Genomic DNA, 57671 nt, shown 5'->3' with positions numbered 1-57671 from the left:
CAGACCGGTATCAAGGCCATCGACGCCATGATCCCCGTCGGCCGCGGACAGCGCCAGCTGATCATCGGTGACCGCCAGACCGGTAAGACCGCTATCGCGATCGACACCATCATCAACCAGAAGTCCAACTGGGAGTCAGGCGACGTAAACAAGCAGGTTCGCTGCATCTACGTAGCAATCGGCCAGAAGGGTTCAACCATCGCTTCGGTGAAGGGTGCACTCGAGGACGCCGGCGCGATGGAGTACACCACCATCGTGGCTGCTCCGGCATCTGACCCCGCCGGCTTCAAGTACCTCGCTCCGTACACCGGTTCGGCCATCGGCCAGCACTGGATGTACGGCGGCAAGCACGTCCTCATCGTTTTCGATGACCTGTCGAAGCAGGCAGAGGCCTACCGTGCAGTTTCGCTGCTGCTGCGTCGTCCGCCGGGTCGCGAAGCTTACCCGGGTGACGTCTTCTACCTGCACTCCCGTCTGCTCGAGCGTTGTGCCAAGCTCTCCGACGAGCTGGGTGCTGGCTCTATGACCGGCCTGCCGATCATCGAGACCAAGGCAAACGACGTCTCCGCTTACATCCCGACCAACGTGATCTCGATCACCGACGGCCAGATCTTCCTGCAGTCAGACCTCTTCAACGCCAACCAGCGCCCCGCTGTTGACGTGGGAATCTCGGTCTCGCGTGTTGGTGGAGACGCCCAGGTCAAGTCGATCAAGAAGGTCTCTGGAACGCTCAAGCTTGAGCTGGCCCAGTACCGCTCGCTCGAGGCATTCGCGATGTTCGCATCCGACCTCGACGCGGCCAGCCGCCGTCAGCTCGCTCGTGGCGCACGCCTCACCGAGCTGCTGAAGCAGCCGCAGTACTCGCCGTACCCCGTTGAGGACCAGGTCGTTTCGATCTGGGCCGGAACAAAGGGCAAGCTCGACGAGGTTCCTGTCGAAGACATCCTGCGCTTTGAGCGCGAGCTGCTCGACTACCTCGGCCGCAACACCACCGTGTTGAGCACGCTGCGCGAGACCAATGTTCTCGACGACGCCACTGTGGCGACGCTCGATGCAGAGGTCGACAAGTTCAAGCTCGAGTTCCAGACGGGTGAGGGCAAGCCGCTCGCCTCTGTCGGATCAGAGAAGTTTGAAGCCATCGCCGCAGAAGACGTCAACCAGGAAAAGATTGTGAAGCAGAAGCGCTAGTTCGACTCGTTCGATCACCTTCTACTTCATAAACACCTAACCTCAGAACCACAGGAGACACATGGGAGCGCAACTTCGGGTCTACCGGCAGAAGATTAAATCTGCCCAGACGACCAAGAAGATCACTCGGGCCATGGAGCTGATCTCCGCCTCGCGCATCCAGAAGGCGCAGGCGCGAGTCGCAGCGTCAACCCCGTATTCGCGTGCGATCACACGCGCGGTGTCGGCAGTGGCGACGTACTCGAACGTTGAGCACGTACTCACGACCGAGCCGGAGAAGATTGAACGGGCAGCCGTTGTTATCTTCACGTCGGACCGCGGACTCGCAGGCGCATTCAGCTCTCAGGTGCTCAGGGAAGCCGAAGAACTCAGCACACTGCTGCGCAGCCAGGGCAAGGATGTCGTGTACTTCCTTGTCGGCCGCAAGGCAGTTGCTTACTTCGGATTCCGCCGACGCGCTGCAGAGCGCGTCTGGACCGGTGGCACTGACCAGCCACAGTTCGACACAGCGAAGGAGATCGGCGACGCACTGCTCGAGACCTTCCTGCGCGATCACGAAGACGGTGGCGTCGACGAGATTCACATCGTCTACAACCGCTTTGTCAGCATGGTCAGCCAGGTTCCTGAGGTTGTTCGACTGCTTCCTCTTGAGGTTGTCGAAGGCGTAGAGCAGCCAGGCGACAAAGAGATTCTGCCGCTGTACGAGTTTGAGCCGGATGTCGAGACTGTTCTCGATGGACTGCTTCCGGTTTACATCGAAAGCCGTCTCTTCAATGCCATGCTGCAGTCGGCTGCGTCAGAGCACGCCAGCCGCCAGAAGGCAATGAAGTCCGCAAGCGACAACGCAGACAAGCTGATCACTGACTACACGAGACTGGCCAACAATGCCCGTCAGTCAGAGATCACCCAGCAGATTTCCGAGATCGTGGGTGGAGCCGACGCGCTCTCATCCGCCAAGAACTAAGCAGAGAAGAGAGAGCAATGACTGACACCGCAACCGCGCCAGTCGCGGCCGTGGCGCCGGCTGGTGCCGTGGGCCGTATCGCCCGCGTGACGGGCCCCGTCGTCGACATCGAGTTCCCGCACGACTCGATTCCCGGCATCTACAACGCACTGAAGACGTCCGTCGTCATCGGTGAGACCACGTCGATCATCACGCTCGAGGTTGCACAGCACCTCGGTGATGACCTCGTTCGTGCGATCGCGCTGAACCCGACTGACGGACTTGTCCGTGGCCAGGAAGTCCAGGACACCGGTTCGCCCATCACGGTTCCGGTCGGAAACGTCACCAAGGGCAAGGTCTTCAACGTCATCGGCGAGGTGCTCAACGCCGAGCCCGGCGAGAAGATCGAGATCACCGAGCGCTGGCCCATCCACCGCAAGCCCCCGGCATTCGACCAGCTCGAGTCGAAGACTCAGCTCTTCGAAACCGGTATCAAGTCGATCGACCTTTTGACCCCGTACGTACTGGGTGGAAAGATCGGCCTCTTCGGTGGTGCAGGTGTTGGTAAGACGGTTCTGATCCAGGAAATGATCCAGCGCGTTGCGCAGGACCACGGTGGTGTGTCGGTGTTCGCCGGTGTCGGTGAGCGTACCCGTGAAGGTAACGACCTCATCCACGAAATGGAAGAAGCAGGCGTCTTCGACAAGACTGCGCTTGTATTCGGCCAGATGGACGAGCCGCCGGGAACGCGTCTGCGCGTCGCCCTCTCCGCACTGACCATGGCTGAGTACTTCCGTGACGTGCAGAAGCAGGACGTTCTGCTCTTCATTGACAACATCTTCCGTTTCACCCAGGCCGGTTCTGAGGTGTCGACCCTTCTCGGTCGTATGCCGTCCGCCGTGGGTTACCAGCCGAACCTCGCCGACGAGATGGGTGTGCTCCAGGAGCGCATCACCTCGACCCGTGGCCACTCGATCACGTCTCTTCAGGCCATCTACGTGCCTGCTGACGACTACACCGACCCGGCTCCGGCAACGACGTTCGCCCACCTTGACGCCACGACCGAGCTGTCGCGTGAAATCGCGTCGAAGGGCCTCTACCCGGCCATCGACCCGCTGACCTCGACCAGCCGCATCATGGACCCGCGTTACTTAGGTGCAGACCACTACCGCGTGGCCACCACGGTCAAGGCGATTCTGCAGAAGAACAAGGAACTCCAGGAGATCATCGCGATCCTCGGTGTTGACGAACTCTCTGAAGAAGACAAGGTCACCGTTTCGCGCGCTCGTCGTATCCAGCAGTTCCTGTCGCAGAACACCTACATGGCGAAGAAGTTCACCGGTGTAGAGGGCTCGACGGTTCCGCTCAAGGAGACCATCGAGTCGTTCGACGCCATCGCCAAGGGTGAATTCGACCACGTGGCCGAGCAGGCCTTCTTCAACGTCGGTGGACTCAGCGACGTCGAGGAACTCTGGGCGAAGATCCAGAAAGAGAACGCGTAGCTATGGCTTCGGCGCCCCTTAGCGTCAGTGTCGTCTCGGCGGACCACCAGGTGTGGTCCGGCGAGGCCACCCTGGTCATCGCCAAGACCGTCGAGGGCGAGATCGGTATTCTTGCCGGTCACGAGCCGATGCTCGCGGTTCTCGCCAGCGGTGAAGTTCGTATCACCGTTGCATCCGGAGAGAAGATCGTGGCTCATGCCGCAGATGGTTTCCTCTCGGTAGAGAACAACACGGTCACGATCGTGGCTCGTTCGGCAGAGCTGGTCTAGCTTTCCCTTGCTGGTAGTACTTCCGCCTTCTGAAACGAAGCGCGACGGAGGCGCCGACGAGAAGCTCGATTTCGATACGCTTGCGTATTCGGAGTTGAACTCTCGTCGGCGCCTTCTCGTTCGTGCGTTGCGTTCCCTTGCCCATGATTCTGAAGCCACCATCACTGCGCTGAAGCTGGGGCCGAAGCAGCACTCCGAAATCGGCCGCAATCTGACGGTCACCTCCTCGGCGACAATGCCTGTGCTCGATCGCTACACCGGTGTGCTCTATGACGCACTCGATGCGGTGACCCTGACGCCGAACCAGCGTGATTTCGCAGCCTCCCACGTTGCTGTGCACTCTGCGCTGTTCGGACTGGTGAAGGCGCTCGACCCGATCCCGGCCTATCGGCTGTCACACGACTCCCGCATTCCTGACATGCCGCTGAAGAAGCACTGGGGCACGGCGAACGCAGAGGCGCTGGCGTCTGAAACAGGCCTGATTCTCGACTTCCGATCTGAGGCATACGTCGCGCTCGGACCTGCTCCGAAACGTGATGGCTCGTACTTCCTCAGGGTGGTCACCGATTCTGGCGGTCGTCGCCGGGCGCTCAACCACTTCAACAAGAAGTCAAAGGGTGAGTTCGCACGTGCGATCATCGAGAACTCGCGGGACTTCCGCACGGCCTCTGAGCTGATCTCGTGGGCTACCGCTGCCGGCTATCGGCTCGATCATGGTGCCGCAGGCGAACTTGAGCTCGTTGTTGACGAGGTTGTTGCCAGCAAGCGCGGCTGATACTGCGAATCCGACACAGGGCGATGCGCGGTGCCTTCGTGGTTCAACAACCACTGTTTGGTCACCGTGCCCTGTCCCTGGCTATAACCGGTGATGTGTCCTGAGACGCCGAGCACGCGGTGGCAGCCAATAAGCAGCGGCTGGGTGTTGGCGGCAACTGCAGCGCCCACCGCTCGTCCGGCCCCTGGTTTGCCGACATCCAGCGCGATCTGCCCATATGTCGCATGTTCACCGAACGGGATGTCGGCGATCCGTTGCCAGACCCGACGTTGGAATTCGGTTCCGTCAGGGGTGGCCAGCCTGACGGTGAACAGGGTGCGTGTGCCGGCGAAATACTCCTGGAGCTGCCGTGCTGCTGCGCGGAGCGAGGTCGTTGCCCGCTCAGGCTGGCCATCGTGGGGAAGCCTTCCGTCGCTCTCGAGCGTCACCGCCACGATCTCGCCTCCGGCGTTCGCCGTAAGTTCAAGCCGCCCGACCGGACTCTCGAAGCGGACGAAGGCGAACTCGGCCTCAGCCGCAGGTGCCGCGGCGCTGTCGATTGTGCTGTCGTTTATTGGTTTCATGGCGCGAGGCTAGCGAGCGGCCGTCCACAGAGCTGCGGTCAACAACCACGTGGTGCACGCCGAGACGATACGTGCTTCTGTGGAGGAACCCCGCACCAAGTTAGGGTGGGCAGATGACGTGGATCGAAGTTGCAGACGGCGTGTATCAACAGCGGTATGAGCCACTTGACGTCTCGGTGTGCCTGATCCGCGGCGACGGCGGGCTCCTGCTGGTGGACACCAGGAGTAACGCCAGGGAGGCCGCTGAGATCGCCGATGACGCCCGAGTTCTGGGCGCGGGTGAGATCCGCTGGGTCGTCAACACCCATGCGCACTACGACCACACGTTCGGCAACCAATACTTCGCGCCGACAGCGCCGATCTATGGTCACCACCTGATTCCGAGCCACTTTGAGCAATACGAGGCACCGAGACTCGCCGCCTGGCAGCAGGATCCGTCTGCTGCGCCGCAATATGACTGGAAGGGGGTCGTGATCACGCCACCGAGTCACCTCGTGCACGACCGACAGTCGCTCGATATCGGTGGCCGGATTGTCGAACTCATTCCGTTGCCGCAGGGCCACACAAACACAGACCTCGTCGTGCATGTGCCAGACGCCAACGCCTGGCTGGTGGGGGACGTCATCGAGCAGTCGGGACCCCCGATGTTTGGCTCAGGGAGTTTTCCCCTTGACTGGCCTGCTTCCCTCGACCTCCTCGGCGGCCTGATCGGAGAGACGGATGCCGTTGTTCCCGGCCACGGAAGCGTCGTCGACAGGTCGTTCGTTCGCGCTCAAGCCGGGGTGCTCCACGTCATCGCTGACGGCATCCGTTCTGCTCATGCGGTCGTCGAGCCCATCGAATCGGTAGGTGAACGTCTGGCATCGATCACGTCGATGCCCCTCGAGTTCATCGAGATCGCCGTATTGCGCGGCTATAGCCAGCTCGCAGCTGAACGCGCCTGAAGAACTTGCACTCTGCCACGGGTGCGAGTGGCCTGCCATGGACCTAGGCTGTGAGGATGGCAGAGATTCACTACCGAGCACTGGGCGATTCTGGCCTGATCGTTTCGACCATCGGACTTGGCTGCAATAACTTTGGGCGTACCGGAACCGCCACGCAAACCCAGGCCGGCACGAACGCCGTGATCGATGCTGCGATCGATAGCGGTGTGACTTTCTTCGACACCGCCGACATCTACGGTGCAGAGCGCGGCCTCAGCGAGACGCTCATGGGCAGGGCGCTGAAGGGCAAGCGCGATCAGATCGTTCTTGCCTCGAAGTTCGGTATGGACATGGGTGGTCTGAACGGCCCCGACTGGGGTGCTCGGGGATCGCGCCGATACATCCGATTAGCCGTTGAGGCATCGCTTCGCCGGTTGCAGACCGACTGGATCGATCTGTATCAGCTGCATCAGCCAGACCCCCTTACTCCGATCGAAGAGACGCTCGCAACCCTCGACGACCTGATCACCGAGGGCAAGATCCGCTACATCGGGCACTCCAACCTCAGCGGATGGCAGATCGCCGAGGCCGAGTTCACCGCGCGAATCGGTGGTCACCCGCGATTCATCTCGTCGCAGAACGAATACAGTCTGCTGGTGCGCGATGCCGAAGATGAGGTGCTGCCCGCGGTCAACCAGTACGGCTTGGGATTCCTGCCGTTTTTCCCGCTGTACAACGGCCTGTTCACCGGAAAATTCACTCGTGATGGCGGCCCTGCCGACAGCCGGATCATGATGATCCGCAAGCATCTGCTCGACAACGCGCCATGGGAACTCATCGAGGAATACCAAAAGTTCTGCGATGAGCGAGAAATCACCATGCTCGCTGCGACGTTCGCTTGGCTGCTGGCCCAACCCGGCCTGACCAGTGTGATCGCCGGTGCGACCAAGCCGCAACAGATCATCCAGAATGTCGAAGCGGCGACGGCATGGCAGCCGTCGGCCGACGACATCGCCTGGATCTCGCAATTGTTCGAATAACGAGGACTGACTGACGCATCCGCTGCAGTCGAAGGGGAGTTGCCGTGCTGTGGAAATTGCTGGTGCACTATCTCAAGCCGTATACGCGGCTGCTTGTCGGCGTCGTGATTTTTCAGCTCCTGCAGTCAATCGCCTCTCTATACCTGCCAACTCTGAACGCCGACATCATCGACAACGGTGTGGCGACGGGGGATACCGGATACATCCTGCGCACTGGTGGGTTGATGCTGCTCATCACGTTCGCGCAGATCGTCTGCGCCATCATCGCCGTGTATTTCGGCGCGAAGGCAGCGATGGGACTGGGCCGCGATCTACGCGCTTCCGTCTTCACCCGGGTCGGTGAGTTCTCCGAACAGGAGGTGACCAAGTTCGGGGCGCCCTCGCTGATCACACGATCGACCAACGATGTGCAGCAGGTGCAGATCATGGTGCTGACCTCCGCGACACTGATGGTGGCCGCGCCAATCCTCTGCGTCGGCGGCATCATCATGGCGATGAGGCAAGACCTTCAGCTGTCCTGGCTCATTGCCGTCGCTGTTCCGGTGCTGCTCATTGCCGTGTTGCTGATCGTCACGCGCATGGTTCCGCAGTTCCGAAAGATGCAGAAGCGCATCGACACCGTGAACCGCGTGCTCAGGGAACAGCTGACCGGTATCCGCGTCATCCGCGCGTTCGTTCGTGAAGACGTCGAGACCAAGCGCTTCGGCACGGCCAACGCCGAGGTGACAGACACTGCGCTGCGTGCCGGACGCCTGATTGCACTGATGTTCCCCGTCGTCATGCTGGTGCTGAACGTCTCAAGCGTCGCGGTGATTTGGTTCGGTTCGTTCCGTATCGAGGATGGCTCGATGCAGGTCGGTACGCTGATCGCGTTCCTCAGCTACCTGATGCAGATTCTGATGTCGGTGATGATGGCCACGTTCATGGTCATCATGATTCCGCGCGCGGCAGTCTGCGCCGATCGAATCAGTGAGGTACTCGACACCGAATCAAGCGTGCGTCCGCCGGTAGACCCGGTGAACGAGACGACCGGCAACGGCCAGGTGGAGCTGATCGACGTCGCATTCGCCTATCCGGGTGCCGAACAACCGGTGCTCAGCAATGTGACATTCTTTGCCAAGCCCGGTGAGACGACCGCCATCATCGGCAGTACCGGATCGGGTAAGACCACCCTGATCAACCTCATCCCGCGGCTCTTCGATGCAACGAGCGGGGCGGTGCTCTTCGACGGAGTCGATGTCACGGAGCTAAACCCCGACCTGCTCTGGGGCCATATCGGGCTGGTGCCGCAAAAGCCCTACCTCTTCTCAGGCACCGTGAGAACCAACCTGCAGTACGGCAAACCGGATGCCACCGACGACGAGATCTGGCAGGCTCTGACGACTGCTCAAGCCAAGGACTTCGTTGAAGACATGGAGGGCGGTCTTGATGCGCCGATCTCCCAGGGCGGTACCAGTGTTTCGGGTGGTCAGCGCCAGCGGCTGGCGATCGCCAGGGCTCTGGTGAAGCGGCCGAAGCTCTATATCTTTGATGATTCGTTCTCGGCCCTCGATCTGGCGACCGATGCCAGGCTCAGGCAGGCGCTCAAACGGAACACTGATGGGGCAACGTTGATCATTGTCGCGCAGCGAGTTTCAACCATCATCGATGCCGACCAAATCCTGGTACTTGATGACGGGCAGATCGTGGGGCGTGGCACCCACGACGAACTTCTGGAGTCGTCTGAGACGTACAGAGAAATCGTCTTGTCACAGCTGGCAGCGGAGGAGGCAGCATGAGCGACGACAGCGACACGACCGACGACAACACAACGACCCGTCGACCTGCGCCACCAGCTGGTCCGAGAGGTCCAGGCGGCCCGATGGGCGGAATGGGAATGCCCGCCGAGAAGTCGATGAACTTCGGCCCGTCGGCCAGACGACTGCTCGGCACTCTGCGCCCTGAGCGGATGCTGCTGTCCCTGGTCATCGTGCTGGCCGTGGTCAGCGTGACGTTCTCAGTGCTCGGCCCCCGCCTCTTGGGAGAGGGTACCAACCTGATCTTCGCCGGCGTTATTTCCAAGCAGCTGCCAGCTGGGGCGTCTCAGGCTGAGGTGATCGCCGGACTCCGTGCGCAGGGCGATAATCAACAGGCCGACATGCTCAGCGGTATGACCCTGATACCGGGTACCGGTATTAACTTTGCTGCGCTCACCAACGTGTTGATGTGGGCGCTGATCCTCTACATCCTCGCCTCGGTCTTCAGTTATCTGCAGGCGTACGTGCTCAACGGCATCGTGCAGCGCACCGTCTACCGCCTGCGCGAAGATGTCGAGGCCAAGATCAACGATCTGCCACTCCGATACTTCGACACCATGCAGCGCGGAGAACTGCTCAGCCGCGTCACCAACGATGTCGACAACGTCTCGCAGAGTCTGCAACAGACGCTGAGCCAGGTCGTCACCTCGCTCTTGACCGTCATCGGTGTGCTGCTGATGATGTTCCTGCTGTCGCCTCTGCTCGCCCTGATCGCACTCGTCACTGTGCCGCTCACCCTGATCATCACGATGCTGATCGCCAAGCGGTCGCAGAAATTGTTCGTTGCCCAGTGGACCAATACCGGTGAGCTGAACGCTCAGATCGAGGAGACTTACACCGGTCACGCACTCGTGAAGGTGTTCGGTCGTCAGCACGAGGTAGAAGAACGATTCGCCGCCAAGAACGAAGAGCTGTTCAAAGCGAGCTTCGGTGCCCAATTCATCAGCGGCTTGATCCAGCCGGCCCTGACATTCATCGGTAACCTCGTGTACGTTGCGATTGCCGTCGTCGGTGGTCTGCAGGTGGCATCCGGTGCAATGCAACTCGGAGACGTGCAGGCGTTCATCCAATACTCCCGGCAGTTCACCCAGCCGCTCGCCCAACTTGGCTCGATGGCGAATCTGCTGCAATCCGGTGTCGCGTCGGCCGAGCGGGTGTTCGAGCTGCTTGACGCCAAGGAGCAGAGCCCAGACCCTGACCCGGCAGAGAGTCCCGTCGAGAACAGGGGGCGGCTGGTCTTCGAGGACGTGTCGTTCAGCTACTCACCTGACAAGGCGCTGATCGAAGACCTCAACCTGCATGTTGAGCCGGGCCAAACCATCGCTATCGTCGGCCCGACCGGCGCAGGTAAGACCACACTGGTAAACCTGATCATGCGCTTCTACGAGCTGGATGGCGGCACCATCACGCTCGATGGTGTCAACATTGCCGCCATGACCAGGAACGATCTACGGTCACGCATGGGTATGGTCCTACAGGAAACGTGGCTCTTTGGCGGCACAATCAGGGACAACATCGCATACGGACGACCGGATGCCACGACAGAGGACGTACTCGAGGCGGCCAGGGCCACCTACGTCGACAGGTTCGTGCACTCGCTGCCAGACGGGTACGACACAGTCCTCGACGACGAGGCGAGCAACGTGAGCGCGGGGGAGAAGCAGCTGCTCACCATTGCCAGGGCGTTCCTCGCGAAGCCCAGCGTGCTGATCCTCGATGAAGCGACCAGCTCAGTCGATACGCGCACCGAGGTGCTGGTGCAGAAGGCGATGAGCGCCCTGCGCGCCGACCGGACGAGTTTCGTGATTGCCCATCGCCTGTCGACGATCAGGGATGCCGACCTGATTCTGGTCATGGAGGCTGGGCACATCGTCGAGCAGGGCACGCATGCCCAGCTGCTCGCTGCCGAAGGTGCCTACTACAACCTGTACAACGCCCAGTTCGCCGCCGCGATCACTGACGAGGTGTAACAGGAGTACTGACAAGGTGTGACGGGAGTCATCCACAGGCTCTCGGTCGTGAGAGTTCTACACAGGTTGCGGCATTGCGGCGCCGGGCGACCTGCTGTGGCGCAGGGTTGCCCCATGCAACCGACCATTGTGAAAGCGAAGGGACCACAGGACCTCCTGGCCCTGGTTCCCCAATTGAGCGGCTTCGTGCCGGAGAACAGCGTAATACTCGTCGCCTTCAGGGGATCCCGAACCTGTGGCGCATTGCGCTTCAACCTTCCAGACCCCGACCTGTCAGAGGCGGTGTACAAACGCATCGCGACCACAATCGTCGGCACACTCTGCAGACTGCCAGGTGTCGACGCGGTTGTGCCCGTGCTCTACACGGATGATCGATTCGACGAGTCAGTTGGGCTGCCGCACCAGCGGTTCGCGACGACTCTGCTCTCCCGCATCGAAAGCTCGGGATTCGTGATCACTGATGCGCTGTGCGTTGGCAGCGATGGCTGGGGTTCCTTCCTCGACCCCGAGTGCCCAGGCTCTGGTCGCCCCTTGAGCGCGATCGCGCAGTCGCCGCTGAATGATGTGCTTCCCGAGGAGCGAGCGCAGCTCGGCCGGCTGCTCAGCCGCGCCGATCTTCCTGAGGTCGACCGGGCATCGAAGGAGCGGTTCGGCAGGACGTATCGGCGATACCTTGCCGCGGTGCATGCGCCCGATGCTGCCATGGCGCTCATCGACACGCTGACCGACCTGCTCGACCCTGTCGAATTGGCTGAGCTCGCCCTTGAATGGGACCCTGACGATCTCGCCGTTGACGAGGCCGTCGCCCTGCTGCTTCTCGTGCAGAGCCCGGCCAACCGTGACCAAATGATGTTGCAGTTCGCCTTCGGCAAGGAGCAGGGTATCGAGTCGTACATCCTCAACCAGCACTACGCCGCAATTCAGCGGTCTACCGGCCAGAGCATGGACGACATCGTACGAGACGAGCTCGAGCAGCATGCCGCAGACAGGGCAGCGGACCTGACCGATAGAGAGAGCCGATCGATTCCCGACCTCGGATCCGATCTCATCCTGGGCATGACTGACGAGCGACCAGACCCGGAGAGGATCGAGCGTGCACTCGCGCTTCTGAAGCGGGTGGTTGCACTCGCCCCGAAAGCGGCAAGACCTGCACCCCTGTGCATTCTGGCCTGGCTCTCGTGGGCACTTGGCCGCGGATCTGTCGCGGGAATCTTCCTCGACCGGGCTCTCGCCATCGATCCGAGCTATGGGATGGCGTTGTTGCTGAACACCGTGATGTCATCGGGTCATCTGCCTGAGTGGGCATTCGCCGAACAGGAAGGAGACGAAGAGTAGTTGTGGTTCTGGCGCGTCAGGGAGCGGCTCGGGCTACCGCTCCCTGACGCGGTCTGGTGGTTTAGAGGTGGTTCGTGGCCTCTGACAACACCCCGCGGAGGATGCTTCCGATTTCGCGAATCTCCGATGGGCCGATGGTGAGCGGGGGAGCGAGCTGCACGACGGGGTCGCCGCGGTCATCCGCACGGCAGTAGAGGCCCGCGTCGAACAGGGCACCAGAGAGGAAGCCGCGCAGCAGACGCTCGGACTCCTCGTCGTTGAAGGTCTCCTTGGTCTTCTTGTCCTTCACCAGCTCGATGCCGAAGAAGTAGCCGTCTCCGCGAACATCGCCGACGATCGGCAGGTCGAGGAGTGTTTCGAGTTCTGCCCGGAACAGCGGCGAATTCTCTCGCACGTTTTCCAGCAGCTTCTCTTCTTCGAAGATGTCTAGGTTGGCCAGGGCAACAGCGGACGACACCGGGTGGCCGGCAAATGTGTAGCCGTGGTAGAACGCAGTGTCGCCGTGCTTGAAGGGCTCGTAGATACGGTCGCTGATGATCGTGGCGCCGATCGGCGAGTATCCACTCGTCATGCCCTTGGCGCAGGTGATCATGTCGGGCTGGAAGCCGTACGCGGTGGAGGCGAACATCTCGCCGATGCGACCGAAGCCGGTGATGACTTCATCGGCAACGAGAAGGACGTCGTACTTGTCGCAGATCTCGCGCACACGCTGGAAGTATCCGGGGGGAGGCGGGAAGCAACCACCCGAGTTCTGAACCGGCTCAAGGAACACGGCTGCAACAGTTTCAGGACCTTCGAACTGGATCATCTCTTCGATCCGATTCGCTGCCCAGACACCGAACTTCTCGAGGTCTTCGCCGAGACCGAGTCCTGGGCTCATTTCTTCGGCGCGGTAGAAGTTCGTGTTTGGAACGCGGAACCCACCCGGGGTCACCGGCTCGAACATTTCTTTCATCGCGGGGATGCCGGTGATCGCCAGCGCGCCCTGCGGGGTGCCGTGGTAGGCAACGGCCCGCGAGATGACCTTGTGCTTGGTGGGTCGTCCCTGCAGCTTCCAGTAATACTTCGCAAGCTTGAATGCTGTCTCAACGGCTTCGCCGCCGCCGGTGGAGAAGAACACGCGGTTGAGGTCACCAGGGGCGTACGACGCGAGGCGGTCAGCCAGCTCGATGGCGTTCGGGTGGGCGTACGACCAGATCGGGAAGAACGCGAGCTCTTCAGCCTGCTTGGCGGCAACCTCGGCGAGGCGCTTGCGACCGTGGCCGGCGTTGACAACGAACAGCCCGCTCAAGCCATCGATGTACTTCTTGCCGTTGGAGTCCCAGATATGGTGACCGCTGCCCTTGGTGATGATCGGCACGCCCTGGCCTGACTCAAGTACTGACTGGCGGGCGAAATGCATCCAGAGGTGATCCTTGGCCTTCTGCTGCATTGCAGCGTTCTCGGCGTCGCTGTACACGGTGGGTGCTGATTGGTTGAATGACATCTTTATCGTGTTCCCCAGTTATAGAACTGCTTATGCAGCTTGAGATAGACAAATGTCTCGGTGGAGAGGACCCCATCAAGATTGCGGATCTGCGAATTGAGTAGGGCTATCAGCTCCTCATCGTCTTCACAGACGACTTCGGCCAAGAGGTCGAAGCTGCCTGCCGTCAGGACGACATAGTCGATTGCGGGGATCTCTGACAATTTTTCGGCCAGGACTCGGGTGTCCCCTGATGCACGGATGCCGATCATGGCCTGGCGGGTGAATCCGAGCTGCATCGGGTCGGTGACGGCGACGACCTGCATGACGCCGGCATCCGTCAACTTCTGCACACGTTGTCGGACTGCCGCCTCGCTCAAGCCGACAGCTTTGCCGATCTCTGCATAGGAGCGTCGCCCGTCCACTTGCAGCTGCTCAATGATCTTCTTGGAGACAGCGTCAAGTTGCATCGGCTTGGCCGTGCTGCGCCCAGGTGCACTCATGCAACGATTGTGGCATTGAATGAGTACCTCAACAAGCGAATCCGTGGCGAAACGCCTCAAAAACTGCGGATTCCTAACACTTTGCGCTCTGATGCAACAGGGTGAACGCATTAGAATCGCCCCCATGAGCGATCGAGAACTACGTAATTTTGTCAACGGCGACTTCGTTGAATCGACGTCAGATGCACGCCTGAATCTTGTCGATCCAGCGACCGAGGCCGTCTACGGCACCAGCCCGATTTCAAGCGCGGACGACGTGAACGGTGCATACAAAGCCGCAGCTGCCGCCTTCGAGACGTGGGGCGAAACCACGCCGTCAGAGCGCCAGCTTGCACTCTTCCGGATTGCGGATGCTGTCGAAGCCCGCGTCGAGGAATTCGCCGACGCTGAGTCACGCGACACCGGAAAGCCGCGTGCCACCCTCGTCGAAGACGAGATCATGCTCTCGGTCGACCAGATCCGCTTCTTCGCCGGAGCCGCACGCAACCTCGAGGGCAAGTCAGCCGGCGAGTACATGGCCAATCACACGTCATTTGTTCGTCGCGAGCCCATCGGCGTCGTCGGACAGGTCACACCGTGGAACTACCCACTGAACATGGCGGTCTGGAAGTTCGCCCCTGCGCTGGCTGCGGGAAACACCACAGTGCTGAAGCCTTCTGACACCACGCCGAGCGCCACGCTGTTGCTGGCCGAGGTTGCCTCTGAATTCCTGCCTGCCGGCGTGCTCAACGTCGTAATGGGTGACCGCACCACCGGTGCAGCAATGATCGACCACCGGATTCCGCAGCTCGTCTCGATCACCGGATCTGTCAGAGCGGGCATGGAGGTCGCCAAGGCAGCATCCGTCGATCTCAAGCGCGTGCACCTGGAGCTGGGCGGCAAGGCGCCCGTCATCGTCTTCGATGACGCCAACATCGAGTCGGCCGTCGCCGGCATCGCCGCAGCCGGATACTTCAACGCCGGCCAGGACTGCACAGCGGCAACGCGAGTGCTCGTGCAGGCCGGCATCCACGATGAGTTTGTTGCCGCGCTCGCCGCGTACGCCAGGGACAACGCGAAGACCGGTGCACCGGATGAAGCAGGCATCCTGTTCGGCCCGGTCAACAACGCGAACCAGCTTGCTCAGGTGAGTGGATTCATAAACCGTCTGCCCGACCACGCGGTGATCGAGCTCGGCGGGCATCGCCAGGGCGACATCGGCTACTTCCACGAAGCCACGATCGTCAGTGGGCTTCAGCAGAACGACGAGGCAGTGCAGAACGAGATCTTCGGCCCCGTCATCACGGTCCAACGTTTCAGCGATGAGGCCGAGGCGCTGCGCTTCGCCAACGACTCGCTTTATGGGCTTGCATCGTCAGTATGGACAAGCAACCACGGCAGGGCGATGCGCCTGGCCAAGGGACTTGACTTCGGCTGCGTCTGGATCAACACGCACATTCCGATCGTCGCTGAGATGCCGCACGGTGGTTTCAAGCATTCCGGTTACGGTAAAGACCTGTCGATGTACGGGTTCGAGGACTACACGCGGATTAAGCACGTGATGTCATACATCGGAGAATAGAGTCAAGCGAAGTGTGACGGGAGGCAGGGACGCATGATCACTGGTCGTGTGGGCTGTTCCCTGGCGTCCGGCCACGAAGCCAGCTGGCTCTTCGTCGTCGGACGCGCCTTCCTCGCTGCCGTTCCTGCCGCGACATCGCAGGCCATCGTCGATCGCCTCAGCGCGATCGTCGCTCAGGATGCGATCGACGTGGAGACCGTCGTTGCACTGCTCCCGCTGTCTGGGGCAGATGCGATCCCGAGTTTTGTCGTGATCGTGCCGGAATCCTCCGGGCCTGAGCCGGCAGACGACTCAGACGGCGTCGGAGTCTCTGCGGTTATCCGGGGCGAAATCGTCGCCGACATGTACTCGGTCGGTGGCTCGCGCAGGTTCAGCGACCGCGACATCCGACCGTGGCTGTTGGCCGATTTTCAATCGGTGATCGGAATCGCCATCGGTGATCCAGCAGGACCGGTGCTTCCCGAAGATCGCCTGCGCGGCGGATCGCCTCTGGACGCCGGGATAATTGCCGGTCAGGCCCTGCACTGGTCGCGAAATGTGGGGGCTGACGCAGCGATCGATCCGGATGCGACTCTCAGTAAAGCTGCTGCGTACGCATCGAGCACAGAGGCAGCGCTGAGGCACCAGATCCAGGCGGTCCACACGGTGACGGGCATCCCGTTGGCTGACACCGTGCTCAGGTCAAACGTTCGGATGCCGGCCAGCGATGCTGACACTGTCATCACAACTCCCCGCCTTACGCCGCTACTCGTTCACGGCACCGCTGTCGCTGAGGAGGATAGCGAACCCACCCCCGCCACCGGTTTTTTCAGGTTCACCCTGCACAGCAAGCGCTCGGGTCATGACAAACACTTTTTGCTGGCGGCACCCTGCGTCCTGGGACGCCACCCTCGTTCACCTCGCGTGTCTCACGGCGTAATTCCTCGGCTGATTACCGTGGACTCACCCACCTCGGCGGTCTCGGGAACACATCTGGAAATCCGCCAGCTGGGCGACGCTGTTGTCGTAACAGACCTCGGTTCGACCAACGGTACCCGCGTCACCGCGAGCCCTGGGAACACCCAAAGATTATCGCCCGGGTCTTCGCTTGTGGTGTTGCCTGGCGCGCGGGTAGACATCGGTGACGGTAATATCATCGAGATCCTCCCGGTTGGCATATGAGCATCACGCCCGCCGGCACATCCGCATTCGGAAGGCGCCACCTGTGACCCAGATCGGTCAAGGCTCGAACAACTTCACTGTGACATTGCCGTCTGGTGAAAACACCCTTACTCTCTCGTGGGCGTCGTTGACAGACACCGGTCATCGCCGTGAAGTCAACGAAGACTCAGTGGTGAGTGTTCCGCCGATCTTTGCGGTGGCAGACGGCATGGGCGGCCATTCCGCCGGCGACGTCGCCAGTTCGGCGGTCGTGACCAGGCTGGCTGAGTTTGCGCATCGCTCGGAGACTGATGCCTCGTCGATCACACGAGCGCTGTCGCTCGCGGTAGAAGACATGGCCAAGGGCGAAGGCGTCACGGACCTCGGCACCGGGACCACAGTGACGGGCGTCGCGCTCGCGCTTGAATCGGGCGCTCCGCAATGGATCGTGTTCAATATCGGTGATTCACGGGTGTACCAGCTGGTCTCAGGGGTGCTCGAGCAGATTACCGTCGACCATTCAGTGGTCCAGGAGCTCGTTGATGCCGGCCGGATCACCCGCGAGGAAGCCGATGTGCACCCGCACGGCAACGTCATCACCAGGGCCGTCGGATTCCACGAACCACCGGTGCCTGACTTCCGGATCTTGCCGGTGATCCCTGGTATGCGAATCCTGGTTTGTTCGGACGGCCTCACCAAGGAACTGACGCCATACGGCATCCGTCATTTCATGTTGTCAAACCCGAACCCAGCCGATGCCGCTGCAGCGCTGGTCACTGCGGCCCTCGAAAACGGTGGCAGAGACAACGTCACGGTCATCGTGCTCGACGTTCTCGCCCCTTCACGTGCGGACGACGAGGCCCTCGGGTTGAGTGCAGGAATTAACGGCTGACCGGGTCGCCGTCCTGTTCACGAGCCATTCCTTCCCTAGAATTGGGTAACGCTCGTTGGTGCATCATTTGCGGCGCACTCTGAATGCCGAGACACCCAGTTGCCGTAAGAAAGCGGGAGGCGATGACTACACGACGCTTGCCGTCTGCGCCTCCGAACCTGTCTGGATTCTCCTACGTCAGGGCACTCGGTTCCGGTGGTTTCGCCGACGTATTCCTCTTCGAACAGAGCATGCCGCGCCGTCAGGTTGCCGTGAAAGTGCTTCTCACCGAAGTCGTCAACGATCGGGTACGCCAGCTTTTCCAGGCCGAGGCGAATCTCATGGCCCAGCTCAGCTCGCATCCTGCGATCCTGACCGTCTATCAGGCAGGCGTCTCATCAGACGGCCGTCCATATCTGGTGATGGAGTATTGCTCTGCAACCCTCAGCCAGCGGTATCGCTCAGAGGCGCTGCCGGTGCCGGAAGTGCTGCGAATCGGCGTCAAGATAGCCAGCGCTGTTGAGACAGCCCATCGCGCCGGAGTGCTGCACCGCGACATCAAGCCGTCAAATATTCTTATCACCGCATATGGGCATCCCGTGCTCTCCGACTTCGGTATCGCTGCAACTCTTGGCGATGCCGAAGAAACCGAAGCCATGGGACTGTCGATTCCGTGGTCAGCGCCGGAAGTTCTCTTCGACGAGGTTTCTGGATCGGTCGCGGCCGAGGTGTGGTCTCTCGGCGCAACGCTGTACTCGCTGCTTGCAGGTCGTTCGCCATTTGAGCAGCTGGGTACAGATAACACTCCCGCCGAGCTGATGGCGCGGATCGCGAAGGCGAAAGTGCCGCCGCTAGACCGTCCGGATGTGCCGGGTCGACTCGAAGCTGCGCTGCGGAAAGCCATGTCCAAGCGCCCAGAGCAGCGCCAGCAGAGCGTTTTGGAACTCATCAGAGAGCTGCAGAGCGCGGAAGCCGAGCTTGGACTCGTGCAAACTCCGCTCGAGGTATCGATGGACGACTGGGCCCAGGTTTCGCTTGCAGACCCGGACGACAAGACCAGAATCAGCGCCGTGCGCACTGTTGAAGCCGCGTCCACACGGCGACGCCGGAAGCCGAGCGGAGCACTGACTAAGCCGCGCTCAGGCACTCTGCCGTCCCACAGCCTGAGCAACCAGAGCGGATCAGGAGATCGGTCAGCAACCCGCGGATCACGGGCAGGACTGGTGTGGGGGATGGTCGCCCTTGCCGCAGTGATGGTTTCGCTGGCGGCCGTCGGCGTGACAATGCTCACGCGAACCGCGGCCGCTGACATCCCCACGGTGAACAACATCGACGGAACAGTTTCATCCGGGGTCGTAGTCTTCAGCTGGGACGACCCGGGGATCCGCGCGGGTGATTCCTATGTGGTGACCCTGGGATCCGGCGAGAGCAGCATGCAACGCAGCACTGAATTCAGCATCGACCCGCGTGGAGACGATCGGGTCTGTGTCACCGTCGCTGTGAACCGTGAGGGCAGGACAGGCGCGGCAAGCGGGCAGAAGTGCGTTGACGTGGCGAGCGAAAGCACTCCATGATCTTCCGCTGGATCCGGATTCATCTCGCCCAGACCATCACATGGGCGAGTGGGGGAATCGTCGTCGCGTTGATCGCCACACTTGCCGTCGTCTCCGGGGGATACACGGCACAGCGGATGGACCTCGGCGACGCTGCAGTGTGGGTGGCAAATGAATCACGGCAGATCGTGGGTCGTGCCAACACGGCACTTCGCCAGTTGAATACCGTGGTGACCTCCGGCGGCACGAGTCTTGACGTCGTGCAGAGCGGATCGAACGTGCTGGTCATCGATCGCACGAGCGGCTCGCTTGACATCATTGACCCGGCGACCGCCGCTGTCACGTCATCGGTGCCGCTTCCTCCGGTTGCGCCGGCCGTGCACCTGACGGCCTCGAACGCAGTGATCACCTCGGACGGTGATGTGTGGAGCGTGCCGGTGGAGGCACTTGACGGATTCAACAGCGCGGCGCCCCCGATGCTGTCCCTCGGCACAGGCGCAGTCACCAGCGTCGATGCATCCGGTGTCCTGTTTTCGTTCACGCCGTCGACGGGCAATCTGTCACGAGCAGACACCGCGCACGCTGACACGGTGAGCGCCATGGAGACCATCGACGCGGGCGCATCGAACGACACGTATGAACTCACCAGCGTTGCCGGCAACTGGGCGCTGCTGAATACGTCGACGCAGCAGCTGTTCATGAGTGGCATCCAGGTAGACCTCGCCAAGCTGCTGGCCGATGGGACGTCAGCACGACTGCAGTCACCCAGCGTGTCTGGCGACCGGGTACTGATCGCGCATCGCGGCGGACTCATCGCTATCGGACTCGACGGCGGGGATCCCCGCTCGATCGTCACCGCTCGAGACGCTCTGCCGGCCGCACCCGTCGTGACGGCCGACTGTGCCTTTGCGGCCTGGACAGACGGTGCCATCTGGCGTTCCTGCGAGAACAGCAGAGAGACCGGTGGCGCGCTCGACGAGAACGACGCCGAGCACACGGAGGGCACTCTCTCCGCGCTTGATTCGCTTGGCGGTGATGCCAGACTCGAGTTTCAACAGAACGGAAGCGGACTGTTGCTCAACGATGCCCGCGGTGGCGCCGCCTGGGCAGTCCAGGCAGACAACCAGCTCATCGACAACTGGGCCGAGCTGATCGACAACGTCACCGATCAGGAGGAGCTGGAGACCAACAGGGACGACACGCCTCCTGAGCTTGAAAAAGTGCAGGTTCCTCCCGTCGCCGTCGATGATGCATTCGGTGCTCGTCCGGGGCGAGCGAGCGTGCTGCCTGTCCTGCAGAACGACTACGACGCAAATGGCGACGCCCTGGTTGTCAGCGCAGTCACCGGTTTTCCCGAAGATGCCGGGCGGCTCGATCTCATTTCAAACGGTCAGCAGGTGCAGGTGACCCTCGCCGCAGAGGCATCGGGCGTGCTGACTTTCAGCTATGAGATCAATGACGGCAGGGACGGGGTTGCCCGCGCAAATGTGACGATCACCGTGCGTGGTCCGGAAGAGAATTCTCCGCCGGTACAGACCAGGGCAACAAGTGCGGCCGTCGAGGCCGGTGGACGAGTGACGACACGTACGCTCGGTGACTGGGTCGACCCAGACGGCGATTCGTTCTATCTCTCAGAGGCGAGCGTCAGCGACCCCGATGGCATTAGCTTCACCCCAGAGGGTAATGTGACGTTCACTGACGCCGGTACTGGCCCTGAAGCGAAATCCATCGGGTTGTCGGTGTCCGATGGGCGAGCAACGGGAACCGGCAGCATCGCTGTCACGGTGAAGCCCGATGGAATAGTGCCCATCGTCACAGACACCTTCGTCGTACTGGCCTCTGTCGGAACCGAGGTGTCGATCTCACCGCTCGAGCACGCCCGTGGCGGTTCCGCCCCGTTGCGCCTTGGCAGTGTGCCGTCGAAGCCGAATGCCACGCTCACCGCTGACTTCGATGGTGGAACTTTCAGATTCGTGAGCGCCCAACCTGGTACCCATTACGTTGACTACGCGGTGACCGACGGAACGACGACCGCCAACGGTCAGGTGCGTATCGACGTCAGCCCAACCGACGACTCAAATGTGAAGCCGGTGACGGTGCCACACACCGCATTCGCTCGCACCCAGCGCTCCACGCTTGTCAACGTGCTTGCGGGCGATTTTGATCCTGCCGGGGGAGTGCTGCTCGTCACCGGCACATCGAACGTGCCGGCAGACAGTGGAATCCGCGTTGAGATTCTGGAACAGCGCACGCTCAGGGTGACGCTGACCAAGCCAGTGGACGGCGGATCTGCCGTCTTCAACTACACCGTCAGCAATGGTCTCAGCGAGGCGACGGGCTCCGTCACCGTGATGCAGATCCCTGAGCCGCTGCACGCGCAGGCTCCCATCGCGAAGCCAGACACCATCTCCGTCAGGGTCGGGCAGGTTATCGATATCCCGGTGCTCGACAACGACGAACACCCTGATGGCGATCTGCTGACCCTGAACAGCACGTTGACCACGCAACTCCCGGCGGAGTCTGGGCTGCTGTTCACCTCAGGAAATGTGCTGCGTTACCTCGCGCCCAACAAGCCGGGCAACTTTACGGCGGTTTACCAAGTCGACGCGCCCGATGGGCAGTTCGCAACGGGCGAAGTCACCATCTCGGTGCGAGAATCCGATCCGGCATCCAATCACGCCCCCGTGCCGAAGACAGTCACTGCCAGGGTGCTCGCCGGTGAACGTGTCATTATCCCCATCCCATTGACAGGGATCGACGCCGATGGCGACTCCGTGCAATTGCTCGGGCAGGAGACCAACCCGCAGAAGGGTGCGGTGACGAATGTCGGTACATCGTCGATCGAGTACCTTTCCGGGGATTATTCGGCCGGAACAGACACGTTCACATACACAGTGATCGACTCGCTCGGAGCTCGAGCGACAGGGACCATCAGAATCGGCATCGGCCAGCGGCTCGACGGCGCCCGCAACCCGATCGCCGTTGAAGACGAGGTCACCGCACGGCCAGGCAGCACCGTCTCAGTCCGAGTGCTCGACAACGACTCAGACCCCGACGGTGGCACTGTGGCGATCACCAGTGTGATCGCTACGGGGAATGCCGCGACGGCGAAGGTGAAGAACGATTTCGTCGTGGTCGCGGTTCCGGAAAGCGAGGGTCGATTCGGTTTCATTTACGAGATTCAGAATGAGCGTGGCGGGACCAGCTCCAACTTCCTGACGGTCGTCGTGACAGCTGATGCTCCGCTGTCGCGTCCGGATGCCAAGGACACTGTATTGGCGCTGTCCGACATCCTCGACCGCACGACGATCGACGTCGACGTGCTGGCCAACGTGTTCTTCGCTGATGGCTCAGAGCGTGACCTGGGGCTGTCGCTGTTGCCGGGCTTCGCCGATTCTGCTCGCGTGACCAACGGCAAAAAGATCGAAGTGACGATCGCCGACAATGCACAGATCATCCCGTTCACTGTCACTCATCCTGAGGATCCCTCGATCGTGGCCAACGCATTCATTTGGGTGCCCGGGTTCAACGATGCTTTGCCGCAGCTGCGAAAGGGAGCCCCCAAGCTCAGTGTGCAAAGTGAGTCGGCACTCGCGATCGACATCAACGACTTCGTTGTTGCCGCGGGAGGAAAAACCGTCACCCTGGCAGACAAAACAACTGTGCAGGCGACCCACTCGAACGGTGCAAATCTCGTGGTGAGCGATGGCAAACTCTCATTCACCAGTGAAGACAGGTTCTTCGGACCAGCATCAATTTCGTTCGAGGTGACAGACGGCGATACCGCAGCGGTGGGAGGCCCCCGCACCGCCACGATCGTCTTGCCGATCACCGTGACGCCCAGAACGAACCAGCCACCGACATTCACCGGTGCCGTCATCGACTTCGAACCAGGTCAGTCCAAGGTGATCGACCTCGTCAAGCTCACGACATACCGGTACCCGGATGATTTGGGTCAGCTCAAGTACACCGTGCTGGATCCCAAACCCACAGGATTCAGCTGGACGCTCGACGGTCAGAAGCTCACCGTCCGAGCTAGTCCCGGTACTCAGAAGGGAGCAGCTGCGACGCTCTCGATCGGGGTCACCGATGCGCTGAACGACGGCAGCTCAGGCAAGATCGATATGCGAGTTGTTGCCTCGACGAGGCCCATCGCCGTGCCTGCATCTGATTCCGCCGTCGTCAAGCGTGGCCAGACGACCTCGATCGATGTGCTCGCCAACGACAACGCAACAAACCCTTTCCCCGACGTTCCGCTGCGCGTGGTGTCTGTGCAGGGTCTGGACAGCTCGGCGTTGCCTGAGGGAATCTCGGTCAGCCCGAGTGCCGACAACAGCACACTCACTGTTCGGGTGGCGGCAGACGCCGCCGCCGTCGACGCGACGCTGCAGTACCAGGTTGCCGATGCCACAAGCGATCCGAGCAGGTTCGCCTGGGGGACAGTGCAGATTTCGGTGCAGGACAAAGCGGATCCGGTCACCGGTCTCGCCGTCACGGGCTTCGCCGATGGCACTTTGACAGTTTCGTTCAATCCGGGGGCGTTCAATAACTCACCCATCACCGCCTATGAGGTAACGCAGATCGATGCCGGATCAGGGGCGTCAATCAGCATGTCGGAGTGCACAGCTACCACCTGCACAGTGCAGACCAGGGGTAACGGTCAGGCGAACGGCGTACGTATCTCCGTCGCGGCCAGAAATGGCGTCGGCCTCTCTGACCCGACGACGTCACGTGCAACTGTCTGGTCGGATGTCATCCCCGCAGCACCCACAGGGCTCGCGTCTGCGCCGCTCGACAAGGGACTGAGGCTCAGCTGGGCGACTGTTCCGGTTGGCGGCGGCGGAACCGAGGTATCAAGCTACGTCGTTACGGTCAACGGAGTGCAACAGTCAGAGGTGAGCGCCGCTGGGGCGGCGTGTACCGCGGATCGCTGTTCGGTCGAGGTCGGATCACTGACCAATGGCGCAGCGGCGACCTTCTCGATCAGCGCTCGAAACGGCGCGTATCCCGCCCTGACAACGTGGAACAGCTCTAGTGGGTCTGGAACCCCGTTCGGCGCACCCATCGCCGGCAGCGTGTCGGCAAGTGGATCTGTCACCGACGCCTCGGTGACAGTGGTGTGGAGCCCGTTCGACGGCAACGGCGACGCGATCACTGGCTATGTCGTGCAGCGGGTCAACTCCGGAGCGATTCCGGGTGGCGCGCAGGCGTGCACGGTATCAAGTCCTGCACCCGGCGCTGTCTCAATCCCGGCGGTCGGTGGACCTGTTCTCGGACAGCGAGTCGTCGGGTCAAACGTGACGTCAGCAGTGTTCACCGGCCTGACCGAGTCGGGCGCCGAGTACAACTTCGTCGTGTGGGGCTACAACAGGGCAGGATGCGTCGCGAAGGCTTCCGGTGCTGTGACTGTGCGTCCAGCGGTCGGCACAGTCACGGCACAGACCGGAGCGATGGAGGTCAGGGGCGACACGATCGACTACCACGTGACCGGAATTTCCTCGAACGGGGCCGCCGAATTCGTGCGCTACGAAATTCGCGCGGGGGAGGGCAGCAGCGTGGTTCCGTTCGCCGGAACCGGCTGGCCGCGAGAGCTCCTCACGCAGCCGTGGGGCGCCGCGGTGCAGTTCCAACTACGTGGATGCACGGTGTGGGGAGAATGCGGTGCGTGGTCGAGCACCTTTACGGCACCGCAGCCATCGCTCTCGATCTCATTCACGATGAGCGGCCTGGTCTATGACGAGACGACAGGCGTATTCAGCTGGACGGGCGGTCCGGAGAACGGGAACAACCCGGCAACATACACCTGCGCTGTGCGCGACGACCCGGCATCCGTCGTCGTTGCGGATCCCGCGACGAACACGTGCACGCTGCTCGCGCCGGCCCCGGCTGGAACAGTGCGCCTGAACATAACCGTTACGGTGGGCGCCAATACCTTCATCCACAGTGACGACCTGTAATCATTGACACGTGACCAGCACCGATTTCCCGTCGACAGTGAATGACCCAGCCAGAATCGAGAGAGACATACCGATGACGATGACCCCGGAGCAGGCCAGGCGCTTTGCCGATGTCTTCGAGCACTTGGTGCGCGGCGTCGAAGAGGTGCTGCTGGGGAAGGAACACGTCATCCGGCTGGCGTTCACCGCGCTGCTGAGCGAAGGACACCTGCTGCTTGAAGATGTTCCAGGCACAGGCAAGACCTCCTTGGCCAGAGCGATGGCGCAGAGCGTGCACGGGAGCAATAGCCGTGTGCAGTTCACCCCTGACCTGCTGCCTGGCGACATCACCGGCGTCAGCATCTACGACCAGCGCAGTGGTGCATTCGAATATCACCGTGGACCGATCTTCGCGAACATCGTGCTGGCGGATGAGATCAACCGGGCAAGTCCGAAGACCCAGGCCGCCCTGCTCGAGGTCATGGAAGAAGGTCAGGTCACCGCCGATGGGGTGACCCATCAGGTGTCACTGCCGTTCATGGTGATCGCGACGCAGAACCCGATCGAGCAGGCGGGAACGTATCGGCTCCCTGAAGCACAGCTCGACCGTTTCATCATGAAGGCGTCGATCGGTTACCCCGACCACGCGTCGACGATCCGCATCCTCGAGGGCGCAGGACACCGTGCCCACGACAACGTCGTGCAGGCCGTCATTTCCGCCGAATCGATCGTTGAGCTGGCTGCACTGGCGCGCAGCGTTTTCGTAGATTCGAGCATCAACGACTACGTCGCCCGATTGGTCGAAGCAACCCGTACCGCGCCTGAGGTGAGGCTTGGCGCCAGTGTGCGCGGCGCTCTTGCTCTCATCCGTGCGTCCAAGACCCTTGCGGCCTCCCATGGCCGACACTATGTGATCCCGGATGACGTCAAAGCGCTCGCTCTCTCCGTGCTCGCACACCGGTTGATGCTCGATCCCGAAGCCGAGTTCGATGGGGTCACGACGTCAAGCGTCATCGCGCAGATCTTGATCGAGACACCTCCGCCCGGAGACAGGCAGCCCGTGTGAGTGTAACTAACGCAACGCGATCAGACGGGGCGCTCGCAGATGCCATCGTCTGGAGCGTTCAAGCGTGGCGAGCCGTCGTCAGGGTTGTGCGAACAGTCGCATCCGCCGTCGGGTCAGTCGTCACGCCGCTGGGCTGGGGCATGGTCTGCACTGTCGTCGTCAGTTTCATCGTCGGATACTCGCTGGGTTGGGCCGAGCTCATCACCATCGCCTGGGCCGGCCTCGTCGTCGTGGGAGCGACACTGTTGTACCTGATCGGTCGGAATGCCTACGAGATCCATTTGCTGATGCCGACAACCAGAGTCGTCGTCGGCGAGCGGGTACCTGGTCAGGTTGTGGTGGGAAATCCGAGCAAGCGTCGCCTGCCCGGAATCAGCGTCGAGGTGCAGATCGGCGAAGGGATGGCAGTGTTCCCGCTGCCCGCGCTCAGGCGAGGCAGCGAGCACGACGACGTCTTCGTGGTGCCGACCAAGCGACGTGGAGTCATCCCGATCGGTCCAGTGCGCACTGTACGAGGCGACCCGATCGGCCTCTTTCGCGCCGAGCACGTCTGGGAAGAGAAGGTCGAGTTGTACGTGCACCCCACGACGATCTCGATCCCGAGCCTGAGTACCGGTTTCGTGCGCGACCTCGAGGGTATTCCGACGAAAGACCTGACAAACAGTGACATTTCGTTCCACGCGCTGCGTGAGTACGCGCCGGGTGACGAGCGTCGCAACATCCACTGGAAGAGCTCGGCCAAGACCGGGACCTTCATGGTCCGCCAGTTCGAAGAAACGAGACGTAGCCACTTGATGGTGGTGCTGAGCCTGTCGGAGCGCGACTTCGCAACCGACGATGAATTCGAAATGGCGGTGAGCGTGGCCGGATCGCTCGGCGTACGTGCGATCCATGATGCTAGGACTGTCTCGATGGTCGTCAGCCAGCTCACTCCCGAGTTCGCCAAACGCCGGGTATACGCGATGCGCAGCCTCAGCACGATCTCGCGGGTGCGCCTGCTCGACGAGCTCAGCATTGTGGATCAGACATCCGCTGCCCTTCCGCTGACCGAGCTGGCCAAGGTTGCAGCAGACAGCGTGATTGGTATTTCAGTGGTCTTCCTGGTGTGCGGCTCGACCTGCACGCTCGCCGAACTGCGGGCGGCAGCCACCCGCTATGCTGCCGGCGTAGACGTGATTGCCGTCATCTGTGACCCAGAAGTCGTGCCGAGCATCCGCAGGGTCGGAGACCTCAGCATCCTCACCATCGGCTTCCTGGAAGACCTGCAGAAGATCCTGGCCAGGGCGGCGGCAGCGTGAGCGGGCGTCGGAGCCAGATGAGAGCGTCGTCACGGAGACAACGCAACTGGCGTTTCATCCTCGGTAATACTGTCTCGCTTGCTGTGACGGTGGTCATCGCGTCGACCACCCTGTGGCCGGTGTACCAAAGCTCCGCCTTCGTCGTGATGGTGATAGCCACGATCATTCTCGGTTCGACGATCGCGATCATTGGGGCTATCTTCCGGTGGCCATCGTGGGCGATGATGCTGTCGACAGTCGGAATATTCCTGGTCGCAGGGGTGCCGCTGGCGGTACCTGGCCAGAGCATCACCGGCGTGCTGCCCAGCGCAGCCGGCCTGGGCGAGCTGATGGTCTCAAGCGTGCTCGGCTGGAAACAGCTGGTCACGATCGTGTTGCCTGTCGGTGACTACCAGGCGCTCCTGGTGCCTGCGTTCATCATGGTGCTGCTTGCCACAGTGATCGGGCTGAGCACCGCGCTGCGCGCTCGCACCTCTGAGCTGGCGGTGCTCGCACCGATCGCACTGTTCGTCGGAGGCATCGCACTCGGCCCCGCGGTTCCGTCTGCCCCGATCGAGCTCGGGATCGGGATTTTCGTCAGCGTTCTCTCGTGGCTGTTGTGGCTACGGTGGTACCGCAGGCGTGACAGCATCCGTCTGGTCGGAGCTCAAGCGCCCGTGTCGTCTGAATCGGCTTTCGATCGACGAATGAACGCGATGCGCGGCCTGGCAAGTGCAGCGATCATCGTTGCCATCGCGATCGCCGCGGGTACCGCCGCCGCGATCGCAGCACCGGCATCGGTGCCACGTGATGTGGCCAGGGCCAGGGTGCAACAGCCGTTCGATCCGCGCGACTACACAAGTCCGCTCAGCGAGTTTCGAGGGTACCTGCAGGCGGATGTCAGGGACGCCGAGCTGCTCCGTGTCACCGGGCTCCCCGATTCAGGACGACTCAGGCTTGCTGCGCTGGATACGTATGACGGCATCGTCTTCTCTGTCGGTAACGGAAACCACGACAGTTCGTCGAATTCGTTCACACGTCTCCCGTTCCGGCTCGATCAGAGTGGCGTCGATGGCGAGGGAGTATCGATCAGTGTGCAGGTCGACGGCTATTCGGGGGTCTGGGTACCGGGAACTGGAGCACTCGAACGCATCACGTTCACCGGGGACACATCAACGGCGCGGAACGATGCATTCTTTTACAACGACAACAGCAGCACGGGAGCGGTGCTCGGCGGGCTCCGACAGGGCGATTCGTACACCGCCCAATCTGTCGTTCCCCGCGAGATCGATACGCTCGACTCGCTGCTGCCAGGCAATGCCGTGCTGCCACCGATGGACGTCGTTCCGGATGAACTGACCCAGACTCTGGCGCGCTGGGTGAGCGAGAGCGACCCGGCCGGAGAGCAACTGGCGTCGATGCTTGCGAATCTTCGGTCGGAGGGCTACATCAGCCACGGGATCGATCCGGATGAGCCGACCAGCCGATCGGGTCACGGTGCTGATCGCATCACTCAGCTCCTCACCGATCGACCGATGGTGGGCGACGCCGAGCAATACGCCGTGACTGCGGCCTTGATGGCCAGAACCATCGGCTTTCCGGCGCGCGTCGTGATGGGATTTATTCCGCAGGCGAACTCAACAGCAGTTGGCGGGGCTGCAACAGTGACGGGGTCTGACGTGTCTGCCTGGATCGAGGTGCAGGAGTCGGGCGGGAGCTGGGTAACCGTCGATCCGAACCCCGATGTGCGGGATATTCCTGAGAAGCAACCAGACGCTCCTACCGAGGTTTCTCGACCGCAATCGGTGGTTCCGCCGCCCCTGGAAGAACCGAAATCACCGGAAATCCCGGCGCAACCGGAAAGCAGCGAGCAGGAACCGGCGCCTACTCCCAACCAGTTCTTGGCAATTCTCGGGACGGTGCTGAAGATCGCCGGGTGGAGCGTACTTGCGCTCACACTGCTGCTCTCACCGTTCATCGCCATCATTGTCGGTAAGCTCCGTCGGCGAAAGCTGCGCTCGCACGCGGCTACGCCTGAGGAACGGATCGCGGGCGGTTGGCGGGAATTCGCCGACCGCGTCGTCGATACCGGAGTTGACGTTCCCGTCGCGGCCACCCGTACCGAATTCGCCGAACACGTGGGAGGGATGCGTCCGTTGGTGCTCGCATCGTTCGTGGATCGCGCAGTTTTCGCTCCCGGTGAGCCGTCAGTCGACGACGCCGATCGGGTATGGAAAGCTGTGGGAGAGCTCGATGACGAGATGACTGCCAAGCTCAACAGGAGACAGCGCATCACTGCGCTCGTCTCACTGCGCTCGTTTGGCCGTTACGCTGGTCGTGCGGCACAAGGAGGACAACAGGCGTGAACTGTCAGATTTGCGGAGCCGAACTCCCCGAAGGTGCGATGTTCTGCGGCGAGTGCGGAAGCTCGACGACAGCGACCGCTGCAACACGGAAACGTCAGGATCCTCGCCCGGCAGACACCACGATCATCCACCCGCTTCCACGCACACCGGGGGTGGTTTCAGTTCCCGTCGCCGTGGCCTCTGGCACTGCCAAGGTGCCGGTCGAGACCGCTGAGCAGGTGCAGGATGAGCGCGCCGCCGCCGCCGCGCACTTCGTTCCGGGCGCGGCGAAGGGTGCCGGTGCAACGTCTGACGCATCCGCATCCGTTACCGCATATGCCCCAGGTGCGCCTGCCATGGCCCGGTCCGACTCCGAACCGCAAGCTGAGGCCCCTCGTGCTCCGCAGGCACCTCAGCCAACTGTGCGTTTTGTGCTGCAGTTCAGCACGGGCGAGACAGTCGTCGTGCACGGCACTGGGCTGATCGGTCGCCGCCCTCTGCCTCAGCCTGCAGAGCACTACGACCATTTGATTCAGATCGCAGATGTCGGGATGTCGGTGTCGAAGACACACCTTGAATTCGGCCAGCACGACGGTGAGTTCTGGATCAGTGATCGCTTCTCTGGCAACGGAACGGCGATTCGTCGGCCCGATGAGGCTGCACATCGCTGCGAACCTGGCCGTCGATACCTGGTGCCCCGTGGCTCGCGCGTCGAGATGGCCGACCAGTTCTTCATGGTCATCTGAATCGAGTGTGCGCGGCCTGATGGGTCGAGTCCTTACCAACCGCGACTCTGGCTGGAGGGGCCACTGAAGAGTCGATGAACCACCGAGAGTGACGATCCTCTGCTGATCTGTCTGAGTGATCGAAACAAGCGCTGTCGTGCGCATCCCAGAACGCCCCATACCTCAGCAGCGGGCTGTTTTTCCCGTCATCGCGACCGTGGCTCCCATGCTGCTGTCCGTCGTCATGTGGGTCATCACCGGATCGGCGTACATGTTGCTGTTCGCGGCCCTGGGCCCGGTGATTGCCCTGTCGACGCTGTTCGATTCTCACCGCGGCATCCGCAAGGCTCGAGCGGCTGCTGAGTCCCAGTTCAACGCTGACACTGCTGCAGCACTGGCGAAAATCGCGGTGCTACACGCCGAGCAACGACAGGCCGGCTGGGCGTTAACACCGTCAGTGGCGCTGATCGCCGACGCCGCTATCGAGTCCACAATGGCTGGAGCTGCAGCGGATGCCACGAGGGCTACTGCGCCGTATGCACACGACTGGGCGTCGAGCGCCGTGCCGTCGAGTGCACTGCAGCTGAGTGCAACGCTGTCCCGATGGCAGCGCGAAGCGACACCGGTAGTGGCTTTGGGCATGGGAACTGTGCCAAGCGACGTTCGCATCGAGTCCTCCGGCTTGACGGGCCTGCCCGATTCTCCTGACCAGTGGTCCGGAGAGAATGGGCTGGCGCTTGCGGCACGCGGTTGCCCTGGGGCGCCAGTTGTTGCATCCGCTGCGAGCGGCATCGGACTCGTCGGTCCACTGGCGCTGACCGTGCCGTTCGCGCGCGGATTGGTGTTGCAGCTGGCGCATCGGATGCATCCGACGACGTTGGTCATCGACGGCTGCATGATCGATCAATGGGGGTGGATGCGAGAACTGCCCCATGCCGCCGGGAGAGCATCCCCTGCTGCGGTTTTCGAACTTGTGGTCAGTGAGGAGACCGCGAACGAGGGCCGGGTAGTCGGTCGTGGACACGGCGGGTCCGGCGAGATCCTCATCGCTGTCGCCGAATCGAGCGGCGCGCTTCCTCCGGGCTGCGCGACGATCGTCAGGGTGGAAGCGCCCCAGATCGCACAGGTGCTGCGTTCGCCGGAACAGAGGGCCGGCCTGCACTTTAAGCCTGAACTCGTCTCGCTCAGCCAAGCCCGTCAGATCACGCGCAGGCTGTCGGTCGCGGCTGGCGACCTCGGTCTGACGCGACGGGCCACACAGCTGCCCCACCAGGTGTCGCTTGACGATCTGTGGACCGGTACCCAGGCGACGATAGCGGACCAGCGACTGCAGCCAATGCGGCCGTTATTGTCGCTACGGTGTCCGATCGGCATCGATGCTGACGGGGTGACGTTCGTTGATCTCATTGAGCACGGCCCGCACGCCATTGTGGGCGGCACAACGGGCAGCGGCAAGAGCGAATTGCTGGTGACCTGGGTCGTCGCCATGGCCGCCGAGTTCCCTGCATCCGCTCTCACCTTCCTGCTCGTCGATTTCAAGGGCGGGGCGACGTTCGACGCGCTCAGTCGGCTGCCGCACTGCGTGGGGCTGATCACCGACCTCAATGTCCGCGAGGCGCAGAGGGCGCTCGAGAGCCTGCGGGCCGAGATTCGATACCGAGAAGAGGCGCTCAGATCGCTCGGTGCCAGAGATATCGCCGACCAGACCGGATCGCTACCCAGGCTGGTGATTGTCGTGGATGAGTTTCAGGCCATGCTCGACGCGTTTCCAGCGTTGCATGCAGTTTTTCTTGATGTCGCGGCGCGAGGCCGGTCGCTCGGCATCCACTTGATACTGTGCACGCAGCGACCGGCCGGCGTCGTGCGCGACGCACTGCTGGCGAACTGCAGCCTGAGGCTCTCACTTCGAGTGAATAATCGGGCAGACAGCATCGCGGTGCTGGGCACGGGTGACGCGGCCGACATCGAGGCCGCTCACGCCGGGCGCTGCCTTATCGCCGCCGGCGAGTCAGTGGTGCTGTGTCAGGTTGCGGTGACGGGGCAATCGCGGATAGAGCGGATCGCCGGTTTCGGCGGGGCTGACGACCACGCACCACGGCGACCGTGGCTCGACCCGTTGCCGGACAGGGTCGAACGCGCCGATCTCGATGGCGTCGGGGTTGTGGGAGCCGAAACGAGGGAGACTGAACTGCTGCTTGGTCTCGCTGACGACCCGGGGCATCAGCGTTATAGGGTCGCGATGTATGACCCTGTTGCCGATGGGTCGCTGCTTGTTGTGGGAAAACATCACTCAGGGCGGACAAGCCTGATCGCGTTGCTGGCCAGTCAATCGGGGTCGGCACTTGGCTGCACGGTGATCCCGCCGGACGCTGAAGCCGTCTGGGATGCACTGGCGGCTGCCGTGCTCCGCATCGAGCGCGCGCAGTTCGGTCGACGCAGGCATGGGGCGCCAACCGTGTTGCTGTTCGACGACTTCGACGCCGTCTGCGCTTCCTGGGGAGTCGAACATCAGGAGAGTGCCCTTGAGATGCTGGGGGATGTCCTGCGTCGGGGCCCAGGCGTCGGCCTGTACTGCGTTGTCGCGAGTGCGCAGCTGATGCCGGGACTGCAGCGCATCAGGTCGCTCATTCCGAGCACGCTGCTGCTGGGCATGGGCAGCGCGGCCGAGCATGTGGCATTCGGCGGACCCGGTGCGTTGTACGACGACGATATGCCGCCAGGGGGAGGGTTCTGGCGGGGCCTCCGAACCCAGCTTCTCACTCAGGCGCGTGCAGCGATAACTGCGCTCGCGTCCCGGGCGACCGCAGAAACGGAAACGGATGGCGCGGCGGTGATACCGATTCGGCTGGCCGAGCACCCTACCCTCGTCGTGGTGTCTGGTCGGCCAGGTGCGACCGGCGAATTCCTGCATGCCCACCGTGCGGCTGGCACGACGATCATCGATGTGGGCGCGGCGGAGCACCAGCTGAAACGTCGGCCGGTACGCGAACTCGATCCAGAGGCGCTCGACGTCTCGAGTTCAGCGGTGATGAGCGAAATCCTGGTGGGCGACATGGAGGCGTGGCAAGCGCTGTGGCCGCTGTTCATCTCGCTCAGGCGACACGCTCTTGTCGTGCTTGAACACTGCAGTCTGGCCGACTATCGATTCATCTCCCGCAGCCGAACGCTGCCGCCCTATCTCTCACCCGGACGAGGTCACGTCTGGGTGATTGGCCCTGACGGCGACACACAGCGCGGTGTCTTTGTGTGAGCAAGCGGCGGTGACTCAGTTCAGGTGTCAGGTCAGCACATCCGCAATGGTCCGATGCTCCAGCCCATGAGCCGCAGCGACCGCGAGATTGGTCACGGAGCCGTCGAAGGTATTGAGGCCGAGTGCCAACGCGGCATCGGTCTTGAGTGCGTCTCGCCAGCCTTGATTTGCCAGCGCGCGCACATACGGCAGGGTCGCGTTGGTGAGAGCGTATGTCGACGTGTTGGGCACGGCGCCCGGCATGTTTGCCACGCAGTAGAACAGGGAGTTGTGCACGGTGAATGTCGGGTCGGCGTGCGTTGTCGGATGCGTGTCTTCAAAGCAGCCGCCCTGATCCACAGCTATATCAACGAGCACGCTGCCTGGTTGCATCCGGGAGACCATCTCGTTGGTCACGAGCTTGGGCGCCTTCGCGCCGGGGATCAGTACCGAGCCGATCACCAGATCGGCGTCGACGACTGCTTTATCGATCTCGAAGCTGTTGGATGCGATCGTCTTCACCCGTCCGAAGTACTGCGCATCGAGGTCGCGCAATCTGAACAGGTTGGTGTCGAGCACCGTCACCTCCGCGCCGAGTCCGAGTGACACCTGCATCGCGGCGGTGCCGGCAACACCGCCGCCGAGCACGACGATCTTCGCGGGATGCGTACCGGGCACGCCGGGCACCAGCAGGCCGGGGCCACCGTTCGGCTTCAGCATGGCGTTCGCGCCGACGATGGGGGCGAGCCGCCCAGCTACTTCGCTCATCGGCGCGAGCAGCGGTAGAGCACGAGTGGGCAACTGCACAGTCTCGTACGCGATGGATGTCATGTGGCTCGCCAGCAGGGCTTGGGTCAACGCGGCTTCGGCGGCAAGGTGCAGATAGGTGAAGATCACCAGGTCGGACCGGAAATAGCCGTATTCGCTACTGATCGGCTCCTTGACCTTGAGCAGGAGTTCAGCGATGGCCCAGACCTCGTCGGCAGTCGGCAGAATTCGAGCACCGGCCGCCGCGTAGCTCGCGTCGGTGATCGACGAGCCGGTACCCGCACCTGACTGGAGGTAGACCTCGTGGCCCTGTGTAACGAGGTCGTGCACTCCGGCCGGGGTGATCGCTACGCGGAACTCGTTGTTCTTGATTTCGGTGGGTACTGCGATCTTCATTTCGCTCCTCACACAGGGGGTGGACCTCGTCGTCCGTGGTGTCAGCCTACCGCCGTAGAACGGCTGTTTTCGAGGGTGAATGTTGCGTACATGTACTGAATTCGTTACAAGTGATGGCCGAAAGTATCGATTTAGCCATTTTTACTGTGGCAGGCCGCTGATTGTGCAAGTATCAATCCACTCGCACTGCCCGAAATGCCGCCGGGACCCTGGCCCGGCCTCGTTCACGCAAGGAGATCCACACGATGTCGCACCGGCCCATGCCCGCAGACCCGATGATCCAGCAGCTGATCCGCCAAGCACAACGTGCACAGATGGGCCGACGTACTTTGCTGGCCGGCGCTGGTGCTGGCGCGGCGGCGCTCGCGCTCGCTGCGTGTTCAACCGGTGGTGCCTCCGCCAAGCCGACCGCAGCGGCAGACAAGTCAGCATCGGACAAGACTCTGAACTGGGACAACTGGGCCCTGTACATCGACATCGACGACGCCGGAAACTACCCGACGCTCGACGCATTCACCGAGCAGACCGGCATCAAAGTCAAGTACACCGAAGCTGTCGACGACAACAACACGTACTACGGCAAGGTCAAGGACCAGCTGGCACTCGGCCAGGACATCGGTGCCGACACCGTCTGCCTCACTGACTGGATGGTGGGCCGTCTCATCCGCTTTGGCTACGTGCAGGAGCTTGACCACGCGAACATCCCGAACCTCGCCAACCTCACTCCCACTCTGGTCGATGTCGACTTCGACCCTGGCCGCACGATGTCGGTGCCGTGGCAGGGCGGGTTCGCCGGCATCTGCTGGAACAAGGAGAAACTACCTGGCGGTCTGGCCTCGGTCGAAGACCTGTGGGATCCATCGTTGAAGGGCCGGGTCGGTGTGCTCTCCGAGATGCGCGACACGATGGGCCTCTTGATGCTCGACGCCGGCGTCGACATCTCGGGGGACTGGACAGACGATGACTACAACGCTGCGATCGACGTGCTGCAGAAGCAGGTCAGCGACGGCCAGATCCGCAACATCAAGGGCAACTCGTACAAAGAAGACCTCGTCAACGAGGACACCCTGGCCGCGATCGTCTGGTCGGGCGACATCACCCAGCTGAACGCAGAGAACGGCGACAAGTGGGAGTTCATCGTGCCGGAAAAGGGCGGAACCCTCTGGAACGACAACTTCGTCGTACCGATCGGTTCACAGCGTAAGGCCAACGCAGAAGCGTTGATCAACTATTACTACGAACCAGAGGTCGCAGCAGAAGTCGCCGCGTACGTGAACTACATCACGCCGGTTGTCGGTGCGAAGGAAGCCGCGATGGCTATCGATCCTGAGCTCGCGAACAACCAGCTCATCTTCCCCGACGACGCAACGCTGGCCAAAGCTCAGGTCTTCCGTTCGTTGACCGGCCCCGAGGAGCAGAAATACGACGCGGCGTTCCAGAGCATCCTGTTGGGGGCCTAGCGATGGCCGGTGGCGTATTCGCCGATCGAGGTGCCGACCTGGAACTCGTCGGCATCCAGAAAAGGTTTCCTGGCTTCACCGCCATCGAACACCTCGACCTGGTGATCCCTGCTGGTTCGTTCTTCGCCCTGCTCGGGCCCTCCGGGTGCGGCAAGACGACCACGCTTCGCCTCGTTGCCGGTCTGGAGGATCCGACCGCCGGCCGCATCCTGATCGGTGGAACGGATGTCACGGAGCAGAAACCGTATCGTCGTCCGGTCAACACGGTGTTCCAGAGCTACGCGCTTTTCCCGCACATGACGGTGCTGGAGAACGTGGCATTCGGCCTGCGTCGCCGCAAGATCGGTGATGCCGTGCAGAAGGCCCACGAAGCCCTGCGTCTGGTCGAACTCGACCATCTCGGCTCTCGGAAGCCGATTCAGCTCTCCGGCGGACAGCAGCAGCGGGTCGCGCTGGCCAGGGCGATCGTCAATCGTCCAGCGCTGCTCCTGCTCGATGAGCCGCTGGGTGCTCTCGACCTGAAGCTCCGCCGCCAGATGCAGCTTGAGTTGAAGACGATCCAGGAAGAAGTCGGCCTGACATTCCTGCACGTGACGCACGACCAGGAAGAAGCTATGACCATGGCTGACACCGTTGCCGTCATGAATAAGGGACGCATCGAGCAGATGGGTGCGCCTGAGCAGCTCTATGAGCTGCCACGCACCGCGTTCGTCGCCAACTTCCTCGGTCAGTCGAACCTCTTCTCTGGCGCCGTCGTCGGACACACGAGCGAGGCGATCTCGGTCGACGTCGCTGGTAACAAGGTCGTCGTCCCAACAGCGAGAGCGCATCGTCACGCCGGTGAGATCACCATCGGGGTCCGACCAGAAAAGCTGACGCTGCACCGGGATGCGCCCGTGGCCGAGACCGGCCGCAACATCCTGGGCCCCGGTTATGTCACCGATGTGTCGTTCAGCGGGGTGAGCACGCAGTATCTGATCAACGTTCCCGGTGTCGGCAGCGTCGTGGTTTTCGCCCAGAATATGGCGTTCGGTCCGGTAGCCCACGACGGCGACCAGGTCTGGGTGTCGTGGAACGTCGAGCACGGTTTCGGGCTCGACGACGATCTGGATGACACCCCCCGGTTCCCGGCAGACACCGATACGAAGAGCATCGCCGCGCAGAAGCGTGACGGCCTCCTCACGGAGCTTGAGGGGGCCTAGGAATGGCCTTCGCGGCATTCGCCACCCCGACAACCGCGGCTGATCCAGCCCCGCGCCGCTCAAGCAAGGTGGCGCTCCTGCTGCTCTTGCCCGGCATCCTCTACCTGGTGCTTTTCTTCCTGACGCCGCTCATCTCACTAGTACTAACTTCGTTGCAGGAGCCGGCTGAGTTCGGCGATGTCGGCCAGTTCCAGTACGCCTTCAAATGGGAGAACTACGTCCAGGTCATCTCTGACTACTGGCCGCACATCCTGCGCTCGTTCGGATACGCCCTGGCCGCGACGGTGTTCGCGCTGCTCTTCAGCTACCCGCTTGCTTACTTCATCGGGGTGAAAGCCAGACGCTGGCCGCTGCTGCAGAGCCTGATGCTCGTCATGGTCATCGCGCCGTTCTTCATCAGTTTTCTGCTGCGCACCCTGGCCTGGAAGCAGCTGCTTTCTGACGAGTCGTTCGTGATCACCTCGCTGAAGGCGCTGTCGCTGATGGCTCCTGACGCTCATTTCACCGGTACGCCGGCTGCGGTGATCTTCGGTCTCACGTACAACTTCATCCCGTTCATGACGCTGCCGTTGTACACAACGCTTGAGCGACTGGATGTGCGTTACATGGAGGCCGGGAGCGACCTGTACGCAAGCCCGTTCCAGGTATTCCGCAAGGTGACAATTCCGCTGTCGATGCCCGGCATCGTTGCAGGCACGCTGCTCACATTCATTCCGGCAGCCGGCGACTACGTCAATGCCAGCAGAGACTTCCTCGGTGGGCCAGACAGTCAGATGATCGGAAACGTGATTGAAGCTAACTTCCTGGTGCTGCTGAATTACCCGGCTGCTGCGGCACTGTCGATCATCCTGATGTCGGTCATCCTGGTCATCGTCGGGTTCTATGTGAAGCGCGCGGGAACGGAGGAACTGCTGTGAGAATTTCGTTCGGCAAATGGCTGTTGCCGCTCTACGCAACCCTCGCCCTCATCTTCCTGATGATTCCAATCGTGTACACGTTCATCTTCTCGTTCAACGACTCGGCTAAATCGAACATCGCCTGGCGGGGATTCACTTTAGACAAGTGGCTCAACGTATGCGCCGTCCAGAATGGTGCGGTCTGTCAGGCGTTCGGGAACAGCCTGTTGATCGGTGCGATCGCCACCATCTTTGCCACCATCCTCGGCACGATGATTGCGATCGCGATCGTGCGATACAGGTTCAGATTCCGCTCGGGCGTCAGCCTGCTGCTCTTCCTGCCGATGGCAACGCCAGAGGTCGTACTTGGAGCCGGCCTGGCCGCGCAATTCCTGTCGGTCGGTGTGCCGAAGAACATGCTCACGATCATTCTGGCTCACACGATGTTCTGCATCAGCTTCGTCGTCGTCACGGTGAAGGCACGTGCGGCAAGCCTTGATCCGGCACTCGAAGAGGCGGGACGCGACCTGTACGGTTCGCCGACGCAGGTGTTCATGCGGGTGACATTCCCGCTGCTCCTGCCCGGCATCCTGGCCGCTGCACTGCTGTCATTCGCGCTGAGTTTTGACGACTTCATCATCACGAACTTCAACTCTGGTTCTGTGACGACGTTCCCGAAGTACATCTATATCTCGGCGGCAAGAGGCATCCCTGCCGAGGCGAATGTGATCGCGTCTGCCGTGTTCATCTTTGCGCTGGTGATCGTGATCACGACGCAGGTGTCGGCGGCGGCGCGGGCCAAGCGTCTGGCGAAGCTGGCCTAGTAGTACCCGCACCCCTGCGTGCGCGTGCGCGTGCGGTGCAGATGCATAACTCCTGCAATGCGGTGTGCATAACTCCTGCAATCTGTCTGCCGAGCAAGATCGTGGCCCGTGTTTCTGGGACTGCCGATCTAGCCCGCAGCATTCCTGCAGGAGTTATGCATCTGCTGATCCACGCTGTGAGCTGTGAGCTGTGAGCTGTGAGCTGTGGGCTGTGGGCTGTGGGCTGTGGGCTGTGGGCTGTGGGCTGTGGGCTGTGGGCTGTGAGCTGTGAGCTGTGGGTTGTGTTGCGGCGTGTGGGTTGTGGCATTGGCGGTCGCGCATACCCGGCGTGCGCCGTCTCGTAGGGGCGCGGTTGCATAACTCCTGCAATCTGTCTGACGAGTGAAGCGCCTGCCGCCGTGTTTCCGGGGGCTACTGAATAGAGCCGCTGCACTCTGCAGGAGTTATGCACACCAACGGGTCTGCAGGGTCGGTTGGGGGAGTCCCGATCCCTGTCTGGTGAGCAACCGGCACAGGTATACGCGATTCCTAGTCGGATTCTGTTCGGCGTTCGCGGCTTACCGCGCGCGCCGTGGCACAACTCCTGCAATCTGCAGGAGGGGCGAGCTAGTGCTCAGTGTTTCTGGGCCTGTACCAATCAGGCCAGAGCATTCTGCAGGAGTTATGCAGGGTCGATGCAGTCGATGCGGTAGAGGGTTCGATTGTCGAGGCCGTGCCTGTGCGGGCGATTACGAATACAGGATGGATCAGGCATCCGTCACCGAATACAGGACGAAATGCGCACGTGTGTACGCCGCGTCCTGTATTCGCGACGGGCCAACCTTGGCCCACGCCGCAGAGCTGCAGCTGCAGCTGCAGCTGCAGGGACAATGGCCGGACGCCGCAGCACGGCGCGCCCGGTCAGGCGTCACACGTAGCTGGGCTTGACCTGACCGACCGGACGGCCAGCACCGAGCACACTGAGATGCAGCTCTGGCACCAGTGCATCGACGTCGGCGCGTTCGATGGCACCGGCATCCGCCAGCAGACTGAGGGCGACGATCGTCGCGGCCCTGAGGCTACCGTCGAGCACCTTGAGCGCCACTGTCGTGCCGTCAGCTGCCGTTGCAACCGTGATGCCCTCTGCACCGAACTTGATAAAGATGCCGAGGCGATCGATGACAACGGTGTCGGGCTGACCGGGTCCGGCGATGATCCAGCCGTTCTCACGCGCAGCCTCGACCAAGAAGCCGGCTTCACGATAGATCGCAAACGGGGAGTTCGACCTGCTCGTTCCGATTCGAGCAATTCCGCGGGCAAGAGCGGTGAGCGAGATGGCGTGCACCGGCGTGCCGCAGCCGTCGATTCCTGAAGCCGCGGGGCGTTCGCCCGTGAAGCGTTCGATCACGTCGAGCACCCGCTTCTGCAACGGATGTTCCGGGTCGAGATAGCCGTCGAGCGACCAGCCGTTCTGCACGCACGCCACCAGCATCGCTGCGTGCTTGCCTGAGCAGGTCATATAGATCGGGTCTGGGCCCATGCCCTGGCGAATCAGGGTGTCCCTGGTTGCACGGTCTTCGGGCCAGGACGCCGGGCAGCCGAGGGCTGTGACCGGAACACCGGCCCGATCGAGCAGACCCTTGACCAGTTCGACATGCTTGAAGGTGCCTGAGTGACTCGCTGTCGCGATGGCTGCATCGACACCGCGCAGGGCGACTCCGCTGGACATCACGGCAATCGCCTGGAACGGCTTGAGCGTCGACCGCGGGAAGATCGGCGTTGTGACGTCGCCGAGGGTGCGCAAGATCTCGCCCTCGCCGGTCATAACGACGGCCGAGCCCGCGTGCCTCGACTCGATGAATCCATTGCGTTCGACGACGGCCAACTCAACGGAGTCGGCAACGGTGAATGTTGCTACCACCGGCTACAGCGCCCGGATTGCATCGTCGATGACCGACAGTGCGTCGGCGATAAGGTCGTCGGTCAGTGCCAGGCTCGGCAGGAAGCGCAACACGTTTCCGTAGGTACCCGCAGTGAGCAGCAGCACGCCGTGCTGGGCTGCATAAGCGGAGATCGACGCGACAGCTGCCGCGTTGGGTTCCTTCGTCGTGTTGCCGGTTCCCGGCTGAACGAGCTCGATGGCAACCATGGCGCCGTGGCCACGGATCTCACCGATGATGTCTGTGCTGTTCTGCAGTTCGGTCAGTCCGGCCTTGAGGGTCTTCTCAATGCGCTGGCCTTCGGCAAGGAGGTCGTTGTTCTCGATCGCCTCGAACACAGCGATCGCTGCAGCGCAGGCCACCGGGTTTCCGCCGAAGGTGCCACCGAGGCCACCGGGCTGCGAGGAGTCCATGATCTCGGCGCGACCAGTGACGGCAGCCAGCGGCAGTCCGCCTGCGATGCCCTTGGCGGTGAGCACGAGGTCGGGAACCCAGCCGAAGTGCTCGCTGGCGTAGTACGCGCCGGTGCGAGCCATGCCACTCTGAATTTCGTCGGCGATCATGACGACACCGTTGGCCGTGCACCACTCCTGCAGCGCTGGCAGGTAGCCGTCTGCCGGAACCATGAATCCGCCTTCACCCTGGATGGGCTCGACGACGAGGCAGGCGAGGTCGCTCGCTCCGACGACCTTCTCGAGGTATGCGATGGTGCGCGCCGCGGCATCCGCGCCGTTCAAACCGTCGTGATAGGGGTATGAGCTCGGCGCGTGGTAGACATCGCCGGCGAGCGGGCCGTAGCCGGTCGCATAGGGCGCTGCCTTGTAGTTCATGGCCATGGTGAGGTTGGTGCGACCGTGGTAGGCGTGGTCGAGTACGGCGACTGCGCGGCGACCGGTGTACTTGCGGGCGATCTTCACGCCGTTCTCGACGGCCTCAGCACCGGAGTTGATCAGCACCGACTTCTTCTTGAAGTCACCCGGCGTGTGCTCGGCGAGCAGCTCAGCGACGCGAATGTACTCTTCGTACGGGGTGATGGTGAACAGCGTGTGGATGAATTGGCCCACCTGGCTAGTCGCTGCATCGACGACGCTCGACTCGGTGTGGCCGATAGTGGTGACACCGATGCCGGCGCCCAGGTCGATGAACTGGTTGCCGTCGACGTCGCGAAGGATCGCACCGTGGGCCTGTTCGATGTAGACGGGAAGCATGGAGCTCACGCCGTCCGAGACAGTCTCGAGTCGTCGCTTCTGCAGCTCGACCGACTTCGGACCGGGGATCGCGGTGACGATACGGCGCTCCTGAGTGACTGTCGCCGCTGCGGATGACGCAGCAGTCGACGCGGATGCCTGGGCAGCTGGGGTGGCAAGAGTGTCTGTCATGATCCAGCAAGTTTACCGATCGAACCACCCGGTTCAGTCTGATTTTCTCTGGGAGAATTGCGAGCAGCGACAGTTCGCATGTCGCCGCTCTCAGGAAAGGGCCCAGATGGACATCACCCACGACTACGCGGTGCAGATCGAGTGGACAGGCAATCGAGGCACGGGAACCAGCAGCTACCGTGCTTATGGTCGCGAACACCTGGTCACGGCCGATGGAAAACATGTCATCGAGGGATCGTCGGATCCCACATTCCACGGCAATGCCGAGCGCTGGAACCCCGAGGAGCTGCTTCTTGCCGCCCTCAGCCAGTGCCACATGCTCTCGTACCTGCACGCAGCAACTCGCAATGGCGTGACCGTGCTGGCGTACACGGATGCCGCGACAGGCACGATGCAACAGACAGCTGATGGCGGTGGTCACTTCACGTCAGCGACACTCCGACCGCGCGTGACGATCTCAGATCCGACTCAGATCGACCTGGCCCAGTCTCTGCACGCCCAGGCTGCGGCGCAGTGCTTCATCGCGTCCTCGGTGAATTTTCCGGTCGGCCACGAACCGCAGACAACCGCAGCAGAGACAACCGCAGCAGAGACAACCGCAGCAGAGGCATCCGCAGCGCGTTAACGAACGAGGAGGTGCCACGACTGAACGTGGCACCTCCTCGACAGCGTTGAGTCGCGTTACTCCGCGGCTGCAGCACACAAAGCGGTGAGCGCTTCTTCGATGACTGTCGCGGCGTCATCGATGAGCTCGTCAGAGATCACGACTGACGGCATGATGCGCAGCACTGAGTCCCAGCTACCGGCGTCCAGCACGATGACACCGTTGGTGGTGGCGTGCTTGAGAATGGCGGTCAGCGCCTCTGGGTTCTGCTTCTTGGTGCCAGGGTGAACGAGCTCGACGCCGAACATGGCGCCCTTGCCTCGCACCTCGCCGACGATGGGGAAGCGGTCTGCCCAGTCGCCGATGCGAGCCCAGAGGGCTTTCTCGACGCGCTGTGCCTCGGCAATCAGGCCCTCACGCTCGACGATGTCGAAGACCTCGAGAGCGGCAGCGGTCGAGACCGGGTTGCCACCGAAGGTACCGCCGATGCCACCGGGCTGCACGGCATCCATGATCTCGGCGCGGCCGGTGACGGCAGCGAGCGGGAAGCCTCCGGCGATGCCCTTGGCCGTGGTGACGAGGTCGGGAACGACGCCGTGGTGCTCGATGCCGTACCAGGCTCCGGTGCGGGCGATGCCGGCCTGGATCTCATCGGAGACGAAGACGATGCCGTTTTCGGTGCAGAACTCGGAGAGGCGCTTGAAGTAACCGGGGGCCGGGATGATGACTCCACCGTCGCCCTGGATCGGCTCGACGAAGAACGCAGCGATCTCAGTCGCACCGATGTGGGTGTTGATGTAGTCGATCGTCTTCTCGGCTGCCTCTTCACCGGACAGGCCGTCGCGGTACGGGTAGCTGATCGGCACGCTGTAGAGCTCGGCGGGAACGGGGCCCATGCCTGCACGCTCAGGCCAAGGGCGGTACGTCATACCCATGGTGAGGTTGGTGCGGCCGTGGAACGCGTGGTCGAGGCTGACGATGGCGCGACGACCCGTGTACTTGCGGGCGATTTTGACGGCGTTCTCGACTGCTTCTGCACCGGAGTTCACCAGGATCGAGTGCTTCTCGAAGTCACCCGGAGTGATTTCGGCAAGCTTCTCGGCGACGCGTACATAGTTCTCGTACGGGGTGACGGTGAAAAGAGTGTGGGTGAGCTTGGCGGCCTGAGCGGCGGCTGCTGCTGCAACGTCGGGGTGGGCATGGCCGATAGTGGTCACACCGATGCCGCAACCGAGGTCGATCAGCTGGTTGCCATCGACGTCAACGAGCACTGCTCCCGCGCCATGGTCCATGTAGATGTTGGCCAGGGTGCCTGCACCCTTGGATACCGACTTCACCCGGCGCTTCTGGAGTTCAACCGACTTCGGGCCGGGGAGTTCGGTAACGAGTTTGCGCTGCTGGGGTACTGAGAACGTGCGAGTCATACTCCCAGCCTACGTTGCCCACATTTCGTGAACATGACAGAGCGGTGTGTAAAGCAGGCGAGCGGATGCCGATGGGCGGCGAACTGGGACGAACGCTAGATGCGCTCGCGCGGGAAGACCTTGTCTGCGATGCGGTGCAGGGTGCCGGCAGGTGGCGCCTCGTTGTACACGCCGGCGAGTTCCTGACCAGACAATTCGTGGATTGCCGCCATGATCTCGTCGGTGGCCAGACGCCTGGCCTTGCCTGAGGTCGCGGCGCCGTGCACGCTCACGTCGATGGGCTCGCCGAACTTCACCGAAATGCGGCGGATGCGCGGGAACTTGGCACCGACGGGCTGGATCTCCTGGGTGCCGACCAGACCGACTGGCACCACGATGGCACCAGTGGTGAGTGCGAGCCAGGCGACGCCGGTGCGGCCCTTGTAGAGACGACCGTCGAGAGAGCGGGTGCCCTCCGGGTAGATCGCAAACGCGCTGTCGGATTCGAGGATCTGCTTGCCGGCATCCAGAGCATCCTGCGCGGCCTGCCCTGCGCCACGTTCGACGCCGACGGCGCCGATGGAGGTGAAGAAAGTACGAGAGACCCAGCCCTTGAAGCCGGTGCCGGTGAAGTAGGTGTTCTTGGCCAGGAACTGCACGCGGCGCGGCGCGGTCAGCGGGATGACCAGACTGTCGACGAACGAGAGGTGGTTGCTGGCGAGGATGACGCGGCCGGTCTTCGGGATGTTCTCTCTGCCGGTGATGCGTGGCCGGAACACGAGACGGGCAATGGGCGCCATGATGCCGTAGCCGAGGAAATAAACGAAACCCGGTCTCTTGGCTTTGGGGGGAGTGGGGGCTTCTTCGCTCTCAGCTGTCACAGAACGACAATACCCCGGCTTATATGCGCGTCAGGTTATGGACAGGCCGCAGCATTCTGTGAGCGTGATGCGTGGCGTCCGCGCGTTCTGCAGCGACGGGAGCAGGATGAACAGATGCAGACTTCACCGGCCGAGCGTCAAGACGCCTCACCCGCCGCAGCCGCTCCTGTGCGGATCTATCGGTACGAGTCCAGCTCTGAAACGGCTGACGATGCACAGCGCGATGAGCGCCCAGAGGGGCATCCCGATGAGCGGCTTCTCATCGAGGCAGTCGCGCACTTTTCGGGCACACCGGCTTCTGAGGTCGTCGTCGCGAGACACTGCCGCCGTTGCGGGGCCGACGACCACGGCAAGCCGTATGTGATCGCTCCGCGCCGCGATGACGGAGCGCCGATCCAGGTGAGCCTGAGCAGGGCGGGTGGTCAGGCGGCCGTCGCCGTCACTGCAGGAAACCCGATTGGCCTCGACATCGAAGAACCCGCGGCTCTCACTCGTGCATCGATCGACGCGGCGGCACTGCACCTGGCCGAGCAGGCTGCCCTGCTGGCCGCACCGGACTCCGAGCGCGACGACATCCGCACCCTGCTGTGGTGTGCCAAGGAGGCTGTGCTCAAAGCGACAGGGTGGGGTCTGGCTGTCGACCCGTCGGAATTGGAGTTCGCGCTCGCCGCTGACGGTCAGCTCACTCTAGAGACATGGCCCAGCTCTCTTGAGCTCGACGAGGCACCGTACCTTGGCGTTGTCGAACTGCCGACGACGACGGCCGATCGAATGCTGCTCGGCGTCATCGCTGTCATCGGTGAACGACCGTCAGACGTCGACCTCTGGCGGATCTGACCCCCGTCAACCGACCCTGCAGCTAACTCGGTCGGTACCCGCGAGGCAGCTTTGGCAGTGCCGTGTCGAACAGCCAGCTCGACATGAGCGGGCCGAGAGGACGGTCGGTGTAGCCGCTGGCGTGGGCCAGGAACTCCGCGGTCGTCACCGAGCCGTGGCGTTTGAGGAGTGTCCAGTCCCGCAGCATTCGGAAGAACGGCTCATCGCCGATGGTGAGGCGCAGGGCGTGCAGGGTGAGTGCGCCGCGCTTGTACACGCGATCGTCGAACATCAGTCGAGGCCCGGGATCCCCGAGAACGATGTTCTGAGGCAGTGAACTCAGCTTGGTCCAGAATGCTTCGGCGAGGCGGTTGGTCGATTGCCCGCCAGACTGCTCAGACCACAGCCACTCCGCGTAGCAGGCGAAGCCCTCGTGCAGCCAGATGTGCTTCCACGACGATGCAGTCAGACTGTTGCCGAACCAGGAGTGAGCGAGTTCGTGGGCGATCAGCCGGGTAGAGCCCTGCTGCCCATCGACGTGATTGCGCCCGAAGACCGACAACCCGTGCGCCTCAAGCGGAATCTCCAGGTCGTCATCGGCGACGACGACCGAGTATTCAGCGAACGGATAATCGCCGAACACCTGCGAGAAGTAGGCAAGCATCGCCGGCTGGGCGCCGAAGTCCGCGGTGAACTCATCGGCCAGATCGGCAGGAATGTAAGCCTGCTGGGGAACTGTCCCCTGGGCAAGCGGATGCCTCGAGTAGTACCCGATCTGCACGGTCGCCAGGTAGGTGGCCACCGGCTCAGTCGTCTCGAACACCCAGACTGTCTGGCTTGCCTTGACAGAGCGGGAGATCAGCGTGCCGCAGGCAACGACGTGGTACGGAGAATCAGTCGTGATGGTGAGGCCGAACGTCGCTTTGTTGCTCGGGTGGTCGTTGCACGGAAACCAGGTGGGGGCGCCGCACGGCTGACCGGCGACGAGTACACCTTCGGTCAGCTCTTCCCAGCCGACATCGCCCCATAAACTCTTGCGCGGGGCAGGCGCTCCGCCGTAGCGCACGGTCACGGTGAAGCGCTCGCCGCGCTCAAGTGGGCGGGCCGGCGTGATGATGAGCTTGTTCGCGTTGTGCGTGAACCGGGGTGCACGCACGCCGTTGACGCGCACCTTCTGGGCGACCAATCCGGTGAGGTCGAGACTGAACCGCGAGAGTTGATGCGTTGCCGTCGCTGAGATGATCGCTGTTCCGAGTAGTCGGTTGTTTGACACCCGGTAGTTGAGATCGACCGCATAGTGCGAGACGAGATAGCCCCCGTTGCCGCTGTGCGGAAGGTACGGATCGCCCGAAGTCGCCGCGCCATAGCTCTCGGTTTCGTCGGCTGTCTTCACCTCGCCAGAGTAATAGATCATTCCGAGCAAGCGATCATCGTCGGTCGGATCCGTGCCACGGTGCAATCGGGTTTCCCGCCCAGCGGCTGGATTCCGGAACGCCTTCCCCGCGCATCACCAGGGAAGCGGGGCCGACTGTCGCATCGGCACCGATCCGGGCTGCTGGCAGGATCACACTGTGCGGGCCGAGGGTCGCGCCGCGTGCGATCTCGACGGTGTCGAGAGCCATCACCCGGTCGTGGAACAAGTGAGTCTGCACGACGCAGCCGCGATTCACGCTCGATCCGGCGCCGAGCGTCACCAGATCGGCTTCCGGCAGCCAGTACGACTCGCACCATGTGCCGCGGCCGAGCGTGGCGCCGAGGGACCGCAGCCACCACGCCAGCGCCGGTGTGCCGGTAGCCGCCACAGCGAACCACGGGGCCGCCACCAGCTCGACGAATGAATCAGAAACCTCGTTGCGCCAGACGAATGATGACCACAGCGGATGCTCTTGCACTTTGATTCGGCCGACAAGGATCCATTTAGCCACTGTGGTGACCCCGGCAGCCACTGCGCCGGCAACGAGCATCACCACGCCGGATAACACGATCGTCCAGAGGGTTCCCCAGCAGGAAATCATCCACTCCAGGCTGACGATGATTCCGAGCGCAATGGCAGCAGACACCACGACAGGGATGAACCGCGAGCACTCCCAGAGCAGGCGCGCGATCCGCAAATGAGTGGGCGGCCGGAACGTGCGCGTTTCATCGAACTCGGCGACAGCCCGGCGTAGGCGAACCGGCGGGTTGCCGAGCCAGGACGATCCAGACTTGGCCTTCTTCGGGGTGGCGGAGAGCACGGCGACCAGTCCGTTCTTCGGCACGGTTCGACCGGGTCCTGTCATCCCCGAGTTGCCCAGGAACGCCCGGCGACCCACCTTGGCATTGTCGATACGCAACCAGCCGTGGCCAAGCTCATATGAGGCGACCATGGTGTCGTCTGCCAGGAATGCCAGGTCGCCGATGGTGGTCAGAGACGGAATCAGCAGCACGGTCGACGCTTCGACGTCCTTGCCGACGCGGGCGCCGAGCATCCGGAGCCAGACCGGTGTGAACAGGCTGGCATAGAACGGGAACAGGACTGTGCGGGCCGAATCGAGCAGGCGTTCGGTTGCCCACACCTGAAATCCGATGCGGCTGCGCACCGGATACGTGCCGGGGGCGAGGCCGATACTGAGCAGCCGAACTGCGATGACAGTGAGCGCGGCATAGACAACACCGGCTGCGGCGACGGCGAGTGGCAGCCAGGCGAGTGCACGCACGGCAGCGTCACCGAGTGTTGCGGTGCCGGTCACCCCGGCGCTGAGGATGAGAAGGGCTACGGCGATCGCAATGACCGGAAGCGAGGAGAGGGCAACTGAACCAGCGGCGTACGCAAACAGCCAGCGGGTACCGATCGGCGGGCGTTCATCTGGCCAGTCTCCCCGAGACTTGCCGATGCGCTCGGCGGGGGAGCCTGCCCAAAGCTGTCCGGCCGGAACCTGACCGTGTACCGCCGACCCGGCAGCGATCTCCGCGCCCTTGCCGATGCGGGTTCCTGGCAGCAGTGTGCTGCGGGATCCGACGGTGGCGCCGGCCCCGATCTGCACGGCGCCGAGGCGCAGGATGTCGCCGTCAACCCAGTAGCCGACAAGGTCGACCTCGGGTTCGATAGCGGCTCCGGCGCCGATCTTGAGCATGCCGGTGACGGGCGGCAGCGAGTGCAGGTCGACGCCGCGGCCGATCCGGGCGCCGAGGGCCCTGGCGTAGTAGCTGATCCAGGGCGCACCGGCCAGGTTCGCAGCACCCACCAGATGCGCCACCTGTTCGGCCAGCCAGACGCGCAGGTGAACAGACCCGCCGCGGGGATAGTCACCGGGTGTCAGGCCGGTGAGTAGGGTGCGGGCGGCGATCACCGAGATCGTCATGCGCCCGAGTGGGGTGACGAAAAGCAGGAAGCCGGCGATGATCCACCACCAGGAGATCTCGTGGGCCCACGGAACCGCGCCGGTGAGGTGCATCAGGTTGTTCACGATGGCCAGGTAGACGATCCAGCGCAGGCCGACGATCACGTGCAGGGGGATGCCGAGCAACGTTTGGATTACCTGGGTCTTGACCGGTGTGGGGATGACGGTGCGACGTTCCTCGAGTGCGCGTGGCACCCTGGCATCAAGTTCGGTGGCCAGTGCGCCGATGCGCGGGTGGTCGTAGATGTCGGACACCCGAGTATCAGGGAACCGGGTGCGGATGGCAGAGACGAGTTGGGCTGCCGAGAGTGAGCCACCGCCGTGGGCAAAGAAGTCGTCGTCTGGTCCCTTCACCGGCGTGCCGAGAATCGCACTCCACTGACCGGCAAGCCAGAGCGCCGTCTCGCCGAGGCCGGCCAGGTTCGCCTCTGCCTCACCCTTCAGTGGCAGCGGCCAGGGGAGGGCGGCGCGGTCGACCTTGCCTGAGGTGCGGGTGGGCAGGCTCTCGACGACGGCGAGCAGCGGCACGAGCGCAGCCGGTAGCTCGGAGCGCAGTCGCAGGGTGGCGGCATCCGTGTCGTACTGGCCGCTGGGATCGATCGGCGAGATGTACCCGACAAGCACATGGTTGCCCGCCGGGGTGGTCTGCACCACCGCCGCCGCACCACCGATGCCGGGAAGTGCAGCCAGCGCTGCGTCGATCTCTCCCAGCTCGATGCGACGGCCACCGAGCTTCACCTGATCGTCGGCACGGCCCTGAAAGATCAGCCCTGCCGATTCAAAGCGCACCAGGTCGCCCGATCGATAGGCCCGCTGCCAGCCCAGGGTGGGAAACGGCGCGTATTTCTCGGCATCTTTGACCGGATCGAGGTAACGGGCCAAACCCACACCGCCGATGATCAACTCGCCGACCTCACCCTCGCCGACTGGCTGCCCAGTGGCATCGACAACGGCGAGATCCCAGCCGTCGAGCGGGAGGCCGATACGGATGGGGGGAGTGCCGGTCAGCAGGGCGCCGCACGAGACAACGGTGGCTTCGGTTGGCCCGTACGTGTTCCAGACTTCCCGGCCATCGACGGCCAGCCGTTCGGCGAGTTCGGGCGGACAGGCCTCGCCGCCGAAGATGAGCAGGCGCACCAGCTCGAGAGACTCGACCGGCCAGAGGGCTGCCAGGGTCGGCACCGTCGAGACGATGGTGATGCCGTGGGTGATGAGCCAGGGGCCGAGGTCGACGCCTGAACGAACCAGCGAGCGCGGTGCGGGTACGAGGCAGGCTCCGTGGCGCCAGGCCAGCCACATCTCTTCGCAGGAGGCGTCGAACGCCACAGAGAGCCCGGCGAGTACGCGGTCTCCCGGACCGATCGGGTCGTCCTGCAGAAAGAGGCGTGCTTCTGCGTCGACGAATGCCGCCGCAGAGCGGTGGGTGACGGCTACCCCTTTTGGCACACCTGTTGACCCGGACGTGAAGATGACCCAGGCATCGTCATCGGTGTCGGGGCCTGGAACCAGCGGGATGCTGCCGGTCGCGACGGCCAAGACGGGTGCTGAAACGACGGATGCTGTTGTTGCTTGACCGTGACCCCGCCGAGTCAGTGCGCCGTCTGCACCGATGACGCCGATGACATCCGCTTCGCCGAAGACCAGCTCAGCGCGCTCCTCCGGATCGTCGGCGTCGACCGGCACATAACTCGCGCCGGCTGCAAGCGTGGCCAGAATCGATATGTACAGCGTGCGGGTACCAGACGGGATACGGATGCCGACGCGGTCGCCCTTCTGCACACCGGCCGCGACGAGTGCGGCTGTCTGCGCGGTGACGTGGCGCATCAACTGCCGATAGCTCAGTGAGCCGTCGGCGTCGATGAGGGCTGATGCCTGCGGGTTGGCCTCTGCGCTGTCGCGCAGGATGTCGATCAGCGTGCGTGGAGACGGCGCCCGATCTCCGGCCAGCATCAGGCCAGGTGCGTGCGTCACATCAATCCCGGACAAAGCAGTCATCCCCACCCCAGTCCCCCTTCCCATACTCGCGCAATCCGACTCCGACCGGGTGATTCTCGACACAAATAGTCACCTGCATTCACCTGCGCTCGCCGGAGCCTATGGGCGCACGGTGTACAGCGGGTGAACTGCAGGATGTCCGATCGATGGATGCGCAGCGGATGCGCGTGTCGGCGGGCGCGGGAAGCCCGGGCATACGATGGGGAGCGTGCAGAGAGTAATAATCCTCGGATCAACCGGTTCCATCGGAACCCAGGCGCTCGACGTGATCAAGGCGAACCCCACACGGTTCGACGTGGTCGGACTCGCGGCAGGCACCAATCGAGTGTTGCTCGATGAGCAGGCAGCCGAGTTCAATGTTGATGACACAGGACTCGGAGCCGCAGAGGCCGAGCAGCTGATTCGGGATGTCGACGCCGATGTGGTGCTCAACGGCATCACCGGCTCCATCGGTCTCGGCCCGACACTCGCTGCGCTGCGTGCCGGCCGCACTCTGGCTCTGGCCAACAAGGAATCGCTGATCGTCGGCGGCGACCTGGTGAAGTCGATCGCCGCTCCCGGCCAGATCGTGCCCGTCGACTCCGAACACTCAGCCATTGCGCAGGCGCTGCGCTCCGGGACAGCGGATGAGGTGCGCCGACTCGTGCTCACGGCATCCGGTGGTCCGTTCAGGGGCTTCACGCGCGAGCAGCTTGCATCCGTCACTCCCGCCCAGGCGCTCGCCCACCCCACCTGGGACATGGGCATGGTCGTCACCACGAACTCGGCAACCCTGGTCAACAAGGGCCTCGAAGTGATCGAGGCGCACCTGCTCTTCGACGTCGGTTACGACCGCATCGACGTCGTGGTGCACCCGCAGTCGATCGTGCACTCGATGGTCGAGTTCATCGACGGCTCGACAATTGCGCAGGCATCGCCGCCCGACATGCGCCTGCCGATCTCGCTCGGACTTGACTGGCCGAATCGCGTCGGGGCCGTCGGCGCCCCGATCGACTGGACGGTTGCCCAGGCCTGGACTTTTGAGCCGCTCGACGATGCGGCATTCCCTGCCGTCGAGCTGGCGAAGACTGTCGGCCGAGCCGGTGGCACGTATCCCGCAGTGTTCAACGCGGCCAATGAGCAGGCTGTCGCAGCATTCCACGCCGGGCGGCTGCCGTTCCTCGGCATCGTCGACACGATACGCGCCGTCGTCGAAGCCCACGAGCAGGATGGCGCGCTCAGCCTCGAGTCACTCGCCGACGCCGAAGAGTGGGCGCGTCGTACCGCAGACAAGCTGATCGCAGCCGCGGAGTAATCGGACCGGCCGGTGCAATTCCGCTTGGCTCTTCACCGGTCGGCAGATCGCCCGCTCGAGCTCGCTAGTCGGACTGCGCGCGGTAGCTATCGGCCGTCGTGGTAAGCGCCTCGGTCCAATCTGTGGCCTTCACTCCAAGCTCGCGACGTGTCTCGGTCGAGTCGATGACGAACGGCACGACGAACTGGTAGCTGGATGCCCAGACCTCGCGCATCATCGGGCTGACCATACCGAGGGACCGCAAGAGCCACTGCGGATACCCTGACACTTTTCCCTTCGTACCGTAGATCTCGTTGAGCTGGTCCACTATTTCCTGGCGACTGTGCGTGCCGCTCGGCACATGCCAGATCCGACCCCAGTCGCCCTGGTAGTCGGCTGCTGCGACGAGTGTCGTCACGATGTCTGGAAGGTAGCTCCAGCTGTGAGCGACGTTCGGCTTGCCGACGACGTGTGCCGTCTTCGACTCGAGTACCGCACTGAAGAATGAGCTGCCGAGGTGGGCCGTGCCGCCCGATCCCGGCCCGAAGTAGTCACTGGCGCGCACCTCGACGGCCTTGATGTCGCCGCGCCGATGTGCAGCGAGTACCTCCTGCCAGCCCGCCTTGCGGATCCGGCCCTTCTTCTCCGTCGTCTTTTCGGGAGAATGCTCAGTCAGCATCCCAGTCGGGGTGCCGTACGGGTACAGGTTGCCCATCAATACGAGGCTCGCGCCGCTGGACGCCGCCGCGGTGATTGCGGCCGAAAAGATCGGAGGCCAGTCGGTCTCCCAATCGGTGTACGGCGGGTTCGTGCACAGGAAGATCGTTGCCGCGCCTTCAGCGGCCCGGCTGAACGCCGACGCGTCACTGGCGTCGAGCATGAGCGCAGTCGCTCCTTGGGCAGGGGAGGTCGATCTGGTGGCGATGGTGACAGAATCGCCGCGGGCGGCGAGCCGCTCTGCGAGGGGGCGGCCGATCAGTCCGGCGCCGACAACAAGCTGTTGTGCCATGGGAAGTCTCCTCGACTCGTCGTGTGCACCGCTCGCAAAGCGCAGCAGCCGCACTGATGCCATGCACCCCGTATTCAAAACGTAGTACTGCGGGATGACATCGATCCAGTGAACACCGTACCTGCGGCTGATGTTTCGGCGCTCGATTATTTCTAGGCTCGAATCATGATTGAAATCCAGGGATTGACCAAGACGTACGGTGACAAGGTCGCCGTCGATAACGTGACGTTCACTATTGCACCGGGACGCGTCACCGGCTTCCTCGGGCCGAACGGCGCGGGCAAGTCAACCACCATGCGCATGATCGTCGGCCTCGACCGCCCGACGCGAGGAACAGCACTGGTGAATGGCAAGCGCTATGCGGATCACGCTGCGCCCCTTCACGAAGTGGGCGCACTGCTTGATGCGAAGGCCATCCACACCGGCCGCACGGCGTACAACCACCTCCGCGCCATGGCAGCCACTCACGGCATCAGCCAGCGCCGCGTGCATGAGGTCATCGCCATGACCGGCCTCGAGTCAGTGGCCAAGAAGCGCGTCGGCGGATTCTCGCTCGGCATGGGGCAGCGCCTCGGCCTGGCCGTTGCCCTGCTGGGTGACCCGGCCACCCTGATCTTCGACGAGCCGGTCAACGGCCTCGACCCCGAAGGCGTGCTGTGGGTGCGCCGTCTCTCCCGCCAGCTTGCCGCAGAGGGACGCACCGTCTTCCTGTCGTCGCACCTGATGAGCGAGATGGCGCAGACTGCCGACCACCTGATCGTGTTGGGCCGCGGACGGGTCGTCGCCGATGCACCCGTCGCAGACATCCTGGCCGCCGCCACCGGAACATCCGTCACCGTGCGCACACCGCGCGCCGGGGATCTCGCTCGCCTGATCGCCAGCGCGGATGTCACTGTCACGAACACGCAGACCGACCTCTTGCAGATCACCGGCCTGGCCGCCGCGCAGATCGGTGAGGCTGCGGCCCAGGCAGGCATCGCGCTGCACGAGCTCACCCCCATCACCGCCTCCCTCGAAGAGGCCTACCTGTCGCTGACTGAAAACGACCTCGAGTACAAAACGGAGCTTGCACGATGACCACCACCCTGACCCCCAGCGTTTCCTTCACATCGGCTCAAGCCGGCAACGGAGGCGTCACCTTCGCCCGGGTGCTCAATTCGGAGTGGATCAAGCTCACGACGTTGCGCTCGACCGTGTGGTCGTACGCGACAGTCGTGTTGATATCTGTCGGGCTGGCCTTCCTAATGTCGATCAGCCTGAACGCCGAGTATCTGCAGGACATGCCTGCTGAGGCGCAGACCAGCATGCTCGTGCAAGCAGCGACGTTCGGCACTTTCTTCGGCCAGCTGGTGATCGCGGTGCTCGGCGTACTCGTCATCAGCGGTGAGTACATGACAGGCATGATCAAGTCGACACTCACCGCGGTTCCGCGCCGCCTGCCTGCCTTGTTCGCCAAGGCAGTCGTGCTGTTCGTCTCGTCGTTCGTCGTTGGGTTGGTGAGCGCAGTGGGCTCATACGCCATTGCGGCGCCCATCTTGGCAAGCAAGGGTGTCGAGGCTAACATCACCAGCCCCGACGTCTACCTGCCGCTCGTGGCCTCAGCGCTCTACCTGGCCTGTGTGTCACTGTTCGCCCTGGGGCTTGGAGCGATTGTGCGCAGTAGTGCCGGCGGAATCGCAGCGGCTGTCGGCCTGATCCTGATCCTGCCGTTGACCTTCGCAATAGCGGGACTGCAGTGGATGGCAGATGCTGCTCCGTATCTCATGATGAATGCCGGCATGTCGTCCTTTGGGCAGTCTGCCTTCACTGGGGAGAGCCCCCTCGAAACCTGGCAGCAGATAGCGGTGGTTCTCGTATGGGCCCTCGTCGCTTTTGTCGCCGGTGCGGTGCTGCTGAAGCGCAGGGATGCGTAGCAACACTGCAACACCTGACATCTCCTCCAGCCGGCAGGCTTCGCCGGCTGGGGGAGATGTTTTTGTTTCCGGGCACTCATCGGTGCCGTTCGGGTAACCGCCAGCGGCTTCCAAGCATTCTGCAGATACTCTGATTCTGTGGAATCCGTGCTGCTATTCATTCTGGGCGTCGCAATAATCGTCGTCGGCCTCGCCCTCTCAATTGGCCTGCACGAAATCGGGCACCTGGTTCCCGCCAAACTGTTCGGCGTCAAGGTGACCCAGTACATGATCGGCTTCGGGCCGACGCTCTGGTCGAAGCGCAAGGGCGAGACCGAATACGGGGTCAAGGCTGTCCCGCTCGGTGGCTACATCTCGATGATCGGCATGTTCCCGCCAAAAGATGGCGCTGATGCCCGCAGCTCAAGCACCGGATTCTTTAACACTCTCGTGCAGGAGGGCGGAACTGACACCGCACCCAGAAAGCAGAGCGCCGTCAGCACCCTGGCCGACGATGCCAGACAAGCCAGCGCCGACACCATCGGTGTAGGCGAAGAGCACCGCGCCTTCTACAAACTTCCGGTCTTCAAGCGCATCATCATCATGCTCGGTGGGCCGTTCATGAACCTGCTGATCGCCATCGTGCTGTTCGCCGTGCTGCTGATGGGCTTCGGTACCGCACAGACCTCAACCACTGTCGGCAGCGTGTCAGCTTGCGTGATCCCTGCCGCCAGCAGTACTAAAACCTGCGACGAGAACGCCGAAGCAGCTCCGGGCGCAGCAGCTGGCATCAAGCCGGGCGACCGGCTGGTGAGCATCAACGGCACCCCGATCACCAGCTGGGAGCAGTCGACCGAGATTATCCGAAACTCGGCAGGACAGCCGCTGAGCGTTGTCGTTGAGCGCGACGGAGCAGAACTTCCTCTCACGCTCACTCCCAAGCTCACCGAGCGCTACGTGACGGATTCCAAGGGTCAGGTCACAGAGGACGCCGACGGCAAGCCGGTGATGCTCGAGGTCGGGTTCGTCGGAATCGGTGCGGCGACCGAGCTCGTGCAGCAGCCGATCACCGCAGTGCTGCCCGCTGTCGGCGACAACATCGGCAGCGTCGTGCACATGATCCTCAACTTGCCACAGCGCCTGATCGATGTCGCCAACGCCGCATTCGGTCCGGGGGAGCGCGACCCGAACGGCCCGATCAGCGTCGTCGGCGTCGGCCGTGTGGCCGGCGAGATCGCCAGCATCGACACCATTCCAGTGGCCGACAAGGCGGCAAGCATGATCGGCTTGCTCGCGTCGCTGAACGTTGCGCTCTTTGTTTTCAACCTGGTTCCGCTGATGCCACTCGACGGCGGTCACGTCGCCGGCGCGCTGTGGGAGGGCATCCGTCGCTCCTTCGCGAAGCTCTTCAAGCGCAAGGATCCGGGTCCCGTGGACACCGCCAAGCTGATGCCGCTGACTTTCGCCGTCGTGATCATCCTCGGCGGCATGAGCCTGCTACTCATCTACGCAGACATCGTGAAGCCGATCAGCCTCTTCGACTAGGTCGATCTCATTGACTGAGTTGTCGCCGTTAAACCCCCGGGAGTAACGGCGACA

General features: G+C 62.7%; 41 protein-coding genes (1 of these 41 running past the window's edge). 30 read left to right on the top strand and 11 right to left on the bottom strand.

The window, feature by feature from the left end; translation table 11 throughout:
• From atpA to ACMT3I_RS13705, 5 genes are all read left to right on the top strand, one after another.
• On the top strand, positions 1 to 1188 hold the 3' portion of the coding sequence (gene atpA, locus ACMT3I_RS13725; RefSeq protein ID WP_414805076.1) for a F0F1 ATP synthase subunit alpha. The gene continues 450 nt to the left of window position 1, outside the view; 1188 of the gene's 1638 nt are visible here — the last part of the coding sequence; its start codon lies off the left edge, out of view; it ends in the stop codon at positions 1186 to 1188.
• Between the two features lie 61 nt (positions 1189 to 1249).
• Positions 1250 to 2152, top strand: a complete 903-nt coding sequence (locus ACMT3I_RS13720; protein WP_414805075.1) for a F0F1 ATP synthase subunit gamma — start codon at positions 1250 to 1252, stop codon at positions 2150 to 2152.
• Between the two features lie 17 nt (positions 2153 to 2169).
• Positions 2170 to 3633 carry a F0F1 ATP synthase subunit beta gene (atpD, locus tag ACMT3I_RS13715; RefSeq protein ID WP_414805074.1) on the top strand — a complete coding sequence of 488 codons (1464 nt, stop codon included), beginning with the start codon at positions 2170 to 2172 and terminating at the stop codon, positions 3631 to 3633.
• A gap of 2 nt (positions 3634 to 3635) precedes the next feature.
• Positions 3636 to 3902 carry a F0F1 ATP synthase subunit epsilon gene (locus tag ACMT3I_RS13710; protein WP_414805073.1) on the top strand — a complete coding sequence of 89 codons (267 nt, stop codon included), beginning with the start codon at positions 3636 to 3638 and terminating at the stop codon, positions 3900 to 3902.
• 7 nt (positions 3903 to 3909) lie between these two features.
• Positions 3910 to 4677, top strand: coding sequence for a YaaA family protein (locus tag ACMT3I_RS13705; protein WP_414805072.1), 768 nt, complete (start codon positions 3910 to 3912; stop codon positions 4675 to 4677).
• Here the strand turns inward: ACMT3I_RS13705 and ACMT3I_RS13700 are convergent.
• Positions 4614 to 5240, bottom strand: coding sequence for a methylated-DNA--[protein]-cysteine S-methyltransferase (locus tag ACMT3I_RS13700; protein WP_414805071.1), 627 nt, complete (start codon positions 5238 to 5240; stop codon positions 4614 to 4616). The genes ACMT3I_RS13705 and ACMT3I_RS13700 overlap by 64 nt on opposite strands.
• Before the next feature lie 113 nt (positions 5241 to 5353).
• On the opposite strand from ACMT3I_RS13700, the gene ACMT3I_RS13695 reads away from it, so the two are divergent.
• The 5 genes from ACMT3I_RS13695 to ACMT3I_RS13675 all read left to right on the top strand — a co-directional run bounded on the left by ACMT3I_RS13695 (position 5354) and on the right by ACMT3I_RS13675 (position 12304).
• Positions 5354 to 6184: an MBL fold metallo-hydrolase gene (locus ACMT3I_RS13695; RefSeq protein WP_414805070.1), complete on the top strand. Its 831-nt coding sequence runs from the start codon at positions 5354 to 5356 to the stop codon at positions 6182 to 6184.
• 56 nt (positions 6185 to 6240) lie between these two features.
• On the top strand, positions 6241 to 7203 hold the full coding sequence (locus ACMT3I_RS13690) for an aldo/keto reductase (RefSeq protein ID WP_414805069.1): 963 nt from the start codon (positions 6241 to 6243) through the stop codon (positions 7201 to 7203).
• A gap of 44 nt (positions 7204 to 7247) precedes the next feature.
• Positions 7248 to 8981 (top strand): ABC transporter ATP-binding protein, encoded by a 1734-nt coding sequence (locus ACMT3I_RS13685; RefSeq protein ID WP_414805068.1) that lies wholly within the window; start codon positions 7248 to 7250, stop codon positions 8979 to 8981.
• Positions 8978 to 10969 (top strand): ABC transporter ATP-binding protein, encoded by a 1992-nt coding sequence (locus tag ACMT3I_RS13680; protein WP_414805067.1) that lies wholly within the window; start codon positions 8978 to 8980, stop codon positions 10967 to 10969. Before ACMT3I_RS13685 ends, ACMT3I_RS13680 begins: the two co-directional genes overlap by 4 nt.
• A gap of 114 nt (positions 10970 to 11083) precedes the next feature.
• The gene (locus tag ACMT3I_RS13675; protein WP_414805066.1) at positions 11084 to 12304 is read left to right on the top strand and encodes a DUF4192 domain-containing protein; all 1221 of its coding nucleotides are present in this window, start codon (positions 11084 to 11086) and stop codon (positions 12302 to 12304) included.
• Positions 12305 to 12365: 61 nt separating this feature from the next.
• Here the strand turns inward: ACMT3I_RS13675 and ACMT3I_RS13670 are convergent, their stop codons facing one another.
• Together ACMT3I_RS13670 and ACMT3I_RS13665 are read right to left on the bottom strand one after the other, a co-directional pair.
• Positions 12366 to 13790: an aspartate aminotransferase family protein gene (locus tag ACMT3I_RS13670; RefSeq protein WP_414805065.1), complete on the bottom strand. Its 1425-nt coding sequence runs from the start codon at positions 13788 to 13790 to the stop codon at positions 12366 to 12368.
• A 2-nt stretch (positions 13791 to 13792) separates the two neighbouring features.
• Positions 13793 to 14272, bottom strand: a complete 480-nt coding sequence (locus ACMT3I_RS13665) for an Lrp/AsnC family transcriptional regulator (RefSeq protein ID WP_414805064.1) — start codon at positions 14270 to 14272, stop codon at positions 13793 to 13795.
• 124 nt (positions 14273 to 14396) lie between these two features.
• Between ACMT3I_RS13665 and ACMT3I_RS13660 the strand changes: the two genes are divergently transcribed.
• From ACMT3I_RS13660 to ACMT3I_RS13615, 10 genes are all read left to right on the top strand, one after another.
• Positions 14397 to 15833 (top strand): gamma-aminobutyraldehyde dehydrogenase, encoded by a 1437-nt coding sequence (locus tag ACMT3I_RS13660; RefSeq protein ID WP_414805063.1) that lies wholly within the window; start codon positions 14397 to 14399, stop codon positions 15831 to 15833.
• Between the two features lie 33 nt (positions 15834 to 15866).
• Positions 15867 to 16994 (top strand): FHA domain-containing protein, encoded by a 1128-nt coding sequence (locus ACMT3I_RS13655; protein ID WP_414805062.1) that lies wholly within the window; start codon positions 15867 to 15869, stop codon positions 16992 to 16994.
• A 43-nt stretch (positions 16995 to 17037) separates the two neighbouring features.
• Positions 17038 to 17865: a PP2C family protein-serine/threonine phosphatase gene (locus tag ACMT3I_RS13650; RefSeq protein WP_414805061.1), complete on the top strand. Its 828-nt coding sequence runs from the start codon at positions 17038 to 17040 to the stop codon at positions 17863 to 17865.
• A 122-nt stretch (positions 17866 to 17987) separates the two neighbouring features.
• Positions 17988 to 19418: a serine/threonine-protein kinase gene (locus tag ACMT3I_RS13645; RefSeq protein ID WP_414805060.1), complete on the top strand. Its 1431-nt coding sequence runs from the start codon at positions 17988 to 17990 to the stop codon at positions 19416 to 19418.
• A complete protein-coding gene (locus ACMT3I_RS13640; protein WP_414805059.1) occupies positions 19415 to 25354 on the top strand; it encodes an Ig-like domain-containing protein in 5940 nt (1979 codons plus the stop codon). Before ACMT3I_RS13645 ends, ACMT3I_RS13640 begins: the two co-directional genes overlap by 4 nt.
• Positions 25355 to 25427: 73 nt before the next feature.
• Entirely contained in the window at positions 25428 to 26399 is a 972-nt protein-coding gene (locus ACMT3I_RS13635) for an AAA family ATPase (protein WP_414805193.1), read from the top strand.
• Positions 26396 to 27697, top strand: coding sequence for a DUF58 domain-containing protein (locus ACMT3I_RS13630; protein WP_414805058.1), 1302 nt, complete (start codon positions 26396 to 26398; stop codon positions 27695 to 27697). The genes ACMT3I_RS13635 and ACMT3I_RS13630 overlap by 4 nt, the downstream gene beginning before the upstream one ends.
• A 17-nt stretch (positions 27698 to 27714) precedes the next feature.
• Positions 27715 to 30042, top strand: coding sequence for a transglutaminase domain-containing protein (locus ACMT3I_RS13625; RefSeq protein ID WP_414805057.1), 2328 nt, complete (start codon positions 27715 to 27717; stop codon positions 30040 to 30042).
• Positions 30039 to 30767 (top strand): FHA domain-containing protein, encoded by a 729-nt coding sequence (locus ACMT3I_RS13620; protein WP_414805056.1) that lies wholly within the window; start codon positions 30039 to 30041, stop codon positions 30765 to 30767. Before ACMT3I_RS13625 ends, ACMT3I_RS13620 begins: the two co-directional genes overlap by 4 nt.
• A 115-nt stretch (positions 30768 to 30882) precedes the next feature.
• Entirely contained in the window at positions 30883 to 33996 is a 3114-nt protein-coding gene (locus ACMT3I_RS13615; protein WP_414805055.1) for an FtsK/SpoIIIE domain-containing protein, read from the top strand.
• A gap of 27 nt (positions 33997 to 34023) precedes the next feature.
• Here ACMT3I_RS13615 and ald read toward each other — a convergent pair whose 3' ends face one another.
• Positions 34024 to 35139: an alanine dehydrogenase gene (gene ald, locus ACMT3I_RS13610; RefSeq protein WP_414805054.1), complete on the bottom strand. Its 1116-nt coding sequence runs from the start codon at positions 35137 to 35139 to the stop codon at positions 34024 to 34026.
• A 245-nt stretch (positions 35140 to 35384) separates the two neighbouring features.
• On the opposite strand from ald, the gene ACMT3I_RS13605 reads away from it, so the two are divergent.
• From ACMT3I_RS13605 to ACMT3I_RS13590, 4 genes are read left to right on the top strand one after another with little or no spacing between them, the layout of a single operon-like run.
• Positions 35385 to 36599 carry an ABC transporter substrate-binding protein gene (locus tag ACMT3I_RS13605; protein ID WP_414805053.1) on the top strand — a complete coding sequence of 405 codons (1215 nt, stop codon included), beginning with the start codon at positions 35385 to 35387 and terminating at the stop codon, positions 36597 to 36599.
• A gap of 2 nt (positions 36600 to 36601) precedes the next feature.
• Positions 36602 to 37801: an ABC transporter ATP-binding protein gene (locus ACMT3I_RS13600; protein WP_414805052.1), complete on the top strand. Its 1200-nt coding sequence runs from the start codon at positions 36602 to 36604 to the stop codon at positions 37799 to 37801.
• 2 nt (positions 37802 to 37803) lie between these two features.
• Positions 37804 to 38718, top strand: a complete 915-nt coding sequence (locus tag ACMT3I_RS13595; protein WP_414805051.1) for an ABC transporter permease — start codon at positions 37804 to 37806, stop codon at positions 38716 to 38718.
• Positions 38715 to 39521 carry an ABC transporter permease gene (locus tag ACMT3I_RS13590; protein ID WP_414805050.1) on the top strand — a complete coding sequence of 269 codons (807 nt, stop codon included), beginning with the start codon at positions 38715 to 38717 and terminating at the stop codon, positions 39519 to 39521. Before ACMT3I_RS13595 ends, ACMT3I_RS13590 begins: the two co-directional genes overlap by 4 nt.
• A gap of 907 nt (positions 39522 to 40428) precedes the next feature.
• Here ACMT3I_RS13590 and ACMT3I_RS13585 read toward each other — a convergent pair.
• Positions 40429 to 41421, bottom strand: a complete 993-nt coding sequence (locus tag ACMT3I_RS13585) for an asparaginase (protein WP_414805049.1) — start codon at positions 41419 to 41421, stop codon at positions 40429 to 40431.
• A gap of 3 nt (positions 41422 to 41424) precedes the next feature.
• A complete protein-coding gene (gene gabT / locus ACMT3I_RS13580; protein ID WP_414805048.1) occupies positions 41425 to 42819 on the bottom strand; it encodes a 4-aminobutyrate--2-oxoglutarate transaminase in 1395 nt (464 codons plus the stop codon).
• A 106-nt stretch (positions 42820 to 42925) separates the two neighbouring features.
• Here gabT and ACMT3I_RS13575 point away from each other — a divergent pair, with 106 nt between their 5' ends.
• Entirely contained in the window at positions 42926 to 43444 is a 519-nt protein-coding gene (locus ACMT3I_RS13575) for an OsmC family protein (protein ID WP_414805047.1), read from the top strand.
• A 56-nt stretch (positions 43445 to 43500) separates the two neighbouring features.
• On the opposite strand, the gene ACMT3I_RS13570 is transcribed toward ACMT3I_RS13575, so the two are convergent.
• Together ACMT3I_RS13570 and ACMT3I_RS13565 are read right to left on the bottom strand one after the other, a co-directional pair.
• Positions 43501 to 44847 carry an aminotransferase class III-fold pyridoxal phosphate-dependent enzyme gene (locus tag ACMT3I_RS13570; protein ID WP_414805046.1) on the bottom strand — a complete coding sequence of 449 codons (1347 nt, stop codon included), beginning with the start codon at positions 44845 to 44847 and terminating at the stop codon, positions 43501 to 43503.
• Between the two features lie 95 nt (positions 44848 to 44942).
• The gene (locus ACMT3I_RS13565) at positions 44943 to 45626 is read right to left on the bottom strand and encodes a lysophospholipid acyltransferase family protein (protein WP_414805192.1); all 684 of its coding nucleotides are present in this window, start codon (positions 45624 to 45626) and stop codon (positions 44943 to 44945) included.
• Between the two features lie 195 nt (positions 45627 to 45821).
• On the opposite strand from ACMT3I_RS13565, the gene ACMT3I_RS13560 reads away from it, so the two are divergent.
• Entirely contained in the window at positions 45822 to 46544 is a 723-nt protein-coding gene (locus tag ACMT3I_RS13560; RefSeq protein WP_414805045.1) for a 4'-phosphopantetheinyl transferase family protein, read from the top strand.
• Positions 46545 to 46566: 22 nt separating this feature from the next.
• Here the strand turns inward: ACMT3I_RS13560 and ACMT3I_RS13555 are convergent, their stop codons facing one another.
• Both ACMT3I_RS13555 and ACMT3I_RS13550 read right to left on the bottom strand, forming a co-directional pair.
• Positions 46567 to 47916: a M1 family metallopeptidase gene (locus ACMT3I_RS13555; protein ID WP_414805044.1), complete on the bottom strand. Its 1350-nt coding sequence runs from the start codon at positions 47914 to 47916 to the stop codon at positions 46567 to 46569.
• Between the two features lie 34 nt (positions 47917 to 47950).
• Positions 47951 to 51898 (bottom strand): Pls/PosA family non-ribosomal peptide synthetase, encoded by a 3948-nt coding sequence (locus ACMT3I_RS13550; RefSeq protein ID WP_414805043.1) that lies wholly within the window; start codon positions 51896 to 51898, stop codon positions 47951 to 47953.
• Positions 51899 to 52106: 208 nt separating this feature from the next.
• On the opposite strand from ACMT3I_RS13550, the gene dxr reads away from it, so the two are divergent.
• Positions 52107 to 53192 (top strand): 1-deoxy-D-xylulose-5-phosphate reductoisomerase, encoded by a 1086-nt coding sequence (gene dxr / locus ACMT3I_RS13545; protein ID WP_414805042.1) that lies wholly within the window; start codon positions 52107 to 52109, stop codon positions 53190 to 53192.
• Positions 53193 to 53256: 64 nt separating this feature from the next.
• Here dxr and ACMT3I_RS13540 read toward each other — a convergent pair whose 3' ends face one another.
• A complete protein-coding gene (locus ACMT3I_RS13540) occupies positions 53257 to 54180 on the bottom strand; it encodes an NAD-dependent epimerase/dehydratase family protein (protein ID WP_414805041.1) in 924 nt (307 codons plus the stop codon).
• Between the two features lie 165 nt (positions 54181 to 54345).
• Between ACMT3I_RS13540 and ACMT3I_RS13535 the strand changes: the two genes are divergently transcribed.
• The 3 genes from ACMT3I_RS13535 (at position 54346) to ACMT3I_RS13525 (ending at position 57617) form a co-directional block, all read left to right on the top strand.
• The gene (locus ACMT3I_RS13535; protein WP_414805040.1) at positions 54346 to 55257 is read left to right on the top strand and encodes an ABC transporter ATP-binding protein; all 912 of its coding nucleotides are present in this window, start codon (positions 54346 to 54348) and stop codon (positions 55255 to 55257) included.
• Positions 55254 to 56093: an ABC transporter permease subunit gene (locus ACMT3I_RS13530; protein ID WP_414805039.1), complete on the top strand. Its 840-nt coding sequence runs from the start codon at positions 55254 to 55256 to the stop codon at positions 56091 to 56093. Before ACMT3I_RS13535 ends, ACMT3I_RS13530 begins: the two co-directional genes overlap by 4 nt.
• Positions 56094 to 56231: 138 nt before the next feature.
• Positions 56232 to 57617 (top strand): M50 family metallopeptidase, encoded by a 1386-nt coding sequence (locus ACMT3I_RS13525; RefSeq protein WP_414805038.1) that lies wholly within the window; start codon positions 56232 to 56234, stop codon positions 57615 to 57617.
• Positions 57618 to 57671: the final 54 nt, after the last annotated feature.

It is taken from the genome of Leifsonia sp. A12D58, assembly GCF_047530025.1.
Lineage (GTDB): Bacteria > Actinomycetota > Actinomycetes > Actinomycetales > Microbacteriaceae > Cryobacterium.
This window is presented reverse-complemented; position numbering and strand designations above follow the sequence as displayed.

Excerpts from the sequence above, each read along its gene's own strand:
- ACMT3I_RS13570 (WP_414805046.1), bottom strand. The coding sequence starts at position 44,847 with ATGACTCGCACGTTCTCAGTACCCCAGCAGCGCAAACTCGTTACCGAA.
- atpD (WP_414805074.1), top strand. The coding sequence starts at position 2,170 with ATGACTGACACCGCAACCGCGCCAGTCGCGGCCGTGGCGCCGGCTGGT.
- ACMT3I_RS13530 (WP_414805039.1), top strand. The coding sequence starts at position 55,254 with ATGACCACCACCCTGACCCCCAGCGTTTCCTTCACATCGGCTCAAGCC.
- ACMT3I_RS13670 (WP_414805065.1), bottom strand. The coding sequence starts at position 13,790 with ATGTCATTCAACCAATCAGCACCCACCGTGTACAGCGACGCCGAGAAC.
- gabT (WP_414805048.1), bottom strand. The coding sequence starts at position 42,819 with ATGACAGACACTCTTGCCACCCCAGCTGCCCAGGCATCCGCGTCGACT.
- ACMT3I_RS13575 (WP_414805047.1), top strand. The coding sequence starts at position 42,926 with ATGGACATCACCCACGACTACGCGGTGCAGATCGAGTGGACAGGCAAT.
- ACMT3I_RS13600 (WP_414805052.1), top strand. The coding sequence starts at position 36,602 with ATGGCCGGTGGCGTATTCGCCGATCGAGGTGCCGACCTGGAACTCGTC.
- ACMT3I_RS13690 (WP_414805069.1), top strand. The coding sequence starts at position 6,241 with ATGGCAGAGATTCACTACCGAGCACTGGGCGATTCTGGCCTGATCGTT.
- ACMT3I_RS13535 (WP_414805040.1), top strand. The coding sequence starts at position 54,346 with ATGATTGAAATCCAGGGATTGACCAAGACGTACGGTGACAAGGTCGCC.
- ACMT3I_RS13700 (WP_414805071.1), bottom strand. The coding sequence starts at position 5,240 with ATGAAACCAATAAACGACAGCACAATCGACAGCGCCGCGGCACCTGCG.
- ACMT3I_RS13605 (WP_414805053.1), top strand. The coding sequence starts at position 35,385 with ATGTCGCACCGGCCCATGCCCGCAGACCCGATGATCCAGCAGCTGATC.
- ACMT3I_RS13595 (WP_414805051.1), top strand. The coding sequence starts at position 37,804 with ATGGCCTTCGCGGCATTCGCCACCCCGACAACCGCGGCTGATCCAGCC.
- ACMT3I_RS13655 (WP_414805062.1), top strand. The coding sequence starts at position 15,867 with ATGATCACTGGTCGTGTGGGCTGTTCCCTGGCGTCCGGCCACGAAGCC.
- ACMT3I_RS13680 (WP_414805067.1), top strand. The coding sequence starts at position 8,978 with ATGAGCGACGACAGCGACACGACCGACGACAACACAACGACCCGTCGA.
- ACMT3I_RS13660 (WP_414805063.1), top strand. The coding sequence starts at position 14,397 with ATGAGCGATCGAGAACTACGTAATTTTGTCAACGGCGACTTCGTTGAA.
- ACMT3I_RS13625 (WP_414805057.1), top strand. The coding sequence starts at position 27,715 with ATGAGAGCGTCGTCACGGAGACAACGCAACTGGCGTTTCATCCTCGGT.
- ACMT3I_RS13560 (WP_414805045.1), top strand. The coding sequence starts at position 45,822 with ATGCAGACTTCACCGGCCGAGCGTCAAGACGCCTCACCCGCCGCAGCC.
- ACMT3I_RS13550 (WP_414805043.1), bottom strand. The coding sequence starts at position 51,898 with ATGACTGCTTTGTCCGGGATTGATGTGACGCACGCACCTGGCCTGATG.
- ACMT3I_RS13665 (WP_414805064.1), bottom strand. The coding sequence starts at position 14,272 with ATGAGTGCACCTGGGCGCAGCACGGCCAAGCCGATGCAACTTGACGCT.
- ACMT3I_RS13720 (WP_414805075.1), top strand. The coding sequence starts at position 1,250 with ATGGGAGCGCAACTTCGGGTCTACCGGCAGAAGATTAAATCTGCCCAG.
- ACMT3I_RS13640 (WP_414805059.1), top strand. The coding sequence starts at position 19,415 with ATGATCTTCCGCTGGATCCGGATTCATCTCGCCCAGACCATCACATGG.
- ACMT3I_RS13645 (WP_414805060.1), top strand. The coding sequence starts at position 17,988 with ATGACTACACGACGCTTGCCGTCTGCGCCTCCGAACCTGTCTGGATTC.
- ACMT3I_RS13540 (WP_414805041.1), bottom strand. The coding sequence starts at position 54,180 with ATGGCACAACAGCTTGTTGTCGGCGCCGGACTGATCGGCCGCCCCCTC.
- ACMT3I_RS13675 (WP_414805066.1), top strand. The coding sequence starts at position 11,084 with ATGCAACCGACCATTGTGAAAGCGAAGGGACCACAGGACCTCCTGGCC.
- ACMT3I_RS13710 (WP_414805073.1), top strand. The coding sequence starts at position 3,636 with ATGGCTTCGGCGCCCCTTAGCGTCAGTGTCGTCTCGGCGGACCACCAG.
- ACMT3I_RS13565 (WP_414805192.1), bottom strand. The coding sequence starts at position 45,626 with ATGGCGCCCATTGCCCGTCTCGTGTTCCGGCCACGCATCACCGGCAGA.
- ACMT3I_RS13695 (WP_414805070.1), top strand. The coding sequence starts at position 5,354 with ATGACGTGGATCGAAGTTGCAGACGGCGTGTATCAACAGCGGTATGAG.
- ACMT3I_RS13635 (WP_414805193.1), top strand. The coding sequence starts at position 25,428 with ATGACGATGACCCCGGAGCAGGCCAGGCGCTTTGCCGATGTCTTCGAG.
- ald (WP_414805054.1), bottom strand. The coding sequence starts at position 35,139 with ATGAAGATCGCAGTACCCACCGAAATCAAGAACAACGAGTTCCGCGTA.